The 56,899-nt window shown below is 72.2% G+C and carries 52 protein-coding genes (1 of these 52 cut by a window edge); 12 read left to right on the top strand and 40 right to left on the bottom strand.

The annotated features are described in order from the left end of the window. From ACGFZA_RS25030 to ACGFZA_RS25010, 5 genes are all read right to left on the bottom strand, one after another. Positions 1-676, bottom strand: partial view of an NtaA/DmoA family FMN-dependent monooxygenase gene (locus tag ACGFZA_RS25030; RefSeq protein ID WP_393682014.1) — the 5' portion only. It extends 614 nt beyond the left edge of the window; the window shows 676 of its 1,290 coding nt (coding positions 1-676); it begins with the start codon at positions 674-676; the stop codon falls past the left edge of the window. Beyond that, positions 673-1,740 carry an LLM class flavin-dependent oxidoreductase gene (locus ACGFZA_RS25025; RefSeq protein ID WP_393682012.1) on the bottom strand — a complete coding sequence of 356 codons (1,068 nt, stop codon included), beginning with the start codon at positions 1,738-1,740 and terminating at the stop codon, positions 673-675. The genes ACGFZA_RS25030 and ACGFZA_RS25025 overlap by 4 nt, the downstream gene beginning before the upstream one ends. 147 nt (positions 1,741-1,887) lie before the next feature. Next, on the bottom strand, positions 1,888-2,640 hold the full coding sequence (locus tag ACGFZA_RS25020) for an amino acid ABC transporter ATP-binding protein (RefSeq protein WP_385288750.1): 753 nt from the start codon (positions 2,638-2,640) through the stop codon (positions 1,888-1,890). A gap of 112 nt (positions 2,641-2,752) precedes the next feature. Then, positions 2,753-4,597 (bottom strand): FAD/NAD(P)-binding protein, encoded by a 1,845-nt coding sequence (locus ACGFZA_RS25015; protein WP_393682010.1) that lies wholly within the window; start codon positions 4,595-4,597, stop codon positions 2,753-2,755. Then, positions 4,594-5,460: an amino acid ABC transporter permease gene (locus ACGFZA_RS25010; RefSeq protein ID WP_393682008.1), complete on the bottom strand. Its 867-nt coding sequence runs from the start codon at positions 5,458-5,460 to the stop codon at positions 4,594-4,596. The genes ACGFZA_RS25015 and ACGFZA_RS25010 overlap by 4 nt, the downstream gene beginning before the upstream one ends. A gap of 488 nt (positions 5,461-5,948) precedes the next feature. On the opposite strand from ACGFZA_RS25010, the gene ACGFZA_RS25005 reads away from it, so the two are divergent. Further along, complete coding sequence (locus tag ACGFZA_RS25005) at positions 5,949-6,890, top strand: ABC transporter substrate-binding protein (RefSeq protein ID WP_385288738.1); 942 nt, start codon at positions 5,949-5,951, stop codon at positions 6,888-6,890. Between the two features lie 42 nt (positions 6,891-6,932). Here ACGFZA_RS25005 and ACGFZA_RS25000 read toward each other — a convergent pair whose 3' ends face one another. Then, positions 6,933-8,165 (bottom strand): DUF5685 family protein, encoded by a 1,233-nt coding sequence (locus tag ACGFZA_RS25000; protein ID WP_393682390.1) that lies wholly within the window; start codon positions 8,163-8,165, stop codon positions 6,933-6,935. Between the two features lie 308 nt (positions 8,166-8,473). Between ACGFZA_RS25000 and ACGFZA_RS24995 the strand changes: the two genes are divergently transcribed. Then, positions 8,474-8,917 (top strand): cell division protein SepF, encoded by a 444-nt coding sequence (locus tag ACGFZA_RS24995; protein WP_326735374.1) that lies wholly within the window; start codon positions 8,474-8,476, stop codon positions 8,915-8,917. 39 nt (positions 8,918-8,956) lie between these two features. Here the strand turns inward: ACGFZA_RS24995 and ACGFZA_RS24990 are convergent, their stop codons facing one another. Both ACGFZA_RS24990 and ACGFZA_RS24985 read right to left on the bottom strand, forming a co-directional pair. Next, positions 8,957-10,168: an acyl-CoA dehydrogenase family protein gene (locus tag ACGFZA_RS24990; RefSeq protein ID WP_393682005.1), complete on the bottom strand. Its 1,212-nt coding sequence runs from the start codon at positions 10,166-10,168 to the stop codon at positions 8,957-8,959. A 113-nt stretch (positions 10,169-10,281) separates the two neighbouring features. Further along, positions 10,282-12,021 carry an MFS transporter gene (locus tag ACGFZA_RS24985; protein ID WP_393682003.1) on the bottom strand — a complete coding sequence of 580 codons (1,740 nt, stop codon included), beginning with the start codon at positions 12,019-12,021 and terminating at the stop codon, positions 10,282-10,284. Positions 12,022-12,541: 520 nt separating this feature from the next. Between ACGFZA_RS24985 and ACGFZA_RS24980 the strand changes: the two genes are divergently transcribed. Further along, positions 12,542-13,630: a phosphatase PAP2 family protein gene (locus ACGFZA_RS24980; RefSeq protein ID WP_385288730.1), complete on the top strand. Its 1,089-nt coding sequence runs from the start codon at positions 12,542-12,544 to the stop codon at positions 13,628-13,630. 117 nt (positions 13,631-13,747) lie between these two features. Here ACGFZA_RS24980 and ACGFZA_RS24975 read toward each other — a convergent pair whose 3' ends face one another. Further along, positions 13,748-13,963 (bottom strand): I78 family peptidase inhibitor, encoded by a 216-nt coding sequence (locus tag ACGFZA_RS24975; protein WP_385288727.1) that lies wholly within the window; start codon positions 13,961-13,963, stop codon positions 13,748-13,750. A gap of 686 nt (positions 13,964-14,649) precedes the next feature. Between ACGFZA_RS24975 and ACGFZA_RS24970 the strand changes: the two genes are divergently transcribed. Both ACGFZA_RS24970 and ACGFZA_RS24965 read left to right on the top strand, forming a co-directional pair. Next, positions 14,650-15,432 (top strand): hypothetical protein, encoded by a 783-nt coding sequence (locus ACGFZA_RS24970; RefSeq protein WP_385288724.1) that lies wholly within the window; start codon positions 14,650-14,652, stop codon positions 15,430-15,432. A gap of 137 nt (positions 15,433-15,569) precedes the next feature. Continuing rightward, positions 15,570-15,917 (top strand): hypothetical protein, encoded by a 348-nt coding sequence (locus tag ACGFZA_RS24965; RefSeq protein ID WP_385288721.1) that lies wholly within the window; start codon positions 15,570-15,572, stop codon positions 15,915-15,917. Between the two features lie 189 nt (positions 15,918-16,106). Here ACGFZA_RS24965 and der read toward each other — a convergent pair whose 3' ends face one another. The 5 genes from der to aroH form a co-directional block, all read right to left on the bottom strand. Further along, positions 16,107-17,576: a ribosome biogenesis GTPase Der gene (der, locus tag ACGFZA_RS24960; protein ID WP_352123975.1), complete on the bottom strand. Its 1,470-nt coding sequence runs from the start codon at positions 17,574-17,576 to the stop codon at positions 16,107-16,109. Between the two features lie 64 nt (positions 17,577-17,640). Then, positions 17,641-18,303, bottom strand: a complete 663-nt coding sequence (locus ACGFZA_RS24955) for a lysophospholipid acyltransferase family protein (protein ID WP_385287215.1) — start codon at positions 18,301-18,303, stop codon at positions 17,641-17,643. Continuing rightward, on the bottom strand, positions 18,300-19,016 hold the full coding sequence (gene cmk, locus ACGFZA_RS24950; RefSeq protein WP_385287213.1) for a (d)CMP kinase: 717 nt from the start codon (positions 19,014-19,016) through the stop codon (positions 18,300-18,302). The genes ACGFZA_RS24955 and cmk overlap by 4 nt, the downstream gene beginning before the upstream one ends. Before the next feature lie 123 nt (positions 19,017-19,139). Then, positions 19,140-20,225, bottom strand: a complete 1,086-nt coding sequence (locus ACGFZA_RS24945) for a prephenate dehydrogenase (protein ID WP_385287212.1) — start codon at positions 20,223-20,225, stop codon at positions 19,140-19,142. Beyond that, positions 20,222-20,584, bottom strand: a complete 363-nt coding sequence (gene aroH, locus ACGFZA_RS24940; protein WP_148016041.1) for a chorismate mutase — start codon at positions 20,582-20,584, stop codon at positions 20,222-20,224. The genes ACGFZA_RS24945 and aroH overlap by 4 nt, the downstream gene beginning before the upstream one ends. Positions 20,585-20,720: 136 nt before the next feature. Between aroH and ACGFZA_RS24935 the strand changes: the two genes are divergently transcribed. Further along, the gene (locus tag ACGFZA_RS24935; protein ID WP_393681997.1) at positions 20,721-21,425 is read left to right on the top strand and encodes a DNA polymerase beta superfamily protein; all 705 of its coding nucleotides are present in this window, start codon (positions 20,721-20,723) and stop codon (positions 21,423-21,425) included. Positions 21,426-21,447: 22 nt separating this feature from the next. On the opposite strand, the gene ACGFZA_RS24930 is transcribed toward ACGFZA_RS24935, so the two are convergent. From ACGFZA_RS24930 to ACGFZA_RS24865, 14 genes are all read right to left on the bottom strand, one after another. Beyond that, complete coding sequence (locus ACGFZA_RS24930) at positions 21,448-22,242, bottom strand: DNA polymerase beta superfamily protein (protein ID WP_393681995.1); 795 nt, start codon at positions 22,240-22,242, stop codon at positions 21,448-21,450. 3 nt (positions 22,243-22,245) lie between these two features. Then, positions 22,246-23,268: an ADP-ribosylglycohydrolase family protein gene (locus tag ACGFZA_RS24925; protein ID WP_385287205.1), complete on the bottom strand. Its 1,023-nt coding sequence runs from the start codon at positions 23,266-23,268 to the stop codon at positions 22,246-22,248. Beyond that, positions 23,265-24,002 (bottom strand): NUDIX domain-containing protein, encoded by a 738-nt coding sequence (locus ACGFZA_RS24920; protein ID WP_385287203.1) that lies wholly within the window; start codon positions 24,000-24,002, stop codon positions 23,265-23,267. Before ACGFZA_RS24920 ends, ACGFZA_RS24925 begins: the two co-directional genes overlap by 4 nt. Then, positions 23,999-25,078: an AAA family ATPase gene (locus tag ACGFZA_RS24915; RefSeq protein WP_385287201.1), complete on the bottom strand. Its 1,080-nt coding sequence runs from the start codon at positions 25,076-25,078 to the stop codon at positions 23,999-24,001. Before ACGFZA_RS24915 ends, ACGFZA_RS24920 begins: the two co-directional genes overlap by 4 nt. After that, entirely contained in the window at positions 25,075-25,728 is a 654-nt protein-coding gene (pnuC, locus tag ACGFZA_RS24910) for a nicotinamide riboside transporter PnuC (RefSeq protein WP_385287199.1), read from the bottom strand. Before pnuC ends, ACGFZA_RS24915 begins: the two co-directional genes overlap by 4 nt. A gap of 207 nt (positions 25,729-25,935) precedes the next feature. Further along, a complete protein-coding gene (locus ACGFZA_RS24905) occupies positions 25,936-27,126 on the bottom strand; it encodes a pseudouridine synthase (RefSeq protein WP_385287197.1) in 1,191 nt (396 codons plus the stop codon). After that, the gene (gene scpB, locus ACGFZA_RS24900) at positions 27,126-27,773 is read right to left on the bottom strand and encodes an SMC-Scp complex subunit ScpB (protein ID WP_363078178.1); all 648 of its coding nucleotides are present in this window, start codon (positions 27,771-27,773) and stop codon (positions 27,126-27,128) included. Before scpB ends, ACGFZA_RS24905 begins: the two co-directional genes overlap by 1 nt. After that, positions 27,770-28,984: a segregation and condensation protein A gene (locus tag ACGFZA_RS24895; RefSeq protein ID WP_393681990.1), complete on the bottom strand. Its 1,215-nt coding sequence runs from the start codon at positions 28,982-28,984 to the stop codon at positions 27,770-27,772. The genes scpB and ACGFZA_RS24895 overlap by 4 nt, the downstream gene beginning before the upstream one ends. Positions 28,985-29,094: 110 nt before the next feature. Then, on the bottom strand, positions 29,095-29,697 hold the full coding sequence (locus ACGFZA_RS24890; protein ID WP_385287225.1) for a hypothetical protein: 603 nt from the start codon (positions 29,695-29,697) through the stop codon (positions 29,095-29,097). Continuing rightward, complete coding sequence (locus ACGFZA_RS24885) at positions 29,694-30,812, bottom strand: ParA family protein (RefSeq protein WP_323177982.1); 1,119 nt, start codon at positions 30,810-30,812, stop codon at positions 29,694-29,696. The genes ACGFZA_RS24890 and ACGFZA_RS24885 overlap by 4 nt, the downstream gene beginning before the upstream one ends. 368 nt (positions 30,813-31,180) lie before the next feature. Continuing rightward, entirely contained in the window at positions 31,181-32,296 is a 1,116-nt protein-coding gene (ald, locus tag ACGFZA_RS24880; RefSeq protein WP_393682388.1) for an alanine dehydrogenase, read from the bottom strand. A gap of 143 nt (positions 32,297-32,439) precedes the next feature. Further along, positions 32,440-34,503 (bottom strand): tetratricopeptide repeat protein, encoded by a 2,064-nt coding sequence (locus ACGFZA_RS24875; protein ID WP_385287193.1) that lies wholly within the window; start codon positions 34,501-34,503, stop codon positions 32,440-32,442. Between the two features lie 226 nt (positions 34,504-34,729). After that, the gene (locus tag ACGFZA_RS24870) at positions 34,730-35,356 is read right to left on the bottom strand and encodes an NUDIX domain-containing protein (RefSeq protein WP_385287191.1); all 627 of its coding nucleotides are present in this window, start codon (positions 35,354-35,356) and stop codon (positions 34,730-34,732) included. 88 nt (positions 35,357-35,444) lie between these two features. Further along, on the bottom strand, positions 35,445-37,106 hold the full coding sequence (locus ACGFZA_RS24865; protein ID WP_385287189.1) for a CTP synthase: 1,662 nt from the start codon (positions 37,104-37,106) through the stop codon (positions 35,445-35,447). Between the two features lie 406 nt (positions 37,107-37,512). On the opposite strand from ACGFZA_RS24865, the gene ACGFZA_RS24860 reads away from it, so the two are divergent. Then, positions 37,513-39,315 carry a glycoside hydrolase family 15 protein gene (locus ACGFZA_RS24860; protein ID WP_385287221.1) on the top strand — a complete coding sequence of 601 codons (1,803 nt, stop codon included), beginning with the start codon at positions 37,513-37,515 and terminating at the stop codon, positions 39,313-39,315. A gap of 673 nt (positions 39,316-39,988) precedes the next feature. Further along, positions 39,989-41,614 (top strand): PucR family transcriptional regulator, encoded by a 1,626-nt coding sequence (locus ACGFZA_RS24855; protein ID WP_393681986.1) that lies wholly within the window; start codon positions 39,989-39,991, stop codon positions 41,612-41,614. Between the two features lie 9 nt (positions 41,615-41,623). Here ACGFZA_RS24855 and ACGFZA_RS24850 read toward each other — a convergent pair whose 3' ends face one another. The 6 genes from ACGFZA_RS24850 to ACGFZA_RS24825 all read right to left on the bottom strand — a co-directional run bounded on the left by ACGFZA_RS24850 (position 41,624) and on the right by ACGFZA_RS24825 (position 47,088). Beyond that, positions 41,624-42,721, bottom strand: coding sequence for a glycosyltransferase family 4 protein (locus ACGFZA_RS24850; RefSeq protein WP_393681984.1), 1,098 nt, complete (start codon positions 42,719-42,721; stop codon positions 41,624-41,626). 189 nt (positions 42,722-42,910) lie between these two features. Next, positions 42,911-43,066 carry a hypothetical protein gene (locus ACGFZA_RS24845; protein ID WP_393681982.1) on the bottom strand — a complete coding sequence of 52 codons (156 nt, stop codon included), beginning with the start codon at positions 43,064-43,066 and terminating at the stop codon, positions 42,911-42,913. 140 nt (positions 43,067-43,206) lie between these two features. After that, positions 43,207-44,952: a DNA repair protein RecN gene (gene recN / locus ACGFZA_RS24840; protein WP_393682385.1), complete on the bottom strand. Its 1,746-nt coding sequence runs from the start codon at positions 44,950-44,952 to the stop codon at positions 43,207-43,209. A gap of 81 nt (positions 44,953-45,033) precedes the next feature. Further along, positions 45,034-45,939 carry an NAD kinase gene (locus ACGFZA_RS24835; protein WP_393681980.1) on the bottom strand — a complete coding sequence of 302 codons (906 nt, stop codon included), beginning with the start codon at positions 45,937-45,939 and terminating at the stop codon, positions 45,034-45,036. Next, positions 45,936-46,751, bottom strand: a complete 816-nt coding sequence (locus ACGFZA_RS24830; RefSeq protein WP_385287180.1) for a TlyA family RNA methyltransferase — start codon at positions 46,749-46,751, stop codon at positions 45,936-45,938. Before ACGFZA_RS24830 ends, ACGFZA_RS24835 begins: the two co-directional genes overlap by 4 nt. Positions 46,752-46,758: 7 nt before the next feature. After that, positions 46,759-47,088, bottom strand: coding sequence for a hypothetical protein (locus ACGFZA_RS24825; protein WP_393681977.1), 330 nt, complete (start codon positions 47,086-47,088; stop codon positions 46,759-46,761). 43 nt (positions 47,089-47,131) lie between these two features. Between ACGFZA_RS24825 and ACGFZA_RS24820 the strand changes: the two genes are divergently transcribed. Next, entirely contained in the window at positions 47,132-47,479 is a 348-nt protein-coding gene (locus ACGFZA_RS24820) for an SCP2 sterol-binding domain-containing protein (protein WP_393681975.1), read from the top strand. A gap of 271 nt (positions 47,480-47,750) precedes the next feature. On the opposite strand, the gene ACGFZA_RS24815 is transcribed toward ACGFZA_RS24820, so the two are convergent. From ACGFZA_RS24815 to ACGFZA_RS24800, 4 genes are all read right to left on the bottom strand, one after another. Then, positions 47,751-48,566 carry an ABC transporter ATP-binding protein gene (locus ACGFZA_RS24815; protein ID WP_393682383.1) on the bottom strand — a complete coding sequence of 272 codons (816 nt, stop codon included), beginning with the start codon at positions 48,564-48,566 and terminating at the stop codon, positions 47,751-47,753. Positions 48,567-48,655: 89 nt separating this feature from the next. Continuing rightward, on the bottom strand, positions 48,656-49,735 hold the full coding sequence (locus ACGFZA_RS24810; protein WP_385287175.1) for a FecCD family ABC transporter permease: 1,080 nt from the start codon (positions 49,733-49,735) through the stop codon (positions 48,656-48,658). Next, positions 49,732-50,691 carry a FecCD family ABC transporter permease gene (locus ACGFZA_RS24805; RefSeq protein WP_385287217.1) on the bottom strand — a complete coding sequence of 320 codons (960 nt, stop codon included), beginning with the start codon at positions 50,689-50,691 and terminating at the stop codon, positions 49,732-49,734. Before ACGFZA_RS24805 ends, ACGFZA_RS24810 begins: the two co-directional genes overlap by 4 nt. A 106-nt stretch (positions 50,692-50,797) precedes the next feature. After that, on the bottom strand, positions 50,798-51,547 hold the full coding sequence (locus ACGFZA_RS24800; RefSeq protein WP_393681972.1) for an FMN-dependent NADH-azoreductase: 750 nt from the start codon (positions 51,545-51,547) through the stop codon (positions 50,798-50,800). Positions 51,548-51,621: 74 nt separating this feature from the next. On the opposite strand from ACGFZA_RS24800, the gene ACGFZA_RS24795 reads away from it, so the two are divergent. Continuing rightward, on the top strand, positions 51,622-52,503 hold the full coding sequence (locus ACGFZA_RS24795; protein WP_393681970.1) for a sigma-70 family RNA polymerase sigma factor: 882 nt from the start codon (positions 51,622-51,624) through the stop codon (positions 52,501-52,503). Positions 52,504-52,612: 109 nt separating this feature from the next. Here the strand turns inward: ACGFZA_RS24795 and ACGFZA_RS24790 are convergent, their stop codons facing one another. After that, a complete protein-coding gene (locus ACGFZA_RS24790) occupies positions 52,613-53,641 on the bottom strand; it encodes an HAD-IIA family hydrolase (RefSeq protein ID WP_385287169.1) in 1,029 nt (342 codons plus the stop codon). Between the two features lie 72 nt (positions 53,642-53,713). Between ACGFZA_RS24790 and ACGFZA_RS24785 the strand changes: the two genes are divergently transcribed. Next, the gene (locus ACGFZA_RS24785; protein WP_385287168.1) at positions 53,714-54,991 is read left to right on the top strand and encodes a DUF1015 family protein; all 1,278 of its coding nucleotides are present in this window, start codon (positions 53,714-53,716) and stop codon (positions 54,989-54,991) included. Between the two features lie 60 nt (positions 54,992-55,051). Here the strand turns inward: ACGFZA_RS24785 and ACGFZA_RS24780 are convergent, their stop codons facing one another. Continuing rightward, complete coding sequence (locus ACGFZA_RS24780; RefSeq protein WP_393681968.1) at positions 55,052-55,816, bottom strand: tetratricopeptide repeat protein; 765 nt, start codon at positions 55,814-55,816, stop codon at positions 55,052-55,054. A gap of 30 nt (positions 55,817-55,846) precedes the next feature. Between ACGFZA_RS24780 and ACGFZA_RS24775 the strand changes: the two genes are divergently transcribed. After that, positions 55,847-56,899: hypothetical protein (locus ACGFZA_RS24775; RefSeq protein ID WP_393681966.1), on the top strand; the 1,053-nt coding region annotated here is incomplete at its 3' end.

Genomic DNA, 56,899 nt, shown 5'->3' with positions numbered 1-56,899 from the left:
TGACGACGATGTCGGCGGCGGACGCGGCGAACTCACGGTCCTCGGCCGCGTCCCCCTCCCGGATGACCACGGGGTGCCCCTGCGGGGAGCGCGGGACGGTGAACTCGCCCTCGACGGAGAAGTGCCGGCCGTGGTGGGCGAAGGGGCGCGGGGTGCCGTCGGGTGTCCAGGAGTCCCACATTTCGCGGGCGGTGGCGAGGAACTCGGCGGCGCGGGTACCGCCGCCGGCCGGGTCGATGTGGGCGCCACTCCGGAAGTTCTCACCGGTGAGGGCGTCGCAGGAGGTGGCGCAGGCGACGTTCCACGCGGCCCGGCCGGCACTGAGGTGGTCGAGGGTGGCGAGCCGGCGGGCCACGTCGCAGGGCTCGTTGAAGGTGGTGCCGACGGTGGCGGCGAGGCCGAGCCGGTCGGTGACGGCGGCCAGGGCGGCCAGCACGGTGAGGGACTCGGGCCGGCCGGCCGCGTCCAGATCGTGGATCAGACCGTGGTGCTCGCGCAGTCGCAGCTCCTCGGGAACGAGGACGAAGTCGAAGAGCCCGCGCTCCGCCGTCCGCGCGAGGTGTGCGAAGGAGGAGAACGCGATCTGGCTGCCGGAGCGGGGGTCGTTCCACACGGTTTCGCTGTTCACACCCGGGAAGTACGCGGCGAGACGCAGCTGCTTCGGGGCGTCCGTCATACCCGTGCTCCTTGCGGGGCGTTCCGGTTGGCCGGCCGGGCCAGGCCCAGGTGCTCGCGGAGGGTGCCCCCGGGGTAGAAGGTGCGGAACAGGCTGCGGTGCTGGAGCAGGGCCACCGTGCCGTTGACGATCCGTTCGAGGTCGCGCCCCGGAGTGATCGGGGTGAGGTGGAAGCCGTCGACGGCTCCGGTCCGGTGCCACTGGGTGATCAGGTCGGCGAGGTCGACCGGACCGCCGCGGTAGTAGGTGCCGTGCCCCGCGAGCGGCGGCCCGCTCGCCAGCCCCGGTTCCGGGGCCGATTCGGCGTCGCCCAGGTCGACGGTGAGGGCCGCGAGCACCCGCAGCGACCCGGGGTCACGTCCGTGTGCCACCGCGCGGCGGTGCAGGTCGTCGCGGATCCCGGCGGTCCGCTCGGGGGTGGTGGCCCGTACGAGCACCACGTCGGCGTGGCGGGCGGCGGTCTCCCTGGCCGGGTCCGCCGTGCCGTCGACGACCGTGACCGGGCGGCCCTGCGGGGGCCGGGGCACGACGGCGGGGCCGCGGATGCTGAAGGCGGCGCCATCGAAGTCGGTGCGGTGCAGCTTGTCGCGGTCGAGGAACCGTCCGCTGGCCGCGTCCCGGATCTCGGCGTCGTCCTCCCAGCTGTCCCACAGACGCGCTCCCACGTCGGCGGCCTCGCCGGCCTCCTGCCACAGTGCGGCGGCTGACGCGGCGGGGCGGCGGCCGAACAGCCGGGCCTCGGCGGCCGTCGTCGACACTTCCACGCCCCAGCCGGCCCGGCCGCCGCTGACCCAGTCCAGCGTGGCCACGGCGGACGACACGTGGAAGGGCTCGGTGTGGGTGGTGGTGACCGTCGGCACGAGCCCGATCCTGCGGGTGTCCGGCGCGACGCGGGACAGCACGGCGAGCGCGTCCGGTCCCGGCCGGGCGAAGGAGTCCCCGAGGGTGACGAAGTCCAGCGTCCCGCGCTCGGCGAGCCGGGCGAGGTCCGTGTAGTGCGCGGGGTCGTAGCGGGGCGGGCCGCCGATCTCGGCGGCCAGGTGGAGAGGGCGGAGGTAAGACATGGAGGGCTCTTTCGGAGGGGTTCGGGAGCGGCTTCGCCGCCCGTCCGGGCCACCGCCCCGGGCCGCGGGGCCTGCCCGGGGCGGTGGCCCGGACGGGGCGGGAGGACGGGAGGGCGGCGGCGCCGAGGGGGCGGGAGGGCGGGCGCGTCACAGCACCTTGGAGAGGAAGGCACGGGTGCGTGCGTGGCGCGGCCGGTCGAGTACGTCGGCGGGCGGGCCCTGTTCGACGATCCGCCCCTCGTCCATGAAGACGACGGTGTCGGCGACCTCGCGGGCGAACCCGATCTCGTGCGTGACGACGATCATCGTGGTGCCCTGGCGCGCCAGGTCTCTGATCACGTCGAGGACCTCGCCGACCAGTTCGGGGTCGAGCGCGGAGGTCGGCTCGTCGAAGAGCAGCAGTTTCGGTTCGAGGGCGAGCGCGCGGGCGATGGCCACGCGCTGCTGCTGACCGCCGGAGAGCTGCCTCGGGTACGCCGTCGCCTTGTCGTCGAGTCCGACGCGGGCCAGCAGCCGGTGCGCGGTGACGGCGGCCTGCTGCTTCGTACGGCCGAGCGCGGCCACCGGGGCCTCGGTGACGTTGTCGAGGACGGTGAGGTGGGGGAAGAGGTGGAAGTTCTGGAAGACGAAGCCGATCCGGGTGCGCCGGCGCAGGACCTCGCGCTCGGGGAGTTCGTACAGCCTGTCGCCCTTCCTGCGGTAGCCGACGAAGTCGCCGTCCACGGTGATCGATCCCCGGTCCGCCTTCTCCAGGTGGTTGACGGTGCGCAGCAGGGTGGACTTCCCGGAGCCGGAGGGGCCGAGGATCACGGTCACCTCGCCGGTCCGCACGGACAGGTCGATGCCGCGCAGTACGTCGAGGGAGCCGAAGCTCTTGTGGACGCCCCGGATCTCCACCATGGGCGCGGCGGGCGCGTGGGCGGGCTCGGTGGCCGGTTCGCTCTTCGGGGAAGGGCTGGTCGTCTTCATGGCGATGTCCTCGGCGGGTTCGGATCGGAAGGGCGCGTGCCGGTCAGTCATCGGTGCCGCCGTGGTCGCGCAGGAAGGTGAGGGCGGCGCGCGCGGTGGCGTCGTTCTGTCCGAAGGCCGGGCCTCCGGTGCGTGGCCGGGTGAAGGCGCCGCCGGCGCGCGCCGCGGTGTGCGGGCCGAGAGCGAAGCGGCGGGGGTGCGGCAGTCCGTCGCGGTCCAGGACGCGGCCGTCGCCGGGGTCGACCGCGAGCAGTCCGGTGGCGGTGGCCTTGGCCCCGTCCTCGTAGAGCGCCCTGAGCAGGGTGCTGCGGGTGCGTCGCGGTGAGGGGTCGGGCAGCCGGGCCTCGACGAGGGCGCGGGCCTCGATCCGCTCCTCCGGTACGGTGGCGGCGCCCGCCCGGAAGAGGCCCCGCTCCTCGTCGGTCTCGACCGTCGTCCCGGCACCGAGGAAGCGGACGACCCCGGCCCGGGAGAGCGCGAGCAGCTGGCGCAGCCGGGGGCCGGGCGGGCCGGATGCGAGATAGCTGAAGAAGCCGTGCCACCAGTCCCCGATGTCGCCGAACCGGATCAACTGGCCGTATACGGAGAGCAGTCCGAGGAAGACGGCGAGGTCCTCGCTGTGCCCGGGATCGTGCCGGCGGGCCAGGTCCGCGGTGATGTAGGCACGCGTCGCCTCCTGGAAGGAGTCGGACGAGGTGTGGCGCACCCCGTCCAGCGGGTGGTCGAGTGCCGCCAGGTCGAGCCGGTCGGCGGGGTCGGGGACACCGGCCGCGACCACCGCCCGCAGTTCGGCGCTGCCCGGGCCGGCGGCCGCGTACTTCTCCTCGAAGGCGGTCCAGTCGGCCGTGGTGCGCTCGGGGCGGGAGGCGAAGAGGCGGTGGTAGTGGGCATAGCCGAGCTCTTTGTCGACATGGGGCCATATGTCGCGGTAGAAGTCGGGCGGCTCCGGCCGGTTCAGGAGTTCCCCGGCCAGGTCGGGACCGAAGAAACGCGGGAGCGGCGGCCGCTCGCCGGGCCGTACGTATCCGATCTTGGAGTGGTACGGGACACCACGCCGCGATCCGACGAACAGGACGGGTTCCTTCCCGGAGGGCAGGTACGCGTCGTTCTCGAACCGTCCGCCGCGGCCCTCGGTGAGCAGCACCATCAGATCGATGAAGGCGAGTCCGAAGCCCCGGACTATGACGGGTTCGCCGGCGGGCAGGTCGCCGAGGTCGCTGTCGGCGGTGAAGTCGGGCGGCAGGTGGATGAGGCCGTGCCGGTCCGCGAACCGGGACAGCCGTCGCTGTTCGTCGTCCGGTTCGGCGTCGAGGTGGCCGAGGGTGAGTACCACGAGGTCGGCGGTGAGCGGTTCGGCGCGGCCCTCCAGATGGACGGACTGGCGGCCGCCGCGGGGGCCGGTGACGCGCAGGGCGCGGCCGCGGTGTTCGTGGACGGTGACGGTGGGCGGAAGCGCGGCGAGCGACTGCTCGTACACCCAGCGCAGATAGGCGCCCTGCAGTCGACGGCTCGGGAAGTCCTGTCCCGTCAACTCCTCGATCTCACGGCGGAGTCCGGGCTCCCCGGCGGCATCGGGTCCGGGGTCGGTCCGTCCCTCGCGCACGTCGGCCGCCCAGGTGTCGAGCGCCGGGCCCGGCCGTACCGGACCGTCCAGGCGGACGGTGTCGTCGGTGAACATGGTGACGTCCTCGGCCATGGAGTTCATCCACAGCAGCGGCGACTGGTCGTGGCGCCATATCCGGCCGCCGCCGGGCGGGAACGGGTCGACGAGATGGATGTCCAGCGGCCTGTCGCCGTACAGCGTGGGGGCGTTGGCGGCGATACGCTCGATGAGACCGGTACCGCGCGGCCCTGCCCCGACGACGACCAGCGTGGGGGCGGCGCTCACCGGGCGTCCCCGGTGCCGCGTGCGTAGTACCGCTCGACGTAGTGCTGGCCGACGCTGAGCAGCGAGGTCACGACGACGTACCAGAGGGTGGCGACCAGCAGCAGCGGGATGACCTGGTAGGTGCGGTGGTAGACCAGCTGGACCGAGTACAGCAGGTCCTGTACGGCGATGATGCTGACGATCGAGGTGCCCTTGAGGGTGCCGATGAGCATGTTCCCCGCGGGCGGCACGATGGAGCGCATGGCCTGCGGCAGCACGATCCGGTACAGCCGCCGCCACGGGCCGAGGCCCAGGGACTGCGCGGCCTCCAGTTGTCCGCGCTCCACGGACAGGATGCCTCCCCGGACGACTTCCGCCGCGTACGCGGCCTCGTGGAGCGTCAGTCCGATGACGGCGACCGTGACGGGGCCGAGGAGGTTCACGGTGCGGACGCCGAGGATCTCCGGGTAGAGCGCCCCGATGTTGAACCAGAACAGCAGCTGGACCAGGATCGGGGTGGACCGGAAGAGCCACACGTATCCCCAGCCGACCGCCTGGAGCACGCGGTTGGCGGAGAGCCTGAGGACGGCGAGCAGCGTCCCCAGCGCGAAGCCGAGCACCATCACGAGCGCGGTGAGCCAGAGCGTGAGCCCGAGGCCGCGCAGCACCGCCGTGGTGGCGAAGTAGTCGCCCACGACGTCCCATTGGAAGGCGTCGTTGCGGATGACGGAGTTCAGCGCGAGGGCGAGCAGGACCAGTACGGCGACGGCCGCCGTCCACTGACCGGTCCGGCGGACGGGGACGATCCGCAGCCGGTCGGCATCGTCGTCCTTGAGGGGTCCGGCCGGAACGGCCGGCGGAAGGGTGTCTGTCTGAGCGGACATGCGAGGGCTCCGTGGATGCGGCGATCGAACACGGGGCGCGCCCTCGGCACGGAACACAACGGTGGAACACAACGGGGACCGGGCCCCTCAGCCCGATCCGCCTTTGAGGTAAGCGCTGTTCGCGGCGGCTTGTCAACCTTGTCCACACTGTGAGCGGTGCGTCTCAGGCCAGTTGACGGACCACCGGATGCCTGTTCCACTTGGGCCATGCATTCGCAGCAGTGGCTGGTCAAGCGCTCCCACATCGACTTCGGTCGCGTGTGGTCCTGTTCCTGTTGAGCCTTCGCCCTGCTCCGCCCCGCATTCCCGCTCGCGCCGTGACCGGCGTCTGAGCTCTTCTCCCCGCGTGCCCTCGCGGACACAACACCGCACCACCCTCCCCTCGCACCGGTCTTCCCTTCGTGTTCCGCCTTCCTCCGCCCGTCCGTGGGCCGTCGCGCGCTGCCCCGCGCCCGTCCACGGCCGACGACACTGGAGAACCATCCCTGATGCCCCGTACCCGGCACACCGCTGCCTTCGCGCTGATCACCGCCGCCACGCTGACGCTGACCGCGTGCGGGTCCGGCGATCCGGCGTCCGCCCCCGCGGGGGCGGCCGGTTCCGCCGCCAAGGGCGCGGTCCCCACCACCGACGTCGTGTCGGGAGTGAAGAAGGACGCGGCCGCGGCCGCCCTGCTGCCCGCGGAGGTCCGCTCCTCCGGCACGCTGAACATCGCCTCCAGCGTCGGCACCCCGCCCGGTGCCACCTATCTCGCGGACGGTACGACCCTGGCCGGCACCGATATCGACTTCGGGGATGCCGTGGCCAAGGTGCTCGGGCTGAAGCCGAAGCGGGAGGTCGCCGCCTTCGAGGCGATCCTGCCCGCACTCGGCAGCGGGAAGTACGACGTGGGCACCGGCAACTTCGGCGTGACCGACGAACGCAGGCGGACGATCGACTTCGTCACCTACCTCAACGACGGCCAGGGCTTCGCGGTCCGCGACAACAGCGGTCTGCGCGAGGTGACGGACCTGACCCAGCTCTGCGGACTGCCGGTGGGCACCGCCGCGGGCACCACGTTCGAGGTGACGCTGGAGGAGAACAAGCACCGGTGCGCCGAGGCCGGCAAGAAGCCGTACGACGTGAAGACGTACTCCGATCTGGCCGCGGTCTGGAGCTCGCTCCAGCAGGGGCGGACCGATGTCGTGATGTCGACCATCAACGGACTGCGGTACGCCGTGAAGCAGCAGGAGGGCGTGCGCTTCCTCAACGAGTTCAAGCGGCTCGACGTCGGATTCGCCTTCAAGAAGGGCACCCCGCTGGCACCGGCCTTCCAGGCCGCCGTCAACCGTCTCCAGGCGGACGGCACCTACGACCGGATCCTGAAGAAGTGGGGCATCTCCGCCTCGGCCGTCGAGACCTCTCAGATCTCGCCGCCCGAGATCAAGTGACGCACCGGCGGAACTTCGGCGGCGGGGTCTCCGGGCGCCGGTTCAACAGCTGCAGTCGCACCCGCAGCAGTCACAGCCGTCGCAGCAGTCCCCACAGTTGCTGCAGCAGTCGCAGGCGTCGCAGCAGTCCCCGCAGTCGCACTGACTGCACAGCCCCTCGCGGCGCCGGTGGCTCCACGGGTCGTCGAAGGTGCCGCAGCACATCTGGCAGGTGCAGGCGAGACCCGCCCACACGAGGCACCCCATGACGAGCCCCCGCCGGTCGCGCGGGGGCTCCGGCGGCTGCGGCGGGCCGGAGGGGCCGGACGGTCCTGTCGGGGCGTACGGATTGCCCGGGGGCGGCCCGAAGGCCCCCGTGTGTCCCCCTCCTGACGGATGAACGGCTTCCGTCAGGAGCCCGCCGCCTTGATGGGAACAGACGTCCGTGGCGAACGCCCGGTCCACCGAGCGCCGCAGTTCGTGCGCCAGCAGCACATGGGCGAGCTTGCCGTCGGCGAATTCCGCGTCGCGCAGCGCCAGCCGTACGCCGCGCAGCGCGTCGTCGCACAGCCGCCGGGCCTCGGCGCGCGAGGTGCCGGTCGCCGTGAGCGGGTTCCACGCTCCCGACGCGGCGTCAGCTTGCTGGTCCTCCACGGCATCCAGCAGATGCGCGAGGCGGCCGAAGAGCCGGCCGGCCTCGGCGAGCGGCTCGCGGTTCTGCGGCTTGCCCGCGAGTACGGCGGTGTGCGCGAAGGCCGCGGCGGTGGCGGTCTCGGTGGGCTCGGTGACCGTCAGCAGCGGGGTGCCGGGCCCCGCGAGCAGCTCGATGCCGGTCTGCCGGTCGACGGCGTCGACGAGCAGCGCGGTGTCGAAGCCGAGCTGCGCACCCGTGCGCGCCCCGGCCCGGTCCCAGCCCGCGGCGACCCGGCGCGCGGCCGCGGCCACGGGGCGGCGCGCCAACAGGCCATCCCGGTCCGCCACGTGGTCGCGCACCTTGGCGGAGGCCAGCACCAGCGAGACGGCGGCCGCGAGCCTGGCACCCTCGCCGCGCGCGACGGGCGCGGTACGCATGGCCCGCAACGGGCAGGGTCCGGCGGTGCGCCGCTGCCCGGGGGTGCGCTCGGTCTGAGCCTCCGTCAGGACCGAGACGATCAGGCCGTCATAGTTCGTGACGATCCGGGCGAACTGTCCGTGATCGGAGCGAAGTGCCAGACAGAGCCCGCAGAGGTGGGCCATCCACTCGGCCTTGAGCCCCTCCGACAGGCGGTGAGTGCAGGGCCTGACGATTCCGAACACGACCATCCCCCAGGAGTCGTTCAGCTGTGCGCGGCGCTCGGGCGCGTGCGCGACGTGCATCGTATCGAGTGACCCGTTCACCCGTACGTCCCCCATGTCACCCGTACGGACCGGAGGACCATATTTTCTTATCTCCAGGGCCCTTATGCAGGAGGAACCTTGACGAATCGCCACATCTTCTGCACCAGTACCGTCACGAATGCCCTGCGCGCCGCCTATCCCCTTGGCGCACGATCCGCATGATGGACGACCATAGGGATACGAAAGACATGCGGAACACCAAGGAACCGCGGTGAGAGGAGGCGTCCATGGGATCGGTGCGCAAGGCGAGTGCCTGGCTGGGCCTCGTAGAGGACAACGACGAGCGGTACTACGACGACGACGAGTACGCCGAAGGTGCACGGACCGGGACCGGTCAGGCCTGGGTGACCGATCCGCGGGTGCGGGTCGCCACGGAGACGGCCGAGGAGACGGGCCGCCGGATCGCCACCGTGACCCCGGACAGCTTCCGCGACGCCCGGAGCATCGGCGAGCTGTTCCGGGACGGCGTCCCGGTGATCATGAACCTCACGTCCATGGACTCCGCCGACGCCAAGCGCGTGGTGGACTTCGCCGCGGGACTGATCTTCGGACTGCGCGGGTCGATCGACCGCGTGGCCACCCGGGTCTTCCTGCTGACCCCCGCCGACACCCAGGTCGTCAACGGCGAAGCCGCCGGCCGGCCGGCCGACGGCTTCTTCAACCAGAGCTGAGCGGGGCGCTCACCGGATCGGTCCGGCCGTCGTTCCGGCTTACCGGAACGCGTCCAGGCCGGTGAGCGCCTTGCCCAGCACCAGCTGGTGCATCTCCACGGTTCCTTCGTAGGTGAGCACCGACTCCAGATTCGTCGCGTGCCGCATCACCGGGTACTCCAGCGAGATCCCGTTGGCACCGAGGATCGTGCGCGAGGTGCGGCAGATCTCGATGGCCTCCCGCACGTTGTTCAGCTTTCCGAAACTGACCTGCTCCGGACGGAGCCTGCCCGCGTCCATCCGACGGCCGAGGTGGTGCGCGAGCAGGATGCCCTTGTGGAGCTCCACGGCCATGTCGGCGAGCTTGGCCTGGGTGAGCTGGAAGCCGCCGATCGGCTTCCCGAACTGCTCACGTGTCCTCGCGTAGTCGACGGCCGCCTCGAAGCTGGACCGGGCGGCACCCATGGCTCCCCAGACGATGCCGTAGCGGGCATGGCTGAGACAGCTGAGCGGGCCCCGCAGGCCGGTGACGCCCGGCAGCACGGCGTCGGACGGCAGCCTCACCTCGTCCAGGATCAGCTCGCTGGTGACCGAGGCGCGCAGCGACCACTTGTGCCTGATCTCCGGCGCGGAGAAGCCGGGGGCATCGGTGGGCACCACGAATCCGCGGATGCCGCTGCCCGCGGCGCCCTCGTCGGTCTGCGCCCAGACGACGGCGACCCCGGCGACCGAGCCGTTGGTGATCCACATCTTGCGGCCGCTGAGCACCCAGTCCTCGCCGTCGCGCTTGGCGTACGTCCGCATGCCGGCCGGGTCGGAGCCGTGGTCGGGCTCGGTGAGGCCGAAGCAGCCGATGATCTCGCCCGCCGCCATGCCGGGCAGCCACTGCCGCTTCTGCTCCTCGGATCCGAAGCGGTGGATGGCGTACATCGCGAGGGAGCCCTGCACGGAGACGAGCGAGCGGATCCCGGAGTCCGCGGCCTCCAGCTCCAGGCAGGCCAGTCCGTACTGGACCGCGGTGGCGCCCGCGCAGCCGTACCCCTGGAGGGACATGCCGAGGGCGCCGAGCGAACCGAGCTCGCGGGCCAGCTCGCGGATGCCGGGCAGCTCGCCGTTCTCGTACCACTCGGCGATGTGCGGCAGGACCCGGTCGGCGGCCCAGACCCGGACGGTGTCGCGGATCGCGAGATCCTCGTCGCCCAGGAGGTCGTCGATGCCGATCGGGTCGCGGGGGTCGAAGGGCGGGAGTTTCGAGGACGGAGCGGTGGACATGAGGGAGTGCCTCCGGCGGCTCGCACGGTACCGATGTCGGTGGGGGGCGCCGGAAACCAGCAGTGCTCCAAAAACTAGCAGTGATAGTTACGGCGTCGTGCCGACGTTACGACTCAGTGTGCCGCGCGTCCAGAGCCCGTCGCCTCGGCCGGCGTGCGGCGCGCGGACAGCCGGAGCAGCGCCTCGGGCCGTTCCTGGACCGGGACCTCGCGGGGGCCCGGGAGCCCGCCGGGGCCGTGGGCCTCCTGCTCCTTCCCGGCGGCGGGCACCCCGGCGCCTTCGGCCGGCTCCTGGGCTTCGCGGCGCGGCGGCGGGCACTCCATCACGCGCGGCAGCTTCAGCGCGGCGAGCGCCCCGAGCAGCAGCAGGCCCGCGCTGACCAGCAGGGTGACGTGCAGTCCGTCGATGAAGGCGTTCCGGGCGGTGTCGCGCAGTACGGTGCCGAGCGGGCCGCCGAGCTGCGAGGCGACCTGGTACGCCTCGCCGAGGGAGTGCGAGGCCGCGGCACCGGCGGAAGCGGGGACGCCCTCCTCGGGCAGCCTGGCCAGGCCGGGAGCGTAGGCGGCGTTCATCACGCTGCCGAGCAGGGCGATGCCCATGCCGGCGCCCAGCTGGTAGGAGGTCTCTCCTATCGCCGCCGCCCCGCCCGCCCGCTCGGCCGGTGCCTCGCTGAGCATGGACTCGTACGCGCCGAAGAGCGTGGACTGCAGGCCGAAGCCCAGGACGACGAAGGACACGGTCAGCAGGCCGGGCCGGTCGTGCTGGCCCATCGCCGTCAGCATCAGCACCGCCGCCGCCGTCAGGACGAATCCCCAGCCGACCATCCGGCGCGGCCCGACCCGGCGCAGGGTGTACGAGCCGGTGGCCCCGGCGGCCATGGCGGCGAAGGTGAGCGGCAGCAGCCGCAGACCGGTCTCCAGCGGGCTGAGGTCCAGGACGAGCTGGAGGTACTGGACGGCTATCAGCTCCAGGCCGACCAGGGCCAGCATGGCGACGACGATGCAGCCCACCGCGGTCGTGAAGGCGGGCCTCGAGAACATCCCGATGTCGATGAGCGGATGCGTCCGCCGCTTCTGGCGGCGTACGAACGCGACGAGCAGCGCGGCACCGGACAGCAGCGGCACGAGCGTGCCCGCGTCGAGCAGCCCCTCACCGGCGCCCGCGCGCTTCACACCGAGGACGACGCCGAGCACGCCGGCGGCGGCCATCAGCGCACCGAACACGTCCCAGGGCCCGTCGTTGCTGCCACGCGACTCCGGCAGCAGGAGCCGGCCGACCGGCAGGATCAGGGCCATCAGCGGAATGTTGATCAGGAAGACGGAGCCCCACCAGAAGTGCTCGACGAGGAAACCGCCGATGACCGGTCCGGTGGCGGCGCCGACGGCCGCGACGGCGGTCCACACCCCGATGGCCACCGCCCGCTCGCGGCGGTCGGGGAACACCTGCCGGAGGATCGACAGCGTCGCCGGCATGATCATCGCGCCGCCGACGCCGAGCAGGGCCCGCGCCACGATGAGCACGCCCGCACTGTCGGCCATGGCCGCGACGGCGGAGGCGATCCCGAAGAGCGCGTAGCCGAGCAGCAGGACGCGCCGGCGCCCGACCCGGTCACCGAGCGTGCCGAAGAGGATCAGCAGGGACGCGCAGACCAGCGGGTAGACGTCCACGATCCACAGCAGACCGACGGCGCTGGGCCGCAGGTCCTCGGTGAGGGCGGGGACGGCGACGTGGAGCACGGTCGCGTCGAGTGCCACGAGCAGCAGACTGAGACAGAGGACGACCAGGACGACCCATCGATTGGCCCCGTCGGCGGCTTCGCGCAGACGGATGCGGGCTTCGGTCGTCCTGGACATGCATCTACCTCCCAAAAGGTCCCTCGCGCTCGGCAGGCCCCCGGGGATTCAGCGTCGCTGTCCCTCCGGGCCCGGCATCGACGGGCGAGTGATGCGCCAGCGTACGCGAGTTCGACAGGGCCACACGTGGCCCATCTCATACCTGCCGACGCCGCGGAGTGTGGCGTACGCCACTGCGGCCGCCCCTCCGGGACCCCATCCCGACCTGCGGCGACGGGCCCGGACGGCCCGGCGCCCCCTCCGCAGGGCACCGGCGGTAGGCGTCCAGTAACCGGACCGACACCGTCCGTTCCGCCCCGCGGGAGCTCGCGACAAATGCACTTCGCCATCCGGTGCGCTTTTCCGTCAATAGTCGAATGCGCTTGAGTAATACCTGCCGAAAAAATGAAACAAGAGGATCCCAGGAGACTCCGGAGCCCCGGAAAAATGAGCCGACCTGAGACATAGTCCACATCACATCGTCATCACAAAGCGGCCGGATCGACCGGGGCACCCACTCACTCGCTGTAACGTCGATTGGGTGCGTACCGACATCTTTGCCCGTCTGGACCGGGAGCCGGAACCGCCGAAGATAGAGACACCGCGGATGAGTCCTCACCGCATCGCTCTCTTCGGCGGGACGTTGGCGTTCTATCTGGCCATCGTCATTGCCGTGCTCATGTCGTCCTGGCTGGTGACCCTGGACTGGAAGGTCATGCTCTTCCGGCCGTACCAGCAGTGGCCCAGCATCCACGCGTTCCTCGACTACTACGTCGTCCTCGGCCAGCGCGGACCGACGGCGGTCATGGTCGCCTGCTGGCTGGGCTGGCGCTCGTGGCGGCAGCACACCCTGCGGCCCCTGCTGACGCTGGGCGCCTCGCTCCTGCTGCTCAACGTGACGGTGGGCGCGGTCAAGATCGGCCTCGGCCGGCTCGGCCCGCACTACGCGACGCAGATCGGATCGGCGGAACTCTTCGCCGGCGGCGATATATTTCCGTCCGGGCACACCGCCAACGCAGTCGTGACCTGGGGAATCCTCGCCTACCTGGCCGCCACACCGCGAGCCAGGCGCTACCTGTCGGCCATGTCAGCGATCGTCTCCCTCGGGGTCGGCCTGACCACGGTCTACCTCGGTACGCACTGGCTCAGCGACGTCGTCCTCGGCTGGGCCGCGGGGCTGCTGATCCTCCTGGGCCTGCCGTGGGTCGAGCCCCTGATCACCCGGGCCGAGAACTGGATCTTCGCGGCCCGCGAGTGGCTGAGCGCACGCGGCAGGACCGCGGCGCCGCCGGCGCCCGTCACGGCGGGCGCCCCCCAGCCCGTGCCGGCAGGCCGTCAGGCCGCCGTCGAGGCGGCCGGAGCCGCTTCCGCGATGACGTCCGGCACCGCATCCGGGGGCGACTCCGCGGTGACGTCCGGCACCGCATCCGGGGCGGGCGGGCACCCGACGGCGGTGGTCGCGGCCACCGGCGCCCGCCCGCGCGCCCACACGGCGCCCCCCGCGCACCAGGGCCACCCGGCGCGCTCGGAGCGGACTCCGGTCACTCCGGCCGGCAGCCGCCGCCCGCCGCACGCGGACCGCACGCCCCGCAGCGGCACGGCTCCGGCCCGGCCGGTGGCCGGCGGCTGACCCGCGGAACTGCGGGAACGGTGCGCACGACCCCACCCCGCGTATGACTGAAGGCCCCGACTCCGGTCGGGGCCTTCAGTCATACGAGCACGGGAGTCGGGCCGACGGTGCGGGCCCTCAGCCGGTCCAGCAGCGCCTGACGACGCCGGCGTCGACCTCGAAGTTGATCCGGCCGCTCTGGAACTCCATGGTGATGATCATGCCCGGCGGCAGGGCCCTGACGGTGTCCCAGCCGTGCTCACGGGCCCGCCGTTCGGCGGTCTCGGCGGCGAGGCCGACGTAGCTGCCCGGAGTGTCGTCCGGCTGGGCGGAAGGAGTCGGTACAGGTGCCATGCCTTCCACCGTAGGCGGCCGCGGGCGGCGGCGGAACCCGGGGCACCACCCGGTCACATCGCATCCCCACGTACCCCGCCGGTCACGCTTGTGTCACAGGATCACCACAGGCGATCCCCCTCGGGGTCATTCGTTCGGACGCACGATTCGGCATCGGACGCACAGTAATCACACAGGGGGAGAAATGACCACCGAAACAGGCCGGAATAGCATCGGAAACAAGCGGAATACTCACTACCGGGTGACATCGATTGCGCGCCGGAACAGTGCCTCGCAAAGGAACACATGCCCGGGAATTCACCCTTCCTTATCGCACCCTTATCCGGAGGTGACGATATCCACACCATCCCACCGCCGACCCGCCGCGGCATCCTTCCGCCCGTATAGCGGATGCCCGGATCGACCGCATTCCAGCCCCTGCGGCAAGGGCACGTCCGGGGCCGCGGCTCCTCCACGGGGCACGCCGGAGCGCGACCGCCGCCCCTGCGCCCCCGCCGCCGCGGGGCGTCCAGGATGCACAGGGCACGTTTCACCATTGCGCCATTTGTCCAGGTATCGCCGCCCTGATCGTCCCCCGCGGTTCGATTCCGTTCCCCTTCCCGCGTGACCCCGGCAGCGGCTCACCCGTTGTCTCTTCATGAGCCGGGAACCGCCCCGGCCCACGTACCGAGTTCGAGGAGCCACCCGTGCCGCGCATGCTCGACGTCAGCGAGGACGTACGCGCCGAGATCGGCGATGCCGAAGCCGACCGGCTGCTCGTCGGCGACAACGCACCCGGAAGTTACGACTGCACCTCCTGCCGCACCCCCGGCGACTCCGAGCAGGAGCGCACCAGCACGGTGCTGTTCGTCGGCGACGAGACCGCCGTCCTCGCCTTCGCCCACGCCACCTGCATCCCTTCGCAGGTGGTGCAGGTCGCCGAGGAACAGCTGCAGGGGGCCGTACGCAGCATCACCGGCAGTGAGCAGGAGGACCCGGACCGGGTGACTCCCGAGCAGGCGGTGCTCGGAATCACCAGCGGGCTCGTCCTGATCGACGACGAACTCCACCCCGCCCTGGTCGTCGAGCCGACCGGGGCGATCGCCCGTCCCGGCACCGACGGCAGCGGCGGCGACGAGTTCCTCCAGCTGCTGCTGGAGCAGAACTTCCGGCCGGTCCACCGGATGGACCAGGTCCCGGAGGTGCTGCACGGCTGGTCGATCCTGCTCGCCATGGGGCAGCTGCACGCGGTGCTCCAGCCGGGCACGGGCGGCGGCGCCCCGGTCGCCTGGTGGCAGGCGCACGCGCCCCTTCAGGTCACGGAGGGCTGGCGGACCGCGGCCAACAAGTCGCAGACCGTGCTGGTCTACGCCGCGCCGGCCGGTTCGATCGGTCAGCAGCCCCGCGAGGACCTCCTGCGCGACGCGCTGGAGAAGGCCGCGGCCGGCGGGCTCCTGGTCGCGGCGGCCATGCCGCTGGCCGGGACCTGATCATGCCGGGGCACCTCGCGCACCCGCGGCGGACAGCGATTTCTCCCGCGGGCCCGCATCCGACGGACGGCGGGGTCGTTGGCACATACGTGCACTCATACGACCCCTCCCACCAGCGTCCGAGCCCGATCCCTGCCATGCGTCCCGCGCAGGACCCCTCGGGCGGCCCGTCCCACACCCCGATCTACGACGCGCTGTACTCCGAGTACCGCAGGTCGTTCAGGGCGTTGCCGGGTGATCGGAGCGGCGAGGAGAGTCTGGGCCTGCCGGCCTTCGGGACCGGGCTCTTCGGCTCGCGCACCCCGTTGAGCGTGCACTCGGCGCACTCCGGGCACGGCGGGGCGGCGAGTACCGCGGGCGGCGCGGGCGGGCACGGCGGCGGCCCCAGCAGCCACACCGGCAGCCTGGGCTCGTGGCAGCGGGTCGGACGGCACGCCGGGCGGGTCCAGCCCGCGGCGCTGCCACCGGGGTCGCGGGACGCCTGACCGTACGACGGAGCCCCGGACCACTCGCCGAGCGAGTGGTCCGGGGCTCCGTCGTACGGTCCAGGGGGCCAGGGACCGGCCGTCACCGCCCCTCCGGCCCTGAGGGCCCCCGGGGCTCCGGGAGGGCCGCAGGGCGCCGTTCTGGCGCCTCACGGCACGCCGGGCGGTGACACCGGTTGCCCGGACTGCCTACTTGTTGCGGCCGCGCTTCTCGCGGACCCGCACCGAGATGTGGATGGGCGTGCCCTCGAAGCCGAACTCCTCACGCAGCCGGCGCTCGACGAAGCGGCGGTAGCCGTGCTCCAGGAAGCCGGAGGCGAAGAGCACGAAGCGCGGCGGCTTGGTGCCCGCCTGGGTGCCGAAGAGGATGCGCGGCTGCTTGCCACCGCGGATGGGGTGCGGGTGGGAGGCGACGATCTCACCGAGGAACGCGTTCAGCCGGCCCGTCGGAACGCGGGTCTCCCAGCCGTCCAGCGCCGTCTCGATCGCCGGAACCAGCTTCTCCATGTGGCGGCCGGTGAGGGCGGAGACGTTGACTCGCGGGGCCCACGCGACCTGAGCGAGCTCCGTCTCGATCTCGCGCTCCAGGTAGTAGCGGCGCTCCTCGTCGAGGGTGTCCCACTTGTTGAAGGCGACGACGATCGCACGCCCGGCCTCGACGGCCATGGTGACGATGCGCTGGTCCTGGACGCTGATCGACTCGCTGGAGTCGATGAGGATCACGGCGACCTCGGCCTTCTCCACGGCGGCCGCGGTACGCAGTGAGGCGTAGTAGTCCGCACCTTCCTGGAGGTGGACCCGGCGCCGGATACCGGCCGTGTCGATGAACTTCCAGGTGATGCCGCCGAGGGTGATCAGCTCGTCGACCGGGTCACGGGTGGTGCCGGCCAGCTCGTTGACGACCACACGGTCCTCGTTGGCCACCTTGTTCAGCAGCGAGGACTTGCCGACGTTCGGACGGCCGATCAGCGCGATACGGCGCGGGCCGCCGACCGCCGTGCCGAACGACTGGGCCGGGGCCTCGGGAAGCGCCTCCAGCACGGCGTCCAGCATGTCGCCGGTACCGCGGCCGTGCAGCGACGAGACCGGGTGGGGCTGGCCGAGGCCGAGCGACCAGAGCGCGGTGGCGTCGGCCTCACCGCTCTGTCCGTCGACCTTGTTGGCACAGAGCACGACGGGCTTGCCGGACCGGCGCAGCAGCTTGACCACGGCCTCGTCGGTGTCGGTGGCGCCGACCGTGGAGTCGACCACGAAGACGACCGCGTCGGCCATCTCGATCGCGTACTCGGCCTGGGCGGCGACGGAGGCGTCGAGCCCGAGGACGTCCTGCTCCCAGCCGCCCGTGTCGACGACCTTGAAGCGACGGCCCGCCCACTCGGCCTCGTAGCTGACCCGGTCACGGGTGACGCCGGGCTTGTCCTGGACCACGGCCTCACGACGGCCGATGATGCGGTTCACCAGCGTCGACTTGCCGACGTTCGGACGGCCGACGATCGCGAGCGCGGGAAGCGGGCCGTGACCGGCCTCACCGATCGCACCCTCGACGTCCTCGGGGTCGAACCCCTCCTGCGCGGCGAGCTCCATGAACTCCGCGTACTCGGCATCGCCAAGCGCTCCGTGCTCGTGGTCCGAGCCGCCGGAGTGAATCTGGTCGTTCATGAAGTCCGTTCCTCTTTGCATCATCATCGATGGACCACGCAGCACGCGGTCCACTACTCACGTCTTACTCGGTGCGCCCGGTGAGGCGCCTGGCCCGGTCCAGGTGGCCGGTGAGCCGTCCCTGGATCCGTACGGTCGCCTCGTCGAGCGCGCCGCGTGTCCGGCGGCCGCTGCCGTCCCCGGCGGCGAACGCCTCGCCGAAGACGACATCGACACGGCTGCGCAACGGCGGCAGTGCTGATATCAACCGTCCGCTGCGCTCGGTGCTTCCCAGTACGGCCACGGGCACGATCGGCGCCCCGCTGCGTACCGCGAAATACGCGAGTCCGGCGCGCAGCGAGGCGAAGTCTCCTTCGCCCCTGGTGCCCTCGGGGAAGATCCCGAGCACCCCGCCGTCCCCGAGCACGCCGAGGGCGTGGGTGATGGCGGTGCGGTCGGCGATCGAACGGTCCACCTTGAGCTGACCGATTCCGCGCAGGAACGGGTCCAGGGGGCCGACGAACGCCTCTTTCTTGATCAGGAAGTGGACGGGCCGGGGCGCGGTGCCCATCAGCATCGGCCCGTCGATGTTGTGCGAGTGGTTCACCGCGAGTATGACGGGTCCGGAGGCGGGGACCCGCCATGCGCCGAGGACACGGGGCTTGAAGAGCCCGTACATCAGCCCGATCCCGATGCCGCGTCCGACCGCCGCTCCGCGCAGCGTGGGCGCGCCCGTGGCAGGTGTCACTTCGCGGCCTGCTTCTCCCCGACCAGGGTGACGACGCACTCGATGACCTGCTGGAGGGTCAGCTCGGTGGTGTCCACCTCGACCGCGTCGTCCGCCTTGGCGAGCGGCGAGGCCTTGCGGCCGGAGTCGGCGGCGTCGCGCTGGATCAGCGCCTCCTTCGTGGCGGCCAGGTCGGAGCCCTTGACCTCGCCGCTGCGGCGGGCCGCGCGGGCCTCCGGCGACGCGGTCAGGAAGATCTTGATGTCGGCGTCGGGCAGCACGGTGGTGCCGATGTCACGGCCCTCCACGACGATGCCCCTCTCCGCCTCCGCGGCGATGGAGCGCTGCAGCTCGGTGATCAGGGTGCGCACCTCCGGCACGGCGCTGACGGCGCTGACCTTGGAGGTGACCTCCTGCGTACGGATCGGGCCGGAGGCGTCCTCGCCGTCGACGGTGATCGTCGGGCCGGTGGGGTCGGTGCCGGAGACGATGACCGGCTTGGCGGCCGCGGTGGCCACCTCCATCGCGTCGTGCACGTCGATGCCGTTGTTCAGCATCCACCAGGTGATCGCCCGGTACTGGGCACCGGTGTCCAGGTAGCTGAGGCCGAGCTGGGCGGCGACGGCCTTGGACGTGCTGGACTTGCCGGTTCCGGAGGGGCCGTCGATGGCGACGATCACTGCGGCCGGGGCGGTCCGGGCGGCGGTGCTTACGGTTTCCACGGTGGTGGACACCTTCCTGGTACACGGGGCGGTCGGGACGGGGCGTGTGAACCCGCCCCGCACAAGGTTACCGAGTGCGGGGGCAACCCCGACCACCCCTGTGGACAAGTGACTCCCGGCCCGGTGTGCCAAGGGCTACTGCCGGATCGACCAGCCCCGCTCGCGCAGCGCCGCGCTCAGGGCGGGGGCGGCGCTCGGTTCGACCATGAGCTGGACGAGGCCCGCCTGCTGGCCGGTGGCGTGCTCGATCCGTACGTCCTCGACGTTGACCCCGGCCCTGCCCGCGTCCGCGAAGATTCCGGCCAGCTCGCCGGGGCGGTCGCTGATGAGGACGGCCACGACCTCGTAGGAGGAGGGGGCGGCGCCGTGCTTCCCCGGCACCCGGACCCGGCCGGCGTTGCCGCGGCGCAGGACGTCCTGGATGCCCTCGGTGCCCGCGCGGCGCTTGTCCTCGTCGGCGGACTGGAGGCCGCGCAGCGCGGTGACGGTCTCGTCGAGGTCGGCGGCGACCCCGGCCAGGACGTCGGCGACGGGGCCGGGGTTGGCGGACAGGATCTCCACCCACATCCGGGGGTCGGAGGCCGCGATCCTGGTGACGTCCCTGATGCCCTGGCCGCACAGGCGCACCGCGGTCTCGTCGGCCTCCTCCAGCCGGGCGGCGACCATCGACGAGATCAGCTGCGGGGTGTGGGAGACGAGGGCGACGGCCCGGTCGTGGGCGTCGGCGTCCATGACGACCGGGACGGCCCGGCAGAGCGCGACCAGCTCCAGCGCGAGGTTGAGGACCTCGGTGTCGGTGTCCCGCGTGGGAGTGAGGACCCAGGGGCGGCCCTCGAAGAGGTCGGCGGTGGCGGCGAGCGGGCCGGAGCGCTCCTTGCCGGCCATGGGGTGCGTACCGATGTACGGGGTGAGGTCGACGCCGAGCGCCTCCAGCTCGCGGCGCGGTCCGCCCTTGACGCTCGCGACGTCGAGGTAGCCGCGGGCGACACCGCTGTGCATGGCGGTGGCGAGCACGGTGGCGGTGTGGGCCGGCGGCACGGCGACGACCGCCAGGTCCACGCGGCCCTCGGGCGGCTCGTCCGTACCGGCGCCGAGTGCGGCCGCCGTGCGGGCCGACTCCGGGTCGTGGTCGACGAGGTGGACCTTGATGCCGCGCCCGGCGAGGGCGAGGGCCGCGGAGGTGCCGACGAGGCCCGTTCCGATGACGACGGCGGTTCTCACTGGGCGATGTCCTTGCGGAGGGAGGCGGTGGCGCCGAGGTAGACATGGGCGATCTCGGACTTGGCGAGATACGTCTCGACGTGGGCGAGGATCCGGACCACCCGGGGCATGGCTCCTTCGATGTCCAGCTCCTGGGCGCAGATCAGCGGTACGTCGACGATACCGATCCCGCGCGCCGCGGCGGCCGGGAAGTCGCAGTGCAGATCGGGTGTGGCCGTGAACCAGATGCTGATCAGATCGTCCGCGACCAGGCTGTTGCGCTCCAGGACGGTGGTGAGCAGGGCGCTGACCTGCTCGTCCATGTGCCCGGCCTCGTCCCGCTCCAGCTGGACGGCTCCGCGGACCGCTCGTACCGCCACGTCGTGCTCCTTGCCTGTGCCTGCCGGTCTGTGCTTGCGTTTCAGCCTAGAGGGGCGGCGCCGTCCGCTGCCGGGCCGCCCTGTCCGTGAGACGCGGCGGCGGCGCGTGCCGGTCCGGGGCGCGTACCCTCCCCGCATGATCTCCCCCGGTGACGAGGTTCTGGTCCGCGACCACACGGTCTACTCCTGTGTGATGGGTTCGCGCGCCTTCGGGCTCGCCACGGACGGCAGCGACACCGACCGGCGCGGGGTGTTCCTCGCCCCGACTCCGCTGTTCTGGGGGTTCGACAAGCCTCCTGCCCATATCGACGGGCCGGCCGACGAGCAGTTCTCGTGGGAGCTCGAGCGGTTCTGCGAACTGGCGCTGCGGGCCAACCCCAATGTGCTGGAGTGCCTGCACTCACCGCTGGTGGAGCGGGTCGACGCGACGGGCCGTGAGCTTCTCTCCCTGCGCGACGCGTTCCTTTCCCGGCAGGCCCATCAGACCTTCGTCCGGTACGCGCTGGGTCAGCGCCGGAAGCTGGAGGCCGACGTCCGGCAGTACGGGGCGCCGCGCTGGAAGCACGCCATGCATCTGCTGCGGCTGCTGGCGAGCTGCCGGGATCTGCTGCGTACGGGAGAGCTCACGATCGACGTGGGGCCGGCCAGGGAGGAGTTGCTGACGGTCAAGCGGGGCGAGGTCGCCTGGCCGGAGGTGGAGCGGCGCATGACCGCTCTGGCCGAGGAGAACGACGAGGCGGCCGCCCGCTCCCCGCTGCCGGCGCAGCCGGACCGGGCGCGGGTCGAGGGCTTCCTGATCCGCGCCCGGCGGGCGTCGGCCCTGGCGGCCGCAGCGGGCTGAGGCGGCGCCCGGGCGGCGCGGCTCAGCCTGCCGGGACGTGGGCGAGGCGCGCCCGCACCACCAGTTCGTGCAGTGCGTCGAACCCGCTCGCCCCGTCCGGAAGCGCCGAGTCCTCCTGGGCCCCGTCGAGCACCCGGTGCAGCGACCCGATGTCCTGGGCCACCGCCGCGGCGTCCACCCCGTCCGCTCCCCCGTGTTCGGCCGCGGCCTTGGCCGTGATCAGCCCGGGGAGGTACGGCGGTGCCGGCACCCGGGTGAGCAGCGTCGGCAGATGCGCGAGGACCTCGCCGCTGCGCATCAGGTGGATGCCGGTGAGCAGGGCCCGGAAGGTGTACAGGAGCGGCTTCAGTTCGCCGGTCCTCTCGAAGAGCCGCCACTGGGTGTTGGCGAATCCCCGGTAGTGGTGGGCGTGGTTACGGGTGAGGACGGCCGGGACGAGGGCCACCAGTTCCGCGTGCAGGGCACTCGTGTGAACGACGAGCGGTGACAGCAGCTGCTCCAGCACGTAGCCGTTCGGCTTGAGCATCAGCCGGACGAACTTGCGGAGGTCGTGGGTGACCAGGTCCATCTCCACCCCGTCGTCGCTGTCCCACATCCGCGAACGGGTCTCCTCGGGCTCCCTGAGCCCGACGAGGTCCCCGGCGGGCAGGACGTGGACCCCCCGCAGGTCCACATCCGAGTCCCGGGAGGGGAACCCGTACAGGTGCGCCCCGGAGACCGTGGCGAACAGCAGCGGGTGGCGTTCGCCGGCGAGGACCGGGCCGAGGTCGGTGACCGGCAGCCCGGCCTCCTGGAGGAGTGCGGTGTCCGTAGGCATGGCTCAAGCGTCCCAGAGCGCCCCCAGGGACAGGAGGTCGCTGCGGTACTCGATCCGCTCCGACCATTCCTTGGGCCAGGCCGCGGAGCCCAGATGCGCCCCGGCCAGCGCACCGGTCAGGCAGCCGAGCGAGTCGGAGTCGCCCCGGGTGCAGGCGGCGCGGCGCAGTGCGGTGACCGGTTCCTCGGGGAAGAGCAGGAAGCAGTGCAGGGCCGTGGCCAGGGCCTCCTCGGCGATCCAGCCGTCGCCGGTGCTCTCGCAGGGGTCGGTCTCCGGGGACGGGTGACGCAGGGCGTCCTGGACGCGGGCCAGGGCGGTGAGGCACTCGTCCCAGCCGCGCTGGATGTACAGCTCCGGCGACGAGTCGCCCGCGTGGCGCCAGAGGTCCCCGAGCCAGCGGGTCAGGTAGCGGCTGCTGTTCTCGTACGCGTAGCTGCGCAGCTGTCCGATCAGGCCCATCGGCTCGGCGCCCTGCGCCAGCAGGTAGACCGCGCGGGCCATCAGGTCCGAGGCGGCGAGTGCGGTCGGGTGTCCGTGGGTGAGGGCCGCCTGGAGCTGGGCGGCTCCGGCGCGCTGTTCCTCGCTCAGTCCGGGAACGAGTCCGACGGGCGCGACACGCATGTTGGCGCCGCAGCCCTTGGATCCGGTCTGGCTGGCCTCCTGCCACAGGCGGTCGCTGTCGAGCAGCCGGCAGGCGGTCATGCAGGTGCGGCCGGGGGCGCGGTTGTTGTCGGGTGAGTGGTACCAGTCGACGAACTCGTCGCGCACCGGCCGGACGAGGCGCAGCGGCGTGAGCAGTCCGCGGTCCATGGCGGTACGGATTCCGCGCCCGAGGGCCAGCGTCATCTGGGTGTCGTCGGTGACGATCGCGGGCTTCGGCAGCCGCATCTGGCGCCACGGCCCGCACTTGGCGAGGATCGAGGGGACGTTGTTGAACTCGGTCGGGAAGCCCAGGGCGTCGCCGAGCGCGAGCCCGGTCAGCGCGCCGGTGGCGGCCTGTTTGGTGAGGGTCCTGGTCACGATCACGTGCTTCTTCCTTCCGGTCGCAGCAGTGGCGGGTGCAGCGCGGTGGCGGCGCCCGCCCGGTGGAGGGCGGCCGGTTTTCCCCGCCCGCCGGTGCGGCGCGGCGATCCCTCCACGGCCTGGACGAAGCCGGGCGTGGTGAGGACCTTGCGCCGGAAGTTGGGCCGGTCCAGCTCGACGCCCCAGACCGTCTCGTACACCTGCTGGAGCTCTCCCAGGGTGAATTCGGGCGGGCAGAACGCGGTGGCCAGGCAGGTGTACTCGAGTTTGGCGCCGATCCTGGCGCGGGCGTCGGCGAGGATCCGGTCGTGGTCGAAGGCGAGCGTGCCGAGCCGTCCGGCGTCCCACCACTGGGCGCTGGCCGCGTCGCCGCCGCCGCGCGGTTCGGGCAGATCGGGGACGAGGGCGGCGTAGGCGACGGACACGACCCGCATCCTCGGGTCGCGGTCCGGGTCGGTGTAGGTGCGCAGCTGCTCCAGGTGGAGGGCCGAGACGGTGTCCTCGGTCAGCCCGGTCTCCTCGGCCAGCTCCCTGCGGGCCGCGGTCCCGGCGGACTCCCGGGGCAGCACGAAGCCGCCGGGCAGCGCCCATCGGCCCTTGTACGGGTCCTCGCCGCGTTCGACGAGCAGGACGTGCAGGCGTGACTCACGGACCGTGAAGACGGCGAGGTCGACGGTGACGGCGAAGGGCTCGAAGGCGTGCGGGTCGTACCCCTCGGGGGCGGCGGTGTCGCTCATCGTCGCTCCGGGAGGGGTGCGGCGAAGTCCCAGCCGGTGGCGAGCAGGGCGTCGACGGCCGTGACGGCCGCGGTCAGGCGGTCCTGGCGGCTGCCGGTGATCTCGGTGAACGTGCGTCCGGTACGGGTGAGTTCGGCCCGGAAGCGCTCGGTCATCCAGGGCCGCAGCTCCTCGCCGTCGCGCAGTCCGTCGTCCTCGAAGGCCACGCCCTCGTGGTCGGTGAGCAGCCACAGGTGGTGGGCGACCCGGTCGGCCGTCCGCTCGACCAGGGGGTTGCGTCCGCCGACGTACCGCTCGTGCCACACGGTCGTGGCGAAGGAGTCCGTGTCGCAGACGAGCAGCGGGGAGCCGGTGCGTGCCGCGGCCTCCTCACGGGCGTTCTGGGTCTCGGCGATGAGGGGGAAGTCGTGTGTGGTGAAGGAGACGTCCTCCCACTGGGCAGCGGGCCACCGGGCACGCAGCGCGGCGAGCTTCTGCTCGCTGAACTCCCGCCCGTACTCGGCCACGTAGCCCGTGTGCGCCCAGATGCCCCCGCGACGCCGGTAGTGTCCGGCGAGGTCGCGGGCCAGGGTGGTGGTGCCGGTGGACTCGGCCCCCAGAACGACGACCCGGCGGGTGAGCGCCGCCCGGACCGGCGGTTCGAGGTAGTCCCAGCAGCCGGCCGGGTCCGCGCGGACGGCGGTGCCGGAGACCGGGAAGACCGTGCGGCCGGGGTCCACGCAGACGGACTCGGCGCCGAAGCGCCGGGCGAGTTCGTCACCGTACGACTCCGAGGTGAAGACGGCGTCCACGGGCTCGGGCACCGCCCCGGTGAAGACGGCCATGTGGGCGTCCCAGATCGCCGGGTCGTGGAGGTCCATCCGGGTGTCGTCCATGGCGCCCACCACCGTCACGTCCGGGTGCACCTCCCGCATCCACGCGACCCGGTCCGCCAGCGGCACGGATTCCACCGAGGCGGCGCAGACCAGCACGGTCAGCCGCTCGCAGCGGTCCCGGGCGGTACGGACTAGGTGGTGGTGGCCGGCGTGCGGCGGGTAGAACTTCCCGAGCACCAGCCCGTGTGCGAATCGCTTCATGCCACAGCCTCCACGGGCTCCGGGGCGCGGACGGCGAGGTCCCGTGTCCAGTTGCGCAGGCCGATCAGGCACAGCGTCAGGAAGCCCGCGTACAGCAGCGAGGTCAGATAGAGCTCCTTGTACGCGTACAGCGGGATGTAGACCACGTCGGCGGCGATCCACAGCCACCACGACTCGACGAGCTTCCTGCACTGCCCGTAGGTCGCGGCGAGCGACAGGGCGGTCGTCAGCGCGTCCCAGAACGGCACGGTCGAGTCGGTGACCCGGTCGAGCAGGACGGTCAGCAAGAGAGTCCCCACCGCCCCTGCCACGAGCAGCCCGGCCCATTCGGTGCGGCCGGTGTGCCGCACCGGCAGGCCGTCGGCCCCTGGTCCACCCCCGTGGGTCCAGGTCCACCAGCCGTACGCGGCAAGGGCGATGAAGACGATCTGGAGGCCCGCGTCCGCGTACAGACCGGACTGGGCGAACAGCAGGATGAAGAACAGGTTGTTGGCGATGCCGATCGGCCAGTTGGCGAGGTGCTGGCGGGCCACGAGCCAGACGCACAGCGCCCCGCTGCCGAAGCCCAGCACCTCGGTCCAGCTGACCGGGGTGTCCAGCACCGTCACCAGGGGTTGCTGCAGAGGATCGAGTACGTCCGCGAGACTCACGCCCGCCTCCTTAATGGTCACTCTGACTATAAAGGTGGAACGGGGGCAGCAAAAGGCCCGCGGCCGGTTCCTGTTCGAAAATCGAGAACAGGAACCGGCCGCGGGCCGTGAGCGGTGTGCGGGGTGGTCCGCGGACAGAGCGGGCCGTCCACAGACCGAGCCGCGTGGCCTTCGGACCCCGGGGGCCTTCGGACCCGGCGGGGTGGCCTAGAGACCGACCTCGCGCATCAGCATGCCCACTTCGGTGTTGGTGAGCCGGCGCAGCCAGCCCGACTTCTGGTCGCCGAGCGGGATCGGCCCGAACGACGTGCGCACGAGCCGCTCGACGGGGAAGCCGGCCTCGGCCAGCATCCGGCGGACGATGTGCTTGCGGCCCTCGTGGAGGGTCACCTCGACGAGGTAGTTCTTGCCGGTGTTCTCGACGACGCGGAAGTGGTCGGCGCGGGCGTACCCGTCCTCCAGCTGGATGCCGTCCTTGAGCCGCTTGCCCAGGTCGCGCGGGAGCGGGCCCTGGATCGCGGCGAGGTAGGTCTTCTTCACGCCGTACTTCGGGTGGGTGAGACGGTGGGCCAGCTCGCCGTGGTTGGTGAGCATGATGATGCCCTCGGTCTCGGTGTCCAGCCGGCCGACGTGGAAGAGACGCGTCTCACGGTTGGTGACGTAGTCGCCGAGGCACTGACGGCCGTCCGGGTCCTCCATGGAGGAGACGACACCGGCCGGCTTGTTCAGCGCGAAGAAGAGGTACGACTGGGTGGCGACGGTCAGGCCGTCCACCTTGATCTCGTCGTGGTGCACGTCCACGCGCATGCCCTGCTCGACGACGATCTCGCCGTTCACCTCGACGCGGGACTGCTCGATGAGCTCCTCGCACGCGCGGCGCGAGCCCATGCCGGCCCGGGCGAGGACCTTCTGCAGCCGCTCGCCCTCCTGCTCGGCGCCCGGGTGGGTCTTGGGCGTCTTGATCTCGGGCTTGTCCGCGTACCTGTCGCGGTTGCGCTGCTCGATCTTGGCGTCGAGCTCGCGCGAGCGGGCGGGGGAGCCGTACGGGGCACGCCGGCCGCCGCCCCTGGAACCGCTCGACGCGGCCTTCGGGCCGCCCTTGGCGCCGCCGCGGGCGGACTCGCCGCGGCCCTTGCGGGTGCCGCCGTCGCCGCCGGGCTTGTCGTTACCGACGTCGTAGCGGCGCTCCTCGGGACGGGGGCGGCGGGGACGCTGCTCCTGACTGTCGTCGCGCCCGGAGCCGGGGGTACGGGGGTTCGGGTTGCTGTTCCGGCCCGTGCCGATGTTGTTCCGGCTGCTCCTGCCGCCGCTGCCGCCGCTCCTGGCGCCGCCGCCGCTGTTGCCGCCGCTCCTGCCGCCGGCGCCGCTGCTGCCGCTGTTCCTGCCACTGCTTCGCATCAAAATTCCGTCTTGTCGTGTGCGTGAGTATCCGGGGTGTCCGGTGCGTCCGGATCGAACGACGGCACACCCTCTAGCGTCTCAGCCTCGATCGCGTCCGCCTCGGGGAGGAAGGGCGCGAGCTCCGGGAGCTCGTCCAGGCCACGCAGGCCCATTCGCTCCAGAAAGTAGTTCGTCGTCCTGTACAGGATCGCACCTGTTTCGGGTTCCGCGCCCGCTTCCTCGACCAGACCCCTCTGCAGCAGGGTCCGCATGACCCCGTCACAGTTCACGCCACGCACCGCCGAGACCCTCGACCGGCTCACCGGCTGGCGGTACGCGACCACCGCCAGGGTCTCCAGTGCCGCCTGCGTCAGACGGGCGTGCTGGCCGTCCAGGACGAAGCCCTCGACGGCCGGCGCGTACTCCGGGCGCGTGTAGAAACGCCAGCCGCCCGCGACGAGCCGGAGATCGAAGCCCCTGCGCTGCACGGTGTACTCGTCGGCCAGCTCCCGCAGCGCGTCCGCGACGGCCCGCCGGGGCCGCTCCAGCACCTTGGCCAGGTGCTCCTCGGTCGCGGGCTCGTCGACGACCATGAGGACGGCCTCCAGGGCCGGCTTGAGATCGAGATCTGCGACCGCGGAGCCGGTCACGTCCTGCTCACTCATGCCGTCACGTCCTGCTGCCCGTCATGCACGTTCTGCGCCTTCACGTCCTGCTGCCCCTCGTGCACGTTCTGTGCCTCCTGGTCGAACTCGTCCGTCACGGTGGGCTCGGCTCCCTCTCCCCCGGCCCAGCGCACCATGAGCTCGCCGAGCGCCTCGTCCTGGTCCAGGGCGACGGCCTTCTCCCGGTAGAGCTCCAGCAGGGCCAGGAACCGTGCGACGACGGTGAGGGTGTCCGGGGCGTCCTCGGTCAGCTCCCGGAAGCTGATCTCCCCCGCTGTCCGCAGCCGCTCCACCATGATTCCGGCCTGCTCGCGCACGCTGACCAGGGGGGCGTGGATGTGGTCGATGTAGACCTGCGGCCTGGGCTTCGGCTGCATCGCCTTCACCGCGAGCCGGGCGAAGCCCTCGGCCCCGATGCTGATGACGACATCGGGCAGCAGCTCGGCGTGGTGCGGTTCCAGCCCGACGGTACGGGGGAAGCGGCGGCCCTCCGATTCGAGGCGGGCGCTGAAGATCTCGGCGATGCGCTTGTACGCGCGGTACTGCAGCAGCCGCGCGAAGAGCAGGTCCCTGGCCTCCAGGAGCGCCAGGTCGCCCTCGTCCTCCACTTCGGCGGCGGGCAGCAGCCGGGCGGCCTTCAGGTCCAGGAGGGTCGCTGCGACGACCAGGAACTCGGTGGTCTGGTCGAGGTCCCAGTCCGGTCCCATGGCCCGGATGTGCGCCATGAACTCGTCGGTGACCTTGGACAGGGCGACCTCGGTCACATCCAGCTTGTGCTTGGAGATCAGCTGGAGCAGGAGATCGAACGGTCCCTCGAAGTTCGCCAGCCGGACGGTGAAGCGTCCGTCCTCGGGAGCGGTGACGGGGGCTGGAGCAGCCTCGGGCTCGGTCCCGGTCTCGGGAGCGGTGGCTTGGGCCGGAGCGGGCTCGGCCTCGGGAGCGGGAGCCGCCTCGGGAGCGGGATCTGCGGCTCCGGGCATCCCGTCGGCTTCCGGAACCTCGTCCGAACCGACCTCATCAGTTGCCGGAACCTCGTCCGGAAGGGCCCCAACCGCCACCGGAGCCTTGCCGGGAAGAGCCTCATCCGCTGCCGGGACCGCGGCAACGTCCTGTGCCGGCGGCCCGTCCCCGTCGCCGGGCGCGGGTCCGCCGCCCGGCCCGCGGCCCAGGGGGCGGCGGGACGTACGGGCGGGCTGGTCGGGTGGGGGCATGAAGATCCAGGGTGCGACGGGACACGGGCGGCGGGCGGCGGCCCGTAGGGGACGGGCCGCGCCGCTCGGCCGGCGGCCGCCCTCCGGGCAGGCTACCGGCGCCGCACCGCTCAGCGGCCGCGCAGCCGCCGTACGAGGATGCTCGCGTCGCCCCGCGACTCCAGGTCCGCGAGGACCACGGCGACGGCCTCACGGACGATGCGTCCGCGGTCGACGGCGAGGCCGTGCTCGCCACGCAGCACGAGACGCGCGTGTTCGAGGTCCATCAGCTCCTCGGCGGAGACGTAGACCGTGATCTTCTCGTCGTGGCGCTCCCGGCCACTGGGCCGCCGGTTCGCGCCGCGCCCGCCGCCCCGTCTGCGCTGCTGCTGCACGACAGGAGCGGGAACCGGCTCCTGCGAGGACGGCGGCTGCGGGCGGCGGCCGGCCTGTGCGGCCACCGCGACGCGGTCGTTCTCACCGCCGCGGCTGCGCGAGCCGCCGGTGTCGGCGTCGGTGTCCGCCGCGGAGTGCTCCTCCTGCGAGGTGGGGGCCGCCCCCGCGGAGGGCTCGGAGCCCTCCCCCGGCACGCCGTCCCCGGAATCCCCCTCGCCGGCCGGAGCCGGTACCCGGGCCTCGCCGTTCGCCTTGCGCCGCCGCTCCGCGGGGGACGAGGACTGCAGCCCCATCCCCCCGGTGGTACGGAACAGTTCGTCGGCCCCGGGCAGACTCACTCGGCGTGACACCGGGCGAGCACCTCCCTGGCGAGCTGGCGATAGGCGGCGGCACCGACCGAGTTGGAGGCGTACGTGGTGATGGGCTCACCGGCGACCGTGGTCTCCGGGAAGCGGACCGTGCGCCCGATGACCGTGTGGTAGACGTGGTCGTCGAAGGCCTCGACGACGCGCGCGAGGACCTCACGGCTGTGCACCGTACGGGAGTCGTACATGGTGGCCAGGATGCCGTCGAGCTCCAGCTCCGGGTTGAGCCGCTCCTGGACCTTCTCGATGGTCTCGGTGAGCAGTGCCACACCGCGCAGCGCGAAGAACTCGCACTCGAGCGGCACTATCACCTTGTGCGCGGCGGTCAGGGCGTTCACCGTCAGCAGACCGAGCGAGGGCTGACAGTCGATCACGATGTAGTCGTAGTCGGCCATCAGCGGCTTCAGGGCGCGCTGCAGCGTGGACTCCCGGGCCACCTCGCTGACCAGCTGGACCTCGGCGGCCGACAGGTCGATGTTGCTCGGCAGCAGGTCCATGTTGGGCACGGCGGTCTTCAGGAGGACCTCGTCGGCCGCCATGCCCCGCTCCATGAGCAGGTTGTAGACGGTGAGGTCGAGCTCCATCGGATTGACACCGAGGCCGACCGACAGGGCTCCCTGCGGGTCGAAGTCGACGAGCAGGACACGCCGGCCGTACTCAGCGAGCGCGGCACCCAGGTTGATGGTCGACGTCGTCTTGCCGACGCCGCCCTTCTGGTTGCACATCGCGATGATCTTCGCGGGACCGTGATCGGTCAGCGGCCCCGGGATCGGGAAGTAGGGCAGGGGCCGGCCGGTCGGGCCGATCCGCTCGCGGCGTTGCCGGGCGGCGTCGGGCGCGAGGGTGGCCGCGTACTCCGGATCGGGCTCGTACTCGGCGTCTGGGTCGTAGAAGTGCCCCTGGGGCGCTTCGTCGAAGTCGGCGAAGTGGGCGGTGTCCCGGCCACTCTCGTTGCCGGCCATGGCGTTCACGTGTAGGCCGTCCATCATCTGGGGGGCTGTCGTCATGTGCTGGTGGGTGGCGAAGGTGCGGACAGCGACGGAGCCGACAGCCTCCAGCCCGTTCGGGCTCTGGCCCCGCGCTGGCATCCCTGGATGAACACCCCCGGGAGTAAATGTCGACTCATTCACAAGTCGTCTTACCTCCTTGGACGTGACCAGGAAACTTATCGATAGGTCAGCGTGGCACCATGCCGACGATTGGCGACTCTATGGCGTGTCACCGGTCCGCAGCAACACAATCCGCCGGACCCGGCCCGATGTGTCGGCAATCGAACACCCCCCTGTCAAGGGCACGCAGCCCCTCGGGCACACTTTTCGCAGGTGCACGAATCGGTTAAAGGGTTACGTTCGAGGCGAGTTGCACGGGGCCCTCGCGGGGCCCGACACGCGTCCGGCCGGACCTTGCTCGGCAAGGTCCGGCCGGACGCGTGAGGTTGACGGAGGGCGTTGACCCGTCAGCCGAGAAGCGTGCTCAGTTCGACGTGGTCGAGACCGTGCGCCTCGGCCACCTCACGGTAAACGACCTGCCCGTCATGGGTGTTGAGACCCTTGGCGAGCGCGGCGTCACGGCGCAGCGCCTCGGCCCAGCCACGGTTCGCGAGCTCCACGATGTAGGGCAGCGTCGCGTTGGTGAGGGCGTACGTCGAGGTGTTCGGGACCGCGCCCGGCATGTTCGCGACGCAGTAGAAGACCGAGTCGTGAACCATGAAGGTCGGCTCGGCGTGCGTCGTCGGGTGTGAGTCCTCGAAGCAACCACCCTGATCAATTGCAATGTCGACAAGTACACTTCCGGGCTTCATCTTGGCGACGAGCTCGTTGGTGACCAGCTTCGGGGCCTTCGCGCCGGGGATCAGCACGGCGCCGACGACGAGGTCGGCGTCGATGACGGCCTTCTCCAGCTCGAAGGCGTTGGAGACGACGGTCTGCACCTTGGTACCGAAGATCTTGTCGGCCTCACGGAGCTTGTTGATGTCCTTGTCGAGCAGCGTGACGTGGAAGCCGAGGCCCACGGCGATCTGCGTGGCGTTCCAGCCGGAGACGCCGCCGCCGATGACGACGGCCTTGCCGGCCGCCGTGCCGGGCACGCCGCCGGGCAGCACGCCGCGCCCGCCGACCGAACGCATCAGGTGGTACGCGCCGACCTGCGGGGCCAGCCGGCCCGCGACCTCGGACATCGGGGCGAGCAGCGGCAGTGCGCGGTTCGCGGTCTCGACGGTCTCGTAGGCGATGGCGGTGGTGCCGGACTCCAGGAGTGCGTCCGTGCACGCGCGGGAGGCGGCGAGGTGCAGGTACGTGAAGAGGGTCTGGTCCTTGCGGAGGCGGTGGTACTCCTCGGCGACGGGCTCCTTGACCTTCAGCAGCAGGTCCGCGGTGGCCCAGACCTCGTCGGCGGTGGGCAGGATCTGCGCCCCGGCGGCGACGTACTCCTCGTCCGTGATGGAGGAGCCGGCCCCGGCGTTCTCCTCGACGACGACCTGGTGGCCGTGACGGACGAGCTCGTGCACACCGGCAGGCGTGATCGCCACGCGGAACTCGTTGTTCTTGACTTCGCGGGGGATGCCGACCTTCACGTCGATCACGGTCCTTGGCTCAGAGGGTTATCCGGGCATAGCCATACATACCCGGATAGACACAGCGTAAATGGAGACACCGCGAACACCCGCGGCAGAGCCAGTCTAATGAAGGGCTTCCCGCTGTCTAGCCTTACAAAGCATTAATTTTCTGTCACTGGACTACGGATTTCGTAGGCTGCGCTCTCCTCGCCCAGCAATCTCTCGGCCGCACCCCTGTGCAGGCCCGCAGCCGCGGGGTCGCCGAGGCGGTCGAGGGTGTCGGCCAGCCGGAGCTCCAGCGCGGCCTGCAGGCGCAGGTCCTTCGCCTGGCGCGCCCACTCCACGGCCTCCCGGCACGTCTGCAGCGACTCCTGCGGACGGCCCGCGTACTCCTGGACCCGGGCCACCTCGCTGAGCGCCCGCGCCTGGGCGGGCACATCGCCGAGCCTGCGGTAGCCGGCGGCCGCCGCCCGCCAGTTCCGCAGCGCCTCGCCGTACCGTCCGGCGTAGGTGTGGACGGTGCCGAGCCGCCCGTAGAGCCGCGCCTCGTCGGCCCGCTCGCCCTGGGTGAGCCGCTGGGCGAGCGCCCGCCCGTACCAGTCGGAGGCCCGGTGGAAGTCACCCAGCTCCGCGTAGGCGCCGCCTACGGATTCCATGGCGCGGCCGGTGGCGTACAGGTCCTTCGCGGCCCGCCCGGCGTCCAGTGCGGCCCGGTAGCGGGCCAGCGCCTCGCGGGTCCGGCCGGTCCCGGCGTCGAGATCGGCGAGGTTGAGCAGGGCGGCCGCCCGCTCCCGGGGCAGATCGCGCCGCTCCGCGACGGCCAGCACCAGACCGTGGAGTCCGTAGAGCTCCGGCGCGGCCGCCTCGGTGCCCTCGTGCACGGCCAGCGCCCGCACCAGCGCGGCCACCAACCGCCTTGCCAGAGTGTCAAGTTCGCCGTCCTCGACGGCGATCCTGGCGGAGGCGACCAGCGCAGGCCTGCGGGTCCGCAGCCAGGCGGCGGCCGCGTCGGGGCCGGGGAACCGCAGCGAGCGCGGCAGCCCGGCGAGCTTGCGCCGGGCCGGGGAGCCTTCGGGTTCGGTGACCGCGCGGCAGGACTGGAGGAGACGCACGGTGCGCTCCAGCATCCGGGCCCCGGCGAGCTGGATCTCGGCCGGGCGGTCCCGGTCCTCCAGCAGCGCCCGCAGCAGCGGCGCGAGGCAGCCCGGTACCTCGTACTGCTGCTGCTCGGCCCCGTCGCCGCGCAGCAGCCCCAGCCGTACGAAATCGTCGAGGGTGGTCCGGGCCGCCGAGACGGAACAGCCGGCGAGCGCGGAGGCGGTGTGGGCGTCGGCGAGCCCGGCCGGGGCGAGGGAGAGCAGCCGCAGTATCCGGGCGGCGGTCGGCGGCAGCGAGTCATGGACCAGCCGGAAGGCGCGGGCCAGCGGGCGGGCTCCGGTGGGCTGCTCGGTGTCGTCCGGCAACTCCCGCAGCTGCTTGGTGACATCGGCGACCGAGGCCGTCGGGCGGGTGGCCAGCCAGCCGCCGATCATGACCAGAGCGGCGGGCTGCCCGCCGCACTCCTCCGCCAGGGTCTCGGCCGTCAGCGGGTCGACGGTGATCCTGACCTGGCCGATCGCACGGGCGAGCAGTTCGACGGCGGAACCCGCGTCCAGGCCGCCGATGGTGCAGGGCCGGACGCCCGGGATGCCGGTCAGCGGTCCCTGCGCGGTGGCGACGACGAGACAGTCCGGGTTGTCCGGCAGCAGCGGGTCGACCTGCTCGGCGTCGGCCGCGTCGTCGAGCAGGAGCAGGACGCGGCGTACGGCGAGCGCCTCGCGGACCATCTCGGACAGTTCGTCCGCGTCAGCGCCGGGCGGTACGGCCACGTCCAGTCCGCGCAGCAGTTCGCGCGCGGCGCGTTCGGCGGGGACGGGGGTGCCGCCGGGTTCGGTGAGCCGGACACGGATCAGCCCGTCGGGGTAGTCGCCCGTGCCGAGCAGCCGGCGGGTGAGTTCGCCGGCCAGTGCGGTGCGGCCGGAGCCGGGGCGCCCGGCGATCAGCAGCACCCGCGCCCGGCCGCTCCTGCGACCGGCCATGGTGTCCAGCCCGGCCCGTTCGATATCGGCCCGCAGTTCCTTCAACTCGCGCTCGCGCCCGAAGAATCGGGATGGTTCGGCGGCGGCCGGCCCCTCGGTCCCCGCTGCCTCGGCCGGGTCGCTGGTGTCCACCGCCTGATCCGTCACGGGCCACGCTCCACTTCGCTGCACGCGTCGCCCGCCGGGACTCCGGTCAGGGCGTTCCGAGCGTAGTTCAGGCGAGTGGGCGAATCGGGTGGAGCGCGGCGGGGAGGTCCCCCGATCGGATCAGCATCTTTTCCGACCGGGGGACGCGAGGAAGTGTCCGGACCGGGGTCGCACGCGCGTCCCCCGCACTTCCCGGCGGATCTCCCCCGCACTCCCCGACGGACCGTCAGGCCTCGAACGGGCGGGCGGGCCAGGGGGCCTCCGCGGGCCGCAGCGAGTCGGTTCCGTCGCCCGCGAGCACCGCCGCGAGCGAGAGCACCCCCACCACCAGGCAGTTGTTGTGCAGGTCACCGGCGAGGACACCCCGCACGAGGTCCTGGAGCGGTACCCGGGCCAGCTCCATGTCGGCCTCCTCCTCGGACACCTCGAAGCGCTCACCGTCCGCCTCGGAGATGTTCCGGGCGAGGAAGATCCGTACAGCTTCGTCGCAGCCGCCGGGCGTGGTGTAGATGTCGGCCAGCACCCGCCAGTCCTCGGCCTTGACGTACGCCTCCTCGTAGAGCTCGCGCTGCGCGGCGTGCAGCGGGTTCTCCCCGGGGATGTCGAGGAGTCCGGCCGGGATCTCCCACAGCTTCTGGCGCACCGGATGACGGTACTGGCGCAGCACGAGGACACGGTCCTCGTCGTCGATCGCCAGTACGGCGACCGAGCCGGGGTGGACCTGGTAGTCGCGGCGCGCGATCGTGCCGTCGGGCATCTCCACGTCGTCGGTGCGGACGCTGGTCTTGTTGCCCCGGAACGGAGTCTCGGTCGCGGTGACCGGCCATTCCTCGGGCGTGTCCTGGAAACCCATCTACGTCCTCCCACAAAAAACAGTGACCGGGGTACGCGTCCTCGAAGGATGCGTACCCCGGTCAACCGTAATGCCTGCGGGGATGCCGTCACTTGCCCGGCTTGGTGCCCGTCTTGCGTGCGACGGCCGCCTTCACGAGGCCCGCGAAGAGCGGGTGCGGGCGCGTCGGGCGGGAGCGCAGCTCCGGGTGCGCCTGGGTGGCGACCAGGTAGGGGTGGACCTCGCGCGGGTACTCGACGTACTCGACGAGCTTGTTGTCCGGGGAGGTACCGGAGAAGACCAGTCCGGCCTTCTTCTCCAGTTCGGCGCGGTACGCGTTGTTGACCTCGTAGCGGTGACGGTGACGCTCGTCCACGTACGGCTGGTCGTCGTAGGCCTCACGGACCAGCGAGCCCTCGGCGAGCTTCGCCGGGTACAGGCCGAGCCGCATGGTGCCGCCCAGGTCGCCCGCGCCCTCGACGTACGCGAGCTGCTCCTCCATCGTCGAGATGACGGGGTGGGCGGTGGCGGCGTCGAACTCGGTGGAGTTGGCGTCGGGGATCTCGGCGAGGTTGCGCGCCGCCTCGATCACGATGCACTGCAGGCCCAGGCAGAGGCCGAGCAGCGGCACCTTGTTCTCGCGGGCGTACTGGATGGCGCCGACCTTGCCGATGACGCCGCGCTCGCCGAAGCCGCCGGGGATGCAGACGGCGTCGACGTCGCCGAGCTGCTTCTTGGCACCGGCCGGGGTCTTGCAGTCGTCGGACGCGACCCACTTGACCTTGACCCGGGCCTTGTTCGCGAAGCCGCCGGCCCGGATGGCCTCGGTGACCGAGAGGTAGGCGTCGGGCAGGTCGATGTACTTGCCGACCAGCGCGACGGTGACCTCGTGGTCGGGGTTGTGGACACGGTCCAGCAGGTCGCCCCAGGTGGTCCAGTCGACGTCGCGGAACGGCAGGTCGAGCTTGCGCACGACGTAGGCGTCCAGGCCCTCGGAGTGCAGCACCTTCGGGATGTCGTAGATCGACTTGGCGTCCGGGCAGGCCACCACGGCCGCCTCGTCGACGTCGCACATCAGCGAGATCTTGCGCTTGATGGCGGTCGGCACGTCGCGGTCGGCGCGGAGCACGATGGCGTCCGGCTGAATACCGATGTTGCGCAGGGCGGCCACCGAGTGCTGGGTGGGCTTGGTCTTGAGCTCGCCGGACGGGCCGATGTAGGGCAGCAGCGAGATGTGCACGACGAAGACGTTGTCCCGGCCGACCTCGTGGCGGACCTGGCGGACGGTCTCCAGGAACGGCAGCGACTCGATGTCGCCGACCGTGCCGCCGACCTCGGTGATGACGACGTCGACGTCGTCGGTGGCCATGCGGCGGATGCGGTGCTTGATCTCGTTGGTGATGTGCGGGATGACCTGCACGGTGTCACCGAGGTACTCGCCGCGCCGCTCCTTGGCGATGACCTGCGAGTAGACCTGGCCGGTGGTGACGTTGGCGGAACCGTCGAGGTCCACGTCGAGGAAACGCTCGTAGTGGCCGATGTCCAGGTCGGTCTCGGCGCCGTCGTTGGTGACGAACACCTCGCCGTGCTGGAAGGGGTTCATCGTGCCCGGGTCGACGTTCAGGTACGGGTCGAGCTTCTGCATGGTGACCCGAAGGCCGCGCGCCTTGAGCAGGGCACCGAGGCTGGAGGCAGTCAGACCCTTGCCGAGGGAAGAGGCGACACCCCCGGTGACGAAGATGTGCTTGGTCGTCGTGGATGTGGGCTGCATAGCCAAAGGGGGCTCCCGTGGTCGCGATCGTGAGGTGCGTACCGGCGTACCCGTCCGGAGAATCCGGAGGTGCCGTCGCTGCGGTTCGGGGGCCTCGTCTGCTGTCGCCGACGACCACCGGTCCACGGGCTACCAGGGTAACAGCGACGGGGGGAGCCTGCTTCCGGCCACTCCCGGCACACTCACCACACAGGATCACCGCATGTCTCTCACGCCCCACCCGTTCGGCTCAGCTCTGTTGTCAAGAGCGTCGCGCGGATCACCCAGGTGCGTCGTATCCTGCTCGGACACTCGCTCCGGGCGAGGTACGAGCTCGCAGGTTCCCCCACATCAACCCCTTGCAACGACCTCTTGACCCGCAGTAAGCGCCCCACGGGGCGACATGGCCGTTCGACTGGAGATGCACGTGGCCGGGCGCATCGAGGATTACGCACTCATCGGAGACATGCAGACCGCCGCCCTGGTCTGCCGGGACGGCACGGCCGACTGGCTGTGCCTGCCCCGCTTCGACTCACACGCCGTCTTCGCGGGACTGCTGGGCACCGAGGAGCATGGCTTCTGGCGCCTGGGGCCGGCCCGCGCGGAGGGCGCGGAACCGCCGTCGGCGGATCGTCGCCGCTATCGCGGCGACTCACTGATCCTGGAATCGGAATGGGACACGCCGCGCGGCACGGTCAGAGTGACCGACTTCATGCCGCCCCGTGACGGCGCGCCGCAGCTGATCAGGATCGTCGAGGGAATCAGCGGCCGGGTGCCGATGCGCTCGGAGCTGCGCATGCGGTTCAGCTACGGGCGCGTCACTCCGTGGGTGCACAAGGTGGACGGCCGTACGGTCGCCGTCGCCGGCCCGGACTCGGTCTGGCTGGACACCACCGCGGAGACCTTCGGCGAGAACCTGACGACGTACTCCGACTTCACCGTCGCCCCCGGTGACCGGATCGCGTTCACCATCAGCTGGCAGCCCTCGCACCGCGAGCCGCCCGCGCTCCCGGACCCGGAGGGCTCACTGGAGGCCACCGCGGACTTCTGGCGCGAGTGGGTCGACCAGTGCACGTACCACGGCCCCTACCGCGAGGCCGTGGTCCGCTCGCTGATCACTCTGAAGGCCCTGACGTACGCGCCGACCGGAGGCATCGTCGCCGCGCCGACCACCTCGCTTCCGGAGGACATCGGCGGTTCCCGCAACTGGGACTACCGCTACACCTGGCTGCGCGACGCCGCGATCACCCTCTCCTCGCTGCTGCGCACGGGCTACCGCGAGGAGGCCCGTGCCTGGCGCGAGTGGCTCCTGCGGGCGGTCGCGGGCGACCCCGAGAACCTCCAGATCATGTACGGCATCGCGGGCGAGCGGGAGCTCGGCGAGGCCGAACTGGAGTGGCTGCCCGGTTACGAGAACTCCGGCCCGGTCCGGGTCGGCAACGGCGCCGCCGGCCAGCTCCAGCTGGACGTGTACGGGGAGGTCACCGAGGCCCTGCACCTCGCGCACATGACGGGGCTGACCCGCAACGACTACGCGACCGGTCTCCAGCTCAAGCTGATCGAGTACCTGGAGAAGCACTGGGACGAGCCGGACGAGGGCATCTGGGAGGTGCGCGGTCCGCGCCGGCACTTCGTGCACTCCAAGGTGATGGCCTGGGTCGCGGTCGACCGGACCATCAAGCTGATCGAGTCCGGCGACACGGACGGACCGCTGGAGAAGTGGCGCGAGCTGCGCGACGACATCCACCGCGACGTCTGCCAACGGGGCTACGACAAGGAACGCAACACCTTCACCCAGTCCTACGGGTCGAAGGAGCTGGACGCCTCCCTGCTGCTGATCCCGCAGATGGGCTTCCTGCCGCCCGACGACAAGCGGGTCATCGGCACGATCGAGGCGATCCAGCGGGAGCTGTCCACCGAGGACGGCTTCGTGCTGCGCTACCCCACCTCGGGCGAGGACGCGGGCGTGGACGGCCTGGAGGGCGACGAGGGCGCGTTCCTGGCGTGTTCGTTCTGGCTGGCGGACGACCTGGCGATGATCGGCCGGGTCGACGAGGCCCGCCAGCTCTTCGAGCGCCTGCTGTCCCTGCGCAACGACCTGGGCCTGCTGGCCGAGGAGTGGGACGCGCGGCTCCAGCGCCAGGTGGGCAACTTCCCGCAGGCCTTCAGCCATGTGCCGCTGATCGACACGGCGCTGCGGCTGACGGCCAGCGGGGCGTACGTGGGCTGACCGGCGGGGTGCCGCGGCGGGCCTGACGGCTCACCGCGGCACCCCGCGTCACCTGTCCGGCATCGCAGCACGCCGGGACCGGTGACCGGCGCCTGTGCCGCACTCCCGCCGCGGTGGGCCGGACCGCGCCTGGACCGCCCTCCGCACGGCGCTCCGGCGGCAGCCACCACTCGCTCCCCCGCAGCCCCCCGCGCGGCTCGGGGGCCGCCCCGCGACGGCGTTGCCGGGACCGGGCGCCGAAGACGGCCCATGCCGGATCGCGGCGGGCCGCCGCACCGCGTCGGCGCCCACGAGCAGCCCCGCGCGCGGCCAGGCCGTGAAGTCGGCGCGGACGGCCGGTTCGCCGTCCTCCATCGGCGGTCCGGCAGCCGCCCGGCCTGTCCCCCGTGCGGCCCCCGCCCCCGCCCTCACGGGCGCGCCGTGACCGGCGGTCCCCGTACGGCGGCACATCATCATCCGCTCTTCCTCACCTCTTCCTCCCCTCGGCACCCATGCGTCCTCCCGCTCGGACCGGTGGCAGGAAGTGCGAGACCGCGGCGGGTTCCGGCCCTGTCAACGGCCCACGGCCCCGACGAAGCCTCCGGCGCTCCGGGCCGGTACCTTCCTGACCAGGGGCGACCGCAAACCGTGCGACCGCCCGGTCCGACCGACGCGAAGCGCGAGGCCAGAGCCAGTGGAGACCCAAGGCGGCATCACCGTGCAGCGAGCCCTTGAGCTGCCCGGGCTGCGCAGCGGACTCCCCGAGGTGGTGACCGGCGCCGACCGGCTCGGCCGCACCGTGCGCTGGGTGCACGCGGGCGAGGTTCCCAACATCGCGTCGCTGCTCAAGGGCGGCGAGCTGCTCCTCACCACCGGCCTGGGCCTCGGCACCCGCCCCGCCGAGCAGCGGGCGTTCGTCCGCCGGCTGGCCGACCGCGGCATCGCCGCGCTCGTGGTGGAGCTCGGTCCGCGCTTCAGCAGGCTGCCGTCCTCGATCGTGGACGCCGCCCGCACGGCCGGGCTCCCGCTGGTCCAGCTGCACCGCGAGGTGCCGTTCGTGACGGTGACGGAGGAGATCCACACCGAGATCGTCAACGGTCACTACGCGCTCCTGCAACAGGCCGAGGAGGTGCACCGGCGCTGCACCCAGGCCCTGCTCGGTGGCGGCGGGGTCCCCCAGGTGCTCGGCATCCTGGCGGACTTCACGGCCAATCCGGTCTTCCTGGAGACGGCCGACGGCCAGCTGCTGTATGCGGCGGGCACCGAGTCGGGCCCGGTCTCCGCCGATCCCCTCCAGGTCTGGGACGGGATGCGGGGGGACCGTGCGGCCCGCGAGTCGCCGCCCGTCGGCTCGGTGCTGGTGGATGTACCGGGCGGGGGCCCGGGAAGCGGCTCGGTGCGGGCCAGGCTGGTCCTGCTGGCGGTGGACGGGCCGCTGGTGCCGGTACACCGGATGGCGGCGGAGCGGGCTGCGGGCATCCTCGCGGTGGTGCTGATGCAGGCCCGCCAGGAGGAGGAACTCGCGGCGCGCGGCCGCGGTGACTTCCTCACCGACCTCGCGGAGGGCCGGATCGCCCCCGAGGACGCCCCGGCCCAGGCCCGCGTGCTCGGGTTCAAGCCGGGTGAGATGCCGCTCCTGCCCGTGGTGATGCGGCTGGCCCCCGAGCTCTCCCCCTCCGGCAACTGGGCGCTGCTGGCGCGCGCGGTCCTGGAGGAGTTGTCCTCGGTGGGAGTGCCGGTGCTGCTCGGGGTGCGACCGGTGGAGGGCCGGGTGCCGCTGCTGCTGGGACTGCGTACGGAGACGGAGCGTACGGCGGTGGCGGACCGGGTCGCCGCGGCGCTGCGGGCCGGGGTGGAGCGGGCCGGTCTGGAGCGGGCGGGTTCCCATCCCCCCGTCGTGGTGGTCGGGGTGGCGGGCGGCTGGGCGGCGGCCGGTGCGGGGCTGCGGCATGCGGCGGAGACGGCCACGGCGGCCCAGGGGCTCGGGGACCGGCCGTGGTACGACGCCCGGCGGCTCGACATCGATCTGCTGCTGTGGCGGCTGCGGGACCACCCGGATCTGGCGGCGTTCGTCGAGCGGGCGATCGGCCCGCTCCGCGATCACGACCGCACCTCGCGCCCGCCGCTGCTGCCGACGCTGGAGACATATCTGGCCCATGCCGGCCGCAAGGCGGAGACGGCGCGCGAACTGCATCTGAACCGTCAGACGCTGTACAACCGGCTGGCCCGCATCGGTGAACTGCTCGGCACCGATCTGGACGACCCGCAGGCCGTCCTGGCGCTGAGCCTGGCCCTGCGCGCCCGCCGCCACGCGACGTGACCGGCCGCCTCAGCGGGTACGGGGTGGCGCGAGCGGCTGCACCAACTCGTCGTATACGCTGAGCATTTGGGCGATCGTGTCGTCCTCGGTCGGCCAACTCGCCGCCTGCCGGGGCCCGGCAGCGGCCAGCCGCTCCCGCTCCGCCGGGTCACCGAGCAGCCGGGCGACGGCCCGGGCGAGCGCCTCCGCGTTCGCGTCCGGCACGAGTTCCGCCGCGTCGCCCACGAGTTCGGGGACTCCGCCGACCGCGGTCGCCACCAGCGGCGCCCCGGCCCGCAACGCCTCCTGGGCCAGCACCGAACGCGCCTCCCAGCGGCTGGGCAGCACGACCAGGTCGGCGGCGGCCAGGAGTTCGGGAACGTCGGAGCGGCTGCCGATCAGCGAGACGGGCAGGTCCTCGGCCTTGATCCGGCGCCGCAACGCCGCCCGTTCCCGTCCTTCGCCCGCGATGACCAGCAGGGGTACGGGGTCGAGCCGACGCCACATCCGTGCCGCGTCGAGCAGCGTGCCGTACCCGTGATGCGGTACGAGACTGCCGACCGCGACGATCAGCGGTCGTTCCACCGCGCCGAGTTCGGCCCGCATCTTGCCGTCGGACACCGACGCGGGGGCCCGTGGCGCGGGGACGGCCACGGGCGCGAGACGGGCGTCACGCGCGCCGCGGCTCCGGGCCCGGTCGACCAGGTCCGACGACGTGCCGAGCACAACCGACGCCGCGCGGGCGGCTCTTCGCTCCAGCAGATGCAACAGGCTGCGGCGCGCACCCTCGGCATGGGCCCGGGTGTGCCAGGTCATGACCAGGGGGACCGATCGGCCGCCGAGTGCCAGGGCGGCCCGCACGGCGGAGTGCAGTCCGTGCGCGTGCACGACGTCGGCACCCTCGCAGGCGGCGCGCAGCGAGGCGACGGCGGCAGGGTCACTGCGCCGCGGCACGGGCACGAAACGGGCCCCCGTGGCGGCGAATTCGTAGGCGCGCTCCAGTGCCGCGGGGGCGCAGACGGTGACCTGCACGCCTCGCGCGACCAGTCCGGCGGCCAGCGAGCGGACATGGGCGCTGCTGCCCGCACTGCCGCCGCCCAGCACTTGGACCGTACGCAGCTGTGACACGTTGAACGACTCCCGGGGCTCCCGATTCGGGGTAACGGCGTCACCCGACGGCCGTAAGTACACCGCCAAGGATGCCAGTCCGTACGCACGTTCCGGCACGGCCGAGTCGTCACGCCGCCGCGCACCGCGACATACCGGGCGTGGCGCATCACCCGCACGGGTGAATTCCTCGCGGTCCCGAACGCCGGATCAGCGCGTGAAGGGCGTCACGGCGAGCCGGGTGACGCGCTCTCCGCACGCCGTCGCCGCGCCGAGCCCCGCGGCATGGGGGACGAGTCGGGCCCGGCCGGGTCCGACGACGGCACCGAGAGCGGCGCCCAGGGCGCGCCCCCGACGTCCCCTCATCGTCCGCGCTCCCCCGGGCCGGCCGCGGGCGAGCGCCGCGGCGGCCATCGGCGCGGCGGCCGCCGCGCCCGGCACCGCCGGGCGTCGCCGCCGCTTCCGCGTCCGGAGTCCGGAAGGGCCGGACGTCCAGTCCGGAAGGGTCAGACGTCCGCCCGTGCCGTGGCCAGCAGTTCCTCCGCGTGTGCCCTGGCGGTCTCGGAGTCCTCCTGGCCCGCGAGCATCCGCGACAGCTCGCGCACCCGGTCCTCGCCCTCCAGGACGGTGACCCCGCTGCTGGTGACCGAGCCGTCCACGGTCTTCTCGACCAGCAGCTGCCGGTCGGCGAACGCGGCCACCTGGGGCAGGTGGGTCACGACCACGACCTGGGCCGACCTGGCGAGCTTCGCCAGCCGCCGGCCGACCTCGACGGCCGCCTTGCCGCCGACACCCGCGTCGACCTCGTCGAAGAGGTAGGTGGGTACGGGGTCGGATCCGGCGAAGACCACCTCGACGGCGAGCATCACCCGGGACAGCTCACCGCCCGAGGCGCCCTTGGCGATCGGCCGGGGCTGGGCGCCCGGGTGCGGGGCCAGCAGGAGTTCGACCTCGTCGGCGCCCGACGGCCCGTAGGCCACGTTGCGTCCGTCGATCTCGATGCCGGACGCCTCGTCCGGCGCCTCGGTCTGCCGGATGTCGAAGGAGACGCGGGCGTGAGGCATGGCGAGGGAGGCGAGCTCCGCGGTCACCGCTTGGGCGAAGAGCGCGGCCGCCGCGGTGCGGGCATCCGTCAGCGCCTGGCCGAGGCCGGAGAGTTCGGCGCGCAGCGCGTCCCGCTCCGCGGTCAGTTCGCCGATCCGGTCGTCGTCGCCCTCCAGCTCGGTCAGCCGGGCCACCCCTTCCTCGGACCAGGCCAGTACGGCGGCGATGTCCACCCCGTACTTGCGGGTGAGCGCGGTGAGCGCGGCACGGCGCTCCTCGACCGCGGCGAGCCGCAGCGGGTCGGAGTCCAGCTGGTCGGCGTACCCGGACAGTTCGCCCGAGACATCGGCGAGCAGGATCGAGATCTCGCCGACGCGGTCGGCGAGTGCGGCGAGCGCCGGGTCGTGGGAGCGCACCCCGTCCAGCGCCTGCCGGGCGGCGGCCACGACGGTCGTCGCGTCCAGGGCCTCGGGGTCCTCGGGATTGCCGGCCAGCGCGGTGTGCGCGAGGGCGGCGGCGGAGGCGAGCGCGTCGGCGTGGCCGAGGCGCTGCGCCTCGGCGGCGAGCTCGGTGTCCTCGCCGGGCAGCGGTTCGACCGCGGCGATCTCGTTCAGTCCGAAGCGCAGCAGATCGGCTTCCTGGGCGCGTTCGCGGGCGCGCGTGGTCAGCTCGTCGAGCTCACCGGCGACCTCGCGCAGCCGCCGGTAGGCCGCCTCGTACTTGGCATGCGGCCCGGCGACGCCGTCGCCCGCGTACCGGTCCAGGGCCTGCCGCTGCCGGGCCGGCTTGAGCAGTCCCTGCTGGTCGGTCTGTCCGTGCACGGCGACGAGTTCGTCGGCGAGTTCGGCCAGCACTCCCACCGGCACGGATCTGCCGCCGAGATGGGCCCGGGAGCGCCCTTCCGCCGAAACGGTACGGCTGACGAGCAGCGCACCGTCCTCGATCTCGGCGCCTGCCTCCTCGGCCCGCAACGCCGCCGCGTCGCCCTCGGCCACCGTGATCCGGCCCTCGACGACGGCGGCCTTGGCACCGATCCGCACCAGGGCGGGATCGGCACGTCCGCCGAGCAGCAGCCCCAGGCTGGTGACGACCATGGTCTTGCCCGCGCCGGTCTCACCGGTCACCGCGGTGAAACCGGGTGACAGCTCCACCACCGCGTCGTCGATGACTCCGAGCGACCGTATCCGCATCTCCTCCAACACGCACATGACCATACGAGGTTTCATGGCCCGCGCGCACACGGGTCGCGGTCGGAGCGCCGGATCCACCGGTACGGGAACCCGCCGGGGTCAGTGCGGCGCGCCCCGCCAGCCCGACACCGGCAGTGCGAACTTGGCCACCAGCCGGTCCGTGAACGAGGCCTGGTGCAGCCGCGCCAGCCGTACGGGCACGGTGCCGCGCCGCACCTCGACGCGTGCGCCGGCGGGCAGCTCCACGGTCCTGCGTCCGTCGCACCACAGCACCCCGTGCGGGGTGTGCGGCTGGACCTCGACGGCGAGCACCGAGGTCGGCGACGTCACCAGCGGCTTGGCGAACAGCGCGTGAGCGCTGATCGGGACCATCAGCAGCGCCTCGACCTCGGGCCAGACGACGGGCCCGCCGGCCGAGAAGGCGTACGCGGTCGAGCCGGTCGGCGTCGCGCACACGATGCCGTCGCAGCCGAACCCGGTGACCGGCCGGCCGTCGATCTCCAGCACGACCTCCAGCATCCGCTCGGGCGACACCTTCTGCACGGCCGCCTCGTTGAGCGCCCAGTCGCGGTGGACGACGTCTCCGTTGCTGTGCACGAGGACGTCGATCGTCATGCGCTCCTCGACGGTGTACGCCCGGGTGACGACCCGGTCGACGACCTTGTCGAGGTCGTCGCGCTCGGCCTCGGCGAGGAAGCCGACGCGGCCGAGGTTGACGCCCAGCATCGGGACCCCGGAGGCGCGCGACAGCTCCGCGCCCCGCAACAGCGTCCCGTCCCCGCCGAGCACGATCAGCAGCTCGCAGCCGTCGACCGCCTCGGGGGTGGCATCGGTGACCGTCTCGACGGACGGGGGCAGCGGCAGATCGGCCGCCTCATGGGCCAGGACCCGCACGCCCAGGCCGCTGCGGAGCAGCCCCTGGACGACGAGTTCGGCGCTCCGGATCGCGGCCGGCCGGCCGGTGTGCGCCAAAAGAAAGACTGTTCGTGCCGCATTCGTCGTCAACGAGGCCCCTCCGCCACTGCACGGTCGACATCCGCGGGATCCAGTTCAGGTGCTCCGGCCCGCAGCCACAGAAAGTACTCGACATTCCCCGACGGCCCGGGCAACGGGCTCGCCGTCACACCCCGGACACCCAGGCCCAGCGCCCAGGCCCGGCGGGCCACCTCCCGTACCGCTTCGGCGCGCAGTTCGGGGCTGCGCACCACGCCGCCGCTGCCGAGGCGCTCCTTGCCCACCTCGAACTGCGGCTTGACCATGAGGACCAGGTCGGCGTCCGGGGCGGCGCAGCGCGCCAGGGCGGGCAGGACGAGCCCGAGCGGGATGAACGACAGATCGCCCACCACCAGGTCGACCGGCTCGCCGTCGATCGCCTCCAGGGTCAGTTCCCGCACGTTCGTACGGTCCTTGACGGTGACGCGTTCATCGGACTGGAGCGACCAGGCGAGTTGCCCGTAACCGACGTCCACGGCGAGGACACGGGCGGCTCCGGCGCGCAGCAGCACATCGGTGAACCCGCCGGTCGACGCGCCGGCGTCGAGGGCCCTGCGTCCCGCCACCTCCAGCCCGAGGGGGACGAAGGCGGCGAGGGCGCCCGCCAGTTTGTGGCCGCCGCGCGAGACGTACTCGGGGTCGCTGTCGTCCTTCGTGACGACCAGGGCGGCACTCGTCTCGACCTGGGTGGCCGGTTTGGTCGCGGTGTTGCCGCCGACGGTCACACGTCCTGCGGCGATCAGCTGGCTGGCATGCTCGCGCGAGCGGGCGAGCTTTCGGCGTACCAGCTCGGCGTCGAGGCGGCGACGGGCCACTCCTGCCACGTTCGGTTCAGCTCCTGTTGTCGTACGAGGGCACCGGTACGGGTACCGGCGCGGGTGCGGGCCCGGCGTCCAGCGCGGTCAGCGATGCGCGCAGGCCCCGGTGTACATCCTCGTACACCTCGATGTGTCCGTCCGCCGCGAGGTGGTCCGCATCCGCCAGACGCTCCAGGTGCGCGTCCACGTGGGCGTCGCCCGTGGGCGTGCGTGCGACGCCGAGGGGCGCCGGACCGGCAGGCTCGTGCGACACCGCGGCGGACGGTTCCTGCGGTACGTCCTGCGGGATCTCGCCGGGCGCGGTTCCGGCGGCCGTGTCCGGCCCCGGCATCGAGTCGCTCATACGGGAAACGCTACCGCGAGGGGCTGCGGTAACGTCGGTCGCGATGGCGACCATGACGGAGTGCCGCAGCGCACTCGACAGACTTTCCGACAACCTCGCGGGTGCCGACGGCGACGTGCGCGGCGCGGCGGCGCTCGACCGTTCGCTCAGCTGCCACATCAAGGACCTCGACGTGACGTTCACCGGGCGCCTCTCCGAGGGCCGTATCCACGTCCTGGACACAGTCGAGGGACCACCCCGCGAGAAGGCGGAGATCCGGCTCGCGATGACCGGGGACGATCTGGTGGCGATGGTGGACGGCGAGCTGAACTTCGCCAAGGCGTGGGGCTCGGGCCGGGTCCGCCTGGAGGCCGGCTTCCGTGACCTGCTGAAACTCAGATCGCTGCTGTAGCCGCCGGACCGGACCCGAGCTGCGGCCGAGGTGGCTGAGGCCGCCTTCCGGCCCGTCCGACGGCTGAAGTCGCTCTGGGGTCGCCTACCGGCCGTCCGACGCCTGAAGTCGCTCTGAGGCCGCCTTCCGGCCCGTCCGGCGGCTGAGGTCGCTGACGTCGCCTTCCGGCCCGTCCGGCGCTCGTGAGCACGTGGCACGCCCGTCCTGCGCCTCCGGGCAAGGCACGGCCGTTCCACCCGTCCGGCGCCGGCGGACGGCGCGTGGCCGAAAGTCACGCGCCCCCGGACACCGCCGCCCGCGGCACCCGCACCCGCGCGGCCGGCACCACCAGCGGCGTCCCCGTCTCCGGGTCGGGGATCACCTGGCACCGCAGCCCGAACACCCGCTCGACGAGCTCCGCGGTGACGATCTCCCCGGGCGGCCCCTCCGCGATGATCTCGCCCTCCCGCATGGCGATGAGGTGGGTGGCGTACCGCGCGGCGTGGTTCAGATCGTGCAGGACCGCCACCAGCGTGCGCCCCTGGGTCTCGTGCAGCTCCGCACACAGATCGAGCACGTCGATCTGGTGCTGGATGTCGAGGTACGTCGTCGGCTCGTCGAGCAGCAGCAGAGGCGTCTGCTGCGCGAGCGCCATCGCGATCCAGACCCGCTGGCGCTGGCCACCGGACAATTCGTCGACATAGCGATCACCCAGTTCACCGACACCGGTCGACGCCATCGATTCCTCGACAATGCGTTCGTCCTCGGGCGACCACTGCCGCAGCAGTCCCTGGTGCGGGTAGCGCCCCCGGGCCACCAGGTCCGCCACGGTGATGCCCTCCGGCGCGATCGAGGACTGGGGCAGCAGCCCCAGCGTCCTGGCGACCTTCTTCGCGGGCAGGCCGTGGATCGACTCCCCGTCCAGCAGCACCCGGCCGCGGGTCGGCTTCAGCATCCGGGAGAGTGCCCGCAGCAGCGTCGACTTCCCGCAGGCGTTGGGTCCGACGATCACGGTGAACGAGTGGTCGGGGATCGCGACCGAGAGGTTCTCCGCGATGACCCGCTGGTCGTAGCCGAGGGTCACCGAGTCCGCGGTGAGGCGCTGCATGGTCGTACTCCGGGGGTGGGTCGGATCGGTGGGGGAACGGGGGTCGGGATCGGTGCCGGGCGCCCGCTCCGCGCCCTGTGCGGCGGTCCTCATATGCGGCCCGCCTTGCGCTCGGACACCAGGAGCCACAGCAGATAGCAGCCGCCGAGCACCCCGGTGACCACGCCGACGGGCAGTTGCCGGTCGCCGAAGGCCTCCATCGACACCCAGTCGGCGACGAGGAGGAGCGCTGCCCCCATGAAGGCCGCGGCCACCAGGTTGGGACCGGTGGAGCGGGTGAGGCGGCGGGCCAGCTGCGGGGCACTCAGCGAGACGAACGCGATCGGTCCCGCGGCGGCCGTGGCGACGGCGACGAGCAGCACGGCGGAGCCCATCAGGACGAGCCGGGTGCGCTCGACCCGTACCCCGAGCGCGTACGCGGCGTCGTCGCCCATCTCCATCACTCGCAGAGCGGGCCCGTGGCCGAACACCAGCGGGAGCAGCACGCCGCAGACCACGAGCAGGGGCCAGACCTGCGCCCAGTCCCGGCCGTCGAGCGAGCCCGTCATCCAGACGACGGCACGGGTCGCGTCGACGAGGTTGGCCTTGGTGATCAGGTACTGGGTCGCGGCGGTGAGCATGGCGGCCGCGCCGATGCCCACCAGGACGAGCCGGAACCCGTGGACCCCGCGCTTCCATGCCAGCAGGTAGACGGCGACCCCGGTCAGCAGACCGCCGGCCACCGCGCCGCCCGCGACCGCGACCGCGCCGCCCTGGAAGAGGACGATCACGGTCAGCGCACCCGCGGTCGCGCCCTGGCCGAAGCCGAGTACGTCGGGGCTGCCGAGCGGGTTGCGCGAGATCGTCTGGAAGACGGCGCCACCCACGCCGAGCGCCGCCCCGACGAGGAGTCCGACCAGCACCCGCGGCAGGCGCAGGTCCGTGACGATGAACTCCTGCTGGAAGGTGCCGTGCCCGAAGAGCGTGGTGACGACCTCGCCCGGCGTCATCGAGAAGTCGCCGCTGCCGATGAGGACGACGGCCGCGCCCGCCGCCACGACGGCGAGCAGCACGATGACGACGGACGCCCGGACGTTGATCCGGAACGAGTACCCGCCGGCCGTCCGCACGGCCCGCACCGACCGTGCCGTCCCCTGCGTCCCCGCCGTCTCCTCCTGGGTGGCCTTCACAGCTGGGACATCCTCTTGCGTCGTACGAGATAGATGAAGACGGGTCCGCCGAGCAGCGCGGTGACGATGCCGACCTGCAGCTCGGACGGACGGGCGACGACGCGGCCGACCACGTCCGCGCCGAGCAGGAGCACCGGGGAGAGCACGGCCGCGTACGGCAGGATCCACCGCATGTCGGGTCCGGTGATCGTGCGCACCAGGTGCGGGATCATCAGACCGATGAAGACGATCGGCCCGCACGCGGCCGTCGCGGCCCCGCACAGCAGGGTGACGGCGAGCATCGCGAGGATCCGGGTCCGGGTCAGATGGGCGCCGAGCGCCCGGGCCGTGTCGTCGCCCATCTCCAGGGCGTTGAGCGGCCGCGCGATGAGCAGCGTGAGCAGCACGCCGAGCGCGATGAACGGCCACACCTTGCCGACGGTCTCCATGTTCGCGGAGGCCAGCGAGCCGACGGTCCAGAACCGCAGCCGGTCCAGCGCCGCCGAATCCAGCAGCTGTACGGCGTTGACGTACCCGTACAGCGCTGCGGTGACGGCCGTGCCGGCCAGGGCGAGCCGTACGGGGTTGGCGGACCGGCTGCCGCCGAGCAGGTACACGGCGACCGAGACGATCGCGGCCCCGGCGAAGGCGAACCAGACGTATCCGGTCAGCGAGGTGACGCCGAAGAAGCTGATGGCGGAGACCACCGCCGCCGACGCGCCCGCGTTGACACCGAGCAGCCCGGGCTCGGCCAGCGGGTTGCGGGTCAGCGCCTGCATCACGGCCCCGGCGAGTCCGAGCGCGGCGCCGACGATCAGCCCGAGGACGGTCCGCGGAATGCGCACCTTCCGTACGAGGACGTCGTCGCCGCTCCCCGCGGAGTGGAACAGGCCGTGCCACACATCGGCGAGCGGCAGCCCCTTGGCGCCGATCGCGATACTCGCCAGGCACACCAGCACCAGGGCGGCCAGCGCCACCAGGAGCCCCACGGCGCGTACCGCATGGCGCCTGGGGGGCGTGGCTCTGTCCGGGGCGGCTATCGGGCCTGCACTCGGTTCCGGGGGACTCTCAACGAACACGCGGTTAGGTTAGCCTACCCTCCCGCGACTTCGATCCGGCCTTCCCGTCTGCGATCCGGCCTCCTGCCGAGGGCCTGCCCGAGGCGACGGCGATCACTTCCGCTCGCGCCGCGGCGAGCGAGCTCGCGGCCATCGGCCGGAAACGGGCCAGGTCCGGGACCAGCTCGGCCATGGTCATCTCGGCGGCGATGAAGTGCAGGTCCGACGGGGCCACCCCATTCTCACCGAGGTAGGCCCGCAGGTACGGAGTCTGGAAGTCCCAGGCCTCCCGCGGGGTTCCCGGGCCGTAGGCGCCGCCCCGCGCGCTGATCACCACGACCTTCGTCCCGCGCAGCAGGCCGTCCCCCGTGACCGGGTCGGTGAGCGCCCCGGGGAAGCCGACCCGGTCGATCCACGCCTTCAGTGAGGCGGAGACCGCGTAGTTGTACATCGGGGCGCCGATCAGCACGGTGTCGGCCGCCAGCAGTTCGGTGACCAGCGGGCGGGTCAGCGACCACTCCCGTTCCTCGGCCACGCTCCCGATCAGGGCGTCCACCGCGTCCGGCGCGACGATCCCCTTCCGCTCCACTCGCCGGCCGAGGGCGCAGTAGGCGGTCTCCACCGGCGGCACCGGGTCGGCGGCCAGGTCCCGGTACCGGTATCCGGCCGGTCCGTTCGCGGCCCGCCACGTGCGGGCGAACAGCGCGGTCAGTTGCCTGCTGACCGACTCGTCGGAGCGATTGGCACTGGAATCCAGGTGCAACAAGGATGTCATCGGGCTCTCCTGTCACTTCAGCCACGTTGCGTTCGTCAGGAGGGGTGACGGACCAGGACGGCGAAAGGTGACCGGTGGACGAGCACGAGGCCTTGGCGGAACGCTTCGAGGAGCAGCGCGGCCTGCTGCGCGCGGTCGCCCACCGGATGCTCGGCTCACTGGACGAGGCAGACGACGCCGTCCAGGAGGCCTGGCTGCGCCTCTGCCGGGTCGACGCGGACGAGGTGGACAACCTGGCCGGCTGGCTGCGGACCGTGGTGACCCGCATCTGCCTCGACATGTTGCGCTCCCGCAGGTCGCGTCGGGAGGACGTGCGGGAGCAGCAGTTCCTCGACCGGGTCCCGGACTCCGCGCAGGAAAGCCGTCCGGAGGACGAGGCGCTGCTGGCCGACTCGGTGAGCCGTGCGCTGCTCGTGGTCCTGGACACGCTGGAGCCCGTCGAGCGGATCGCGTTCGTGCTGCACGACATGTTCGCCGTGCCGTTCAGCGAGATCGCACCCCTCGTGGAACGCACGCCGGTCACCACGAAGAAGATCGCCAGCCGCGCGCGCCACAAGGTGCGGGGCACGCCCGCGGTCCCGGCGGCCGAACTGGCCCGGCAGCGTCAGGTCGTCTCGGCGTTCCTCACCGCCGCGCGGGCCGGTGACCTCACCGCGATCCTCGCGGTCCTGGCCCCCGATGCGGTGCGCCGTGCCGACCCCTTCGCGGTGCCGCCGGGCGCGGCGGCCGTGGCCCGCGGCGCGCGCACCGTCGCGGAGGGGACGGCTGCGCTGGCCCACCGGTCGCAGCTCGCCGAACTCGCTCTGGTCGACGGCGTGGTGGGAGTCGTCGTGGCCCCGCGCGGCCGTCTGCTGTTCGCCCTCTCCTTCACCATCGAGGGCGACAGGATCACCGCGTACGACGTGATCGCCGACCCGGCACGCCTGCGCCGGCTCAGCATCGCCGTCCTGCACTGACGGGTCCCGGCCAACGATGTCCCGGCCGGCACGTCACAGCCGGCACCGTCACGGCCGACGGCATCGCGACCGGCTCCGCGCAAGGTCTCCGCGGTGGCCGGGCCGGGCCCTACAGCCCGAGCCTGGCCACCGCCTTCTCCGCGTCCAGCCCGCACGAGCCCTCCCCGGCGTGCGACCACGCCGCCGCGCACAGGGCGCGCAGACCGTCGAGCGCCTCCCCGTCACCGTCCAGCACCAGCTCCTCCGCCCGGACGGACGCCGTCCAGCCGCCGCAGCCGAAGCCCTCGCCCTCCCGCGTCACCTCGGGCTGCCCCGTCAGCAGTCCGCGCAGATCGGCGTCCACATACGTCGGCCGGTGCTCCGGCCCGGCCGCCAACAGCTGCGCGGCGTCCGTCACTCCGGTCAGCACCAGCAGTGAGTCCACGCCCCCGTTGAACGCGCCCTCGATGTCCGTGTCCAGCCGGTCCCCGACCACCAACGGCCGTTCGGCACCGGTCCGCAGCACGGTCTCCCTGTGCATCGGGGGCAGCGGCTTCCCGGCCACCTGCGGCTCGGCGCCGGTCGCGATCCGTACGACCGCCACGGCCGCCCCGTTGCCCGGCGCGATCCCCCGGGCGCTCGGAATCGTCAGATCCGTGTTGGACGCGAACCACGGCAGACCGCGGTTGATCGCGTAGGACGCCTCGGCGAACCGGCCCCACGCCATGTCGGGCCCGCCGTACCCCTGCGCCACCGCCACCGGGTCGTCGTCCGCGGACTCCACGGGCTCCAGCCCGCGTTCACGCAGCGCCACCCGCAGCCCTTCGCCCCCGATCACCAGCACCCGCGCTCCGGCGGGCAGTTGATCGGCCATCAGCCGGGCCACGGCCTGCGCCGACGTGATCACGTCGGCGGGCTCGGCCGGCACCCCGAGCTCGGTCAGATGCTCCGCCACCGCGTCCGGCGTCCGCAGCGCGTTGTTGGTCACATACGCCAGGTGCATTCCACCGTCCCGCGCCGTGCCGAGCGCCTCGACCGCATGGTCGATCGCCTGCCCACCCGCGTACACCACCCCGTCGAGATCGAGCAGCGCCGTGTCGTACGCCTCGCTCAACGCGGTGCTGCTCCCGCTCGGCCTGGTCCTGCTCGCCTGACTCATATCCTGCGCTCCTCATTGCCTGCGTCTCCCCCCGATCATCGCGCATCCCCGAACCGCACATACGATGCAGAAATGAACACACGAGGCCGCGCGGACCAGGGACTGCACCTGATTCCGTTCCGTGGACTGCGCTACGTCCCCGAGCGGGTCGGCAGTCTGGCCGCGGTGACCTCGCCCCCGTACGACGTCGTCGTACGCCCCGACGGCCTGCTCCACCTGGAATCAGCGGATCCGCACAACATCGTGCGGCTGATCCTGCCGCAGGCGGACACCGCCGCCGCCCGCCACGAGCAGGCCTCCGCGACCCTGAACCACTGGCTCGCGGAGGGAATCCTCGCCCCCGATCCCGAGCCCGTGCTCTACGTGTACGAGCAGCGCAACGGCGAGATCCTCCAGCGCGGTGTCATCGGCGCGCTGGCCCTCTCCGGCCCCGCCGACGGCATCGTGCTCCCGCACGAGGACGTGATGGCCGATGTCGTCGAGGACCGCGCCGATCTGATGCGGACCACGGCGGCCCACCTCGAACCGCTGCTGCTGACCTATCGCAGCGACGGCAGCGACACCGGGGCGACCACCGTCATCGAGCGCACGATCCATCGCCCGCCGCTGCTCACCACCACCACGGAGGACGGCTTCAGCCACCGGCTCTGGGCGGTCACCGACGCCGCCGAACGGTCGGCGATCGAAGCGGATCTGGCCCGTCACCAGGCTCTGATCGCCGACGGCCACCACCGCTGGGCCACCTATCTCAGGCTTCAACAGGAGCACGCCGCCCCCGGCCCATGGGACTTCGGCCTGGTGCTCCTGGTCGACACGGCCCGCTACCCGCTGCGGGTCCGCTCCATCCACCGGCTGCTGCACGGGCTGCCCGTCGCCGACGCGCTCGCCGCGCTGACCGGCCTCTTCCGTATCCGTGACGTCGAGGGGCCACTCCCCCACGCCCTGGACGCTCTGGCCGGGGCCGCAGCAGAGGGCAACGCCTTCCTGCTCGCGGGCGACGGTGGTTTCCATCTGGCCGACCGACCCGACGAGGCTCTACTGGAACGCACCGTCCCGGCGGACCGACCGGCCGCCTGGCGCACCCTCGACGCGACGGTTCTGCACTCGGCGCTGCTCGACCACGTCTGGCAGATCCCCGACGACCCGGCGCACATCGCCTACATCCACGACACCGCGGCAGCCGTGGAGCAGGCCGAACGCCACGGATCAACGGCGGTTCTGATGCATCCGGTGCGCGAGGAGGTCGTCCGGGACCTGGCCCGGCAGGGCGTGACGATGCCGCGCAAGTCAACGTCCTTCGGTCCCAAGCCGGCCACGGGCCTGGTCCTGCGCAGCCTGGCCCTCGGCTGAGACGGCCCCGACGCAGAAGAGGGCGGCACCCCACGTGGGGTGCCGCCCTCTTCTTCTTCGTTACGCCTTGACCGGGCCGTCCTCGTCCCGATCGTCGTCGTCCTCGTCCTCGTCCTCGTCGTCACGGTCGTCGGCGGCGGCTACCACCGGCGCCTCGGCGGCATCGGCCGCTTCGGCGGGGACGGGAGCGCCGTCCTCGTCGTCGTCACCCAGAGCATCGACGAACTCGACACCGTCCAGCTCGGCAAGCCGGTCCGACGCGTCGGTGGAGCCGTCCTTGTCGGCCTCCAGGGCCTTTCCGAACCACTCGCGCGCCTCGTCCTCGCGACCGGCGGCCAGCAGCGCGTCCGCGTACGCGTAGCGCAGGCGCGGCGTCCACGGGTGGACAGCGCTGGAGGCCAGCTCGGAACTCTGCAGCGTCACGATGGCGGCGTCGATCTGCCCCATGTCACGACGGGCGCCGGCAGCGACCAGACGCATCTCGACCTGTCCGGCCTTGTCCAGCTTCTGTACCTCGGGCTCGCCGGCCATGGCCATCGCCCGCTCGGGCCGGCCCAGTCCGCGCTCGCAGTCGGCCATCACGGGCCACAGTTCCACGGAACCGGTCATCCGCCGGGACGCCCGGAACTCCGCCAGCGCCTCGGCGTACTTCTGCGTCGCATAGGCGGCGAAGCCCGCCGCCTCACGCACAGCCGCGACTCGCGAGGCCAGTCGCAGAGCGATGCGCGCGTACGCGTATGCCTGCTCGGGGTCCTCGTCGAGGAGGCGGGCCACCATGACGAGGTTCCTGGCGACATCCTCGGCCAGGGTCTTGGGCAGGCTCATCAGCTCCTGCCGGACGTCCTTGTCGATCTCGTGGCCGGTGACCTCGTCGGGGATCGGAAGCCGCTTGATCGGCTCACGCTCGCGCTCGTCCCGACGCTCGTACCCACCACGGTCGTCGCGGCCTCGGTAGCCGCCGCGGTCGTCATCGCGCCGCCCACGGAAACCGCCACCCGACGAACCGCCACGGTTGTCGTCGCGACGGAAACCACCACCGGAGGAACCGCCACGGTCGTCACGGCGGAAGCCGCCACCGCCGCTGGACGGACGGCTGTCGTCCCGACGGAAACCGCCACCGGACGAACCACCACGGCTGTCATCGCGACGGAAACCACCGCCCGTGCTGCCGCCACGGCTGTCATCGCGGCGGAAACCGCCACCGGTGCTGCCACCACGGTTGTCGTCGTCGCGACGCGGCCCACGCGGCCGGTCGTCACGACGCTCGAAGCCACCGCCCGAACGCCCACCACGGTCGTCATCACGACGCGGAGCACGGTCATCGCGACGGAAACCGCCACCGGACGAACCGCCACGGTTGTCGTCACGGCGGAAGCCGCCACCAGACGAACCGGAACCGCCACGGTCGTCACGACGGAAGCCGCCACCACCGCTGGACGGACGGCTGTCGTCCCGACGGAAACCACCACCGGTGCTGCCACCACGGCTGTCATCGCGACGGAAACCACCGCCCGTGCTGCCGCCACGGCTGTCATCGCGACGGAAACCGCCACCGGTGCTGCCACCACGGTTGTCGTCGTCGCGACGCGGCCCACGCGGCCGGTCGTCACGACGCTCGAAGCCACCGCCCGAACGCCCACCACGGTCGTCATCACGACGCGGAGCACGGTCATCGCGACGGAACCCGCCACCGGACGAACCGGAACCGCCACGGTCGTCACGGCGGAAACCGCCACCACCGCTGGACGGACGGCTGTCGTCCCGACGGAAACCGCCACCGGTGCTGCCACCACGGTTGTCCTCGTCGCGACGCGGCCCACGCGGCCGGTCGTCACGACGCTCGAAGCCACCGCCCGAACGCCCACCACGGTCGTCATCACGACGCGGAGCACGGTCGTCCCGACGGAA

This window comes from Streptomyces sp. NPDC048211 (assembly GCF_043202315.1).
Classification (GTDB): domain Bacteria; phylum Actinomycetota; class Actinomycetes; order Streptomycetales; family Streptomycetaceae; genus Streptomyces.
The sequence above is the reverse complement of the archived record's forward strand: the minus strand, read 5'-3'. Positions and strand labels throughout refer to the sequence as shown.

Bases quoted from the DNA above. Each gene is read 5' to 3' on its own strand.
- ACGFZA_RS24870 (WP_385287191.1), bottom strand. From the start codon at position 35,356: ATGGGTTTCCAGGACACGCCCGAGGAATGGCCGGTCACCGCGACCGAG.
- recN (WP_393682385.1), bottom strand. From the start codon at position 44,952: ATGTGCGTGTTGGAGGAGATGCGGATACGGTCGCTCGGAGTCATCGAC.
- ACGFZA_RS24915 (WP_385287201.1), bottom strand. From the start codon at position 25,078: ATGAAGCGATTCGCACACGGGCTGGTGCTCGGGAAGTTCTACCCGCCG.
- ACGFZA_RS24935 (WP_393681997.1), top strand. From the start codon at position 20,721: ATGATCTCCCCCGGTGACGAGGTTCTGGTCCGCGACCACACGGTCTAC.
- ACGFZA_RS24885 (WP_323177982.1), bottom strand. From the start codon at position 30,812: ATGCCAGCGCGGGGCCAGAGCCCGAACGGGCTGGAGGCTGTCGGCTCC.
- ACGFZA_RS24780 (WP_393681968.1), bottom strand. From the start codon at position 55,816: ATGAGCCTGCCCAAGACCCTGGCCGAGGATGTCGCCAGGAACCTCGTC.
- ACGFZA_RS24825 (WP_393681977.1), bottom strand. From the start codon at position 47,088: ATGAGCGACTCGATGCCGGGGCCGGACACGGCCGCCGGAACCGCGCCC.
- scpB (WP_363078178.1), bottom strand. From the start codon at position 27,773: ATGAGTGAGCAGGACGTGACCGGCTCCGCGGTCGCAGATCTCGATCTC.
- ACGFZA_RS25010 (WP_393682008.1), bottom strand. From the start codon at position 5,460: ATGTCCGCTCAGACAGACACCCTTCCGCCGGCCGTTCCGGCCGGACCC.
- ACGFZA_RS24820 (WP_393681975.1), top strand. From the start codon at position 47,132: ATGGCGACCATGACGGAGTGCCGCAGCGCACTCGACAGACTTTCCGAC.
- ACGFZA_RS24800 (WP_393681972.1), bottom strand. From the start codon at position 51,547: ATGACATCCTTGTTGCACCTGGATTCCAGTGCCAATCGCTCCGACGAG.
- ACGFZA_RS24845 (WP_393681982.1), bottom strand. From the start codon at position 43,066: ATGAGGGGACGTCGGGGGCGCGCCCTGGGCGCCGCTCTCGGTGCCGTC.
- ACGFZA_RS24995 (WP_326735374.1), top strand. From the start codon at position 8,474: ATGGGATCGGTGCGCAAGGCGAGTGCCTGGCTGGGCCTCGTAGAGGAC.
- ACGFZA_RS24930 (WP_393681995.1), bottom strand. From the start codon at position 22,242: ATGCCTACGGACACCGCACTCCTCCAGGAGGCCGGGCTGCCGGTCACC.
- ACGFZA_RS24895 (WP_393681990.1), bottom strand. From the start codon at position 28,984: ATGCCCCCACCCGACCAGCCCGCCCGTACGTCCCGCCGCCCCCTGGGC.
- ACGFZA_RS24785 (WP_385287168.1), top strand. From the start codon at position 53,714: ATGAACACACGAGGCCGCGCGGACCAGGGACTGCACCTGATTCCGTTC.
- ACGFZA_RS25005 (WP_385288738.1), top strand. From the start codon at position 5,949: ATGCCCCGTACCCGGCACACCGCTGCCTTCGCGCTGATCACCGCCGCC.
- ACGFZA_RS24905 (WP_385287197.1), bottom strand. From the start codon at position 27,126: ATGCGAAGCAGTGGCAGGAACAGCGGCAGCAGCGGCGCCGGCGGCAGG.
- ACGFZA_RS24990 (WP_393682005.1), bottom strand. From the start codon at position 10,168: ATGTCCACCGCTCCGTCCTCGAAACTCCCGCCCTTCGACCCCCGCGAC.
- ACGFZA_RS24815 (WP_393682383.1), bottom strand. From the start codon at position 48,566: ATGCAGCGCCTCACCGCGGACTCGGTGACCCTCGGCTACGACCAGCGG.
- ACGFZA_RS25025 (WP_393682012.1), bottom strand. From the start codon at position 1,740: ATGTCTTACCTCCGCCCTCTCCACCTGGCCGCCGAGATCGGCGGCCCG.
- ACGFZA_RS24790 (WP_385287169.1), bottom strand. From the start codon at position 53,641: ATGAGTCAGGCGAGCAGGACCAGGCCGAGCGGGAGCAGCACCGCGTTG.
- ACGFZA_RS24865 (WP_385287189.1), bottom strand. From the start codon at position 37,106: ATGCAGCCCACATCCACGACGACCAAGCACATCTTCGTCACCGGGGGT.
- ACGFZA_RS24920 (WP_385287203.1), bottom strand. From the start codon at position 24,002: ATGAGCGACACCGCCGCCCCCGAGGGGTACGACCCGCACGCCTTCGAG.
- ACGFZA_RS25020 (WP_385288750.1), bottom strand. From the start codon at position 2,640: ATGGTGGAGATCCGGGGCGTCCACAAGAGCTTCGGCTCCCTCGACGTA.
- ACGFZA_RS24985 (WP_393682003.1), bottom strand. From the start codon at position 12,021: ATGTCCAGGACGACCGAAGCCCGCATCCGTCTGCGCGAAGCCGCCGAC.
- der (WP_352123975.1), bottom strand. From the start codon at position 17,576: ATGAACGACCAGATTCACTCCGGCGGCTCGGACCACGAGCACGGAGCG.
- ACGFZA_RS24965 (WP_385288721.1), top strand. From the start codon at position 15,570: ATGCGTCCCGCGCAGGACCCCTCGGGCGGCCCGTCCCACACCCCGATC.
- ACGFZA_RS24975 (WP_385288727.1), bottom strand. From the start codon at position 13,963: ATGGCACCTGTACCGACTCCTTCCGCCCAGCCGGACGACACTCCGGGC.